The organism is Xanthomonas sp. WHRI 7065, from assembly GCF_040203115.2.
GTDB classification, from domain to species: Bacteria; Pseudomonadota; Gammaproteobacteria; order Xanthomonadales; family Xanthomonadaceae; genus Xanthomonas; species Xanthomonas arboricola.
Window position 1 is genome coordinate 2,338,408 of the sequence record NZ_CP168194.1, and the last position, 57,671, is coordinate 2,396,078.

At 65.3% G+C, this 57,671-nt stretch carries 50 protein-coding genes and 1 riboswitch (2 of these 51 only partly in view); of the genes, 20 read left to right on the top strand and 30 right to left on the bottom strand.

Translation table 11 applies throughout. From position 1 onward, the window contains the following. The 16 genes from ABQY64_RS10030 to ABQY64_RS10105 form a co-directional block, all read right to left on the bottom strand. A protein-coding gene (locus ABQY64_RS10030; RefSeq protein WP_039521493.1) for a hypothetical protein crosses the window boundary here: on the bottom strand, positions 1-235 show its 5' portion. It extends 59 nt beyond the left edge of the window; the window shows 235 of its 294 coding nt (coding positions 1-235); the start codon lies at positions 233-235; its stop codon lies beyond the left edge, outside the window. A gap of 8 nt (positions 236-243) precedes the next feature. Next, a complete protein-coding gene (gene fliS, locus ABQY64_RS10035) occupies positions 244-657 on the bottom strand; it encodes a flagellar export chaperone FliS (protein WP_039527382.1) in 414 nt (137 codons plus the stop codon). Positions 658-807: 150 nt separating this feature from the next. Continuing rightward, positions 808-2,133 carry a flagellar filament capping protein FliD gene (fliD, locus tag ABQY64_RS10040; RefSeq protein WP_349780471.1) on the bottom strand — a complete coding sequence of 442 codons (1,326 nt, stop codon included), beginning with the start codon at positions 2,131-2,133 and terminating at the stop codon, positions 808-810. Positions 2,134-2,402: 269 nt separating this feature from the next. Further along, on the bottom strand, positions 2,403-3,602 hold the full coding sequence (locus tag ABQY64_RS10045; protein ID WP_104570063.1) for a flagellin: 1,200 nt from the start codon (positions 3,600-3,602) through the stop codon (positions 2,403-2,405). A 317-nt stretch (positions 3,603-3,919) separates the two neighbouring features. Next, positions 3,920-5,125: a flagellar hook-associated protein FlgL gene (flgL, locus tag ABQY64_RS10050; RefSeq protein WP_065049299.1), complete on the bottom strand. Its 1,206-nt coding sequence runs from the start codon at positions 5,123-5,125 to the stop codon at positions 3,920-3,922. Further along, entirely contained in the window at positions 5,125-6,999 is a 1,875-nt protein-coding gene (gene flgK / locus ABQY64_RS10055; protein ID WP_047128676.1) for a flagellar hook-associated protein FlgK, read from the bottom strand. The genes flgL and flgK overlap by 1 nt, the downstream gene beginning before the upstream one ends. A gap of 11 nt (positions 7,000-7,010) precedes the next feature. Beyond that, positions 7,011-8,189, bottom strand: coding sequence for a flagellar assembly peptidoglycan hydrolase FlgJ (gene flgJ / locus ABQY64_RS10060; protein ID WP_053045464.1), 1,179 nt, complete (start codon positions 8,187-8,189; stop codon positions 7,011-7,013). A 1-nt stretch (position 8,190) separates the two neighbouring features. After that, positions 8,191-9,309 (bottom strand): flagellar basal body P-ring protein FlgI, encoded by a 1,119-nt coding sequence (locus ABQY64_RS10065; RefSeq protein WP_039521506.1) that lies wholly within the window; start codon positions 9,307-9,309, stop codon positions 8,191-8,193. A 10-nt stretch (positions 9,310-9,319) separates the two neighbouring features. After that, positions 9,320-10,012 carry a flagellar basal body L-ring protein FlgH gene (flgH, locus tag ABQY64_RS10070; protein WP_016901722.1) on the bottom strand — a complete coding sequence of 231 codons (693 nt, stop codon included), beginning with the start codon at positions 10,010-10,012 and terminating at the stop codon, positions 9,320-9,322. A 38-nt stretch (positions 10,013-10,050) separates the two neighbouring features. Further along, positions 10,051-10,836 (bottom strand): flagellar basal-body rod protein FlgG, encoded by a 786-nt coding sequence (gene flgG / locus ABQY64_RS10075; RefSeq protein WP_016901723.1) that lies wholly within the window; start codon positions 10,834-10,836, stop codon positions 10,051-10,053. A gap of 873 nt (positions 10,837-11,709) precedes the next feature. Beyond that, positions 11,710-12,465, bottom strand: a complete 756-nt coding sequence (gene flgF, locus ABQY64_RS10080) for a flagellar basal-body rod protein FlgF (protein WP_349780472.1) — start codon at positions 12,463-12,465, stop codon at positions 11,710-11,712. A 150-nt stretch (positions 12,466-12,615) separates the two neighbouring features. Then, a complete protein-coding gene (gene flgE / locus ABQY64_RS10085) occupies positions 12,616-13,839 on the bottom strand; it encodes a flagellar hook protein FlgE (protein ID WP_016901724.1) in 1,224 nt (407 codons plus the stop codon). A 31-nt stretch (positions 13,840-13,870) separates the two neighbouring features. Then, positions 13,871-14,542 (bottom strand): flagellar hook capping FlgD N-terminal domain-containing protein, encoded by a 672-nt coding sequence (locus ABQY64_RS10090; protein WP_349780473.1) that lies wholly within the window; start codon positions 14,540-14,542, stop codon positions 13,871-13,873. Positions 14,543-14,579: 37 nt separating this feature from the next. Then, entirely contained in the window at positions 14,580-14,987 is a 408-nt protein-coding gene (flgC, locus tag ABQY64_RS10095) for a flagellar basal body rod protein FlgC (RefSeq protein ID WP_005914451.1), read from the bottom strand. A 3-nt stretch (positions 14,988-14,990) separates the two neighbouring features. Continuing rightward, positions 14,991-15,392 carry a flagellar basal body rod protein FlgB gene (flgB, locus tag ABQY64_RS10100; RefSeq protein WP_024939612.1) on the bottom strand — a complete coding sequence of 134 codons (402 nt, stop codon included), beginning with the start codon at positions 15,390-15,392 and terminating at the stop codon, positions 14,991-14,993. A 347-nt stretch (positions 15,393-15,739) separates the two neighbouring features. Further along, positions 15,740-16,684, bottom strand: a complete 945-nt coding sequence (locus tag ABQY64_RS10105) for a chemotaxis protein CheV (RefSeq protein WP_016901727.1) — start codon at positions 16,682-16,684, stop codon at positions 15,740-15,742. A gap of 370 nt (positions 16,685-17,054) precedes the next feature. Between ABQY64_RS10105 and flgA the strand changes: the two genes are divergently transcribed. From flgA to ABQY64_RS10125, 4 genes are all read left to right on the top strand, one after another. Then, a complete protein-coding gene (gene flgA, locus ABQY64_RS10110; protein WP_039527362.1) occupies positions 17,055-17,699 on the top strand; it encodes a flagellar basal body P-ring formation chaperone FlgA in 645 nt (214 codons plus the stop codon). 66 nt (positions 17,700-17,765) lie between these two features. Then, a complete protein-coding gene (gene flgM / locus ABQY64_RS10115; RefSeq protein ID WP_016901729.1) occupies positions 17,766-18,077 on the top strand; it encodes a flagellar biosynthesis anti-sigma factor FlgM in 312 nt (103 codons plus the stop codon). A gap of 15 nt (positions 18,078-18,092) precedes the next feature. After that, positions 18,093-18,425 carry a hypothetical protein gene (locus ABQY64_RS10120; protein ID WP_024939614.1) on the top strand — a complete coding sequence of 111 codons (333 nt, stop codon included), beginning with the start codon at positions 18,093-18,095 and terminating at the stop codon, positions 18,423-18,425. A 148-nt stretch (positions 18,426-18,573) separates the two neighbouring features. Further along, complete coding sequence (locus tag ABQY64_RS10125) at positions 18,574-19,800, top strand: ATP-binding protein (protein ID WP_104600540.1); 1,227 nt, start codon at positions 18,574-18,576, stop codon at positions 19,798-19,800. A 142-nt stretch (positions 19,801-19,942) separates the two neighbouring features. On the opposite strand, the gene ABQY64_RS10130 is transcribed toward ABQY64_RS10125, so the two are convergent. After that, on the bottom strand, positions 19,943-21,664 hold the full coding sequence (locus tag ABQY64_RS10130; protein ID WP_016901733.1) for an EAL domain-containing protein: 1,722 nt from the start codon (positions 21,662-21,664) through the stop codon (positions 19,943-19,945). A gap of 3 nt (positions 21,665-21,667) precedes the next feature. After that, positions 21,668-23,800 carry a PAS domain S-box protein gene (locus ABQY64_RS10135; RefSeq protein ID WP_039521515.1) on the bottom strand — a complete coding sequence of 711 codons (2,133 nt, stop codon included), beginning with the start codon at positions 23,798-23,800 and terminating at the stop codon, positions 21,668-21,670. 120 nt (positions 23,801-23,920) lie between these two features. On the opposite strand from ABQY64_RS10135, the gene ABQY64_RS10140 reads away from it, so the two are divergent. Further along, positions 23,921-26,707: an EAL domain-containing protein gene (locus ABQY64_RS10140; RefSeq protein WP_180971231.1), complete on the top strand. Its 2,787-nt coding sequence runs from the start codon at positions 23,921-23,923 to the stop codon at positions 26,705-26,707. 917 nt (positions 26,708-27,624) lie between these two features. On the opposite strand, the gene ABQY64_RS10145 is transcribed toward ABQY64_RS10140, so the two are convergent. The 5 genes from ABQY64_RS10145 to ABQY64_RS10165 all read right to left on the bottom strand — a co-directional run bounded on the left by ABQY64_RS10145 (position 27,625) and on the right by ABQY64_RS10165 (position 31,555). Beyond that, positions 27,625-27,909, bottom strand: a complete 285-nt coding sequence (locus ABQY64_RS10145) for a hypothetical protein (RefSeq protein ID WP_047125391.1) — start codon at positions 27,907-27,909, stop codon at positions 27,625-27,627. A gap of 84 nt (positions 27,910-27,993) precedes the next feature. After that, positions 27,994-29,271: a methyl-accepting chemotaxis protein gene (locus ABQY64_RS10150; protein ID WP_172454375.1), complete on the bottom strand. Its 1,278-nt coding sequence runs from the start codon at positions 29,269-29,271 to the stop codon at positions 27,994-27,996. 78 nt (positions 29,272-29,349) lie between these two features. Then, positions 29,350-29,964, bottom strand: coding sequence for a high frequency lysogenization protein HflD (hflD, locus tag ABQY64_RS10155; RefSeq protein ID WP_024940108.1), 615 nt, complete (start codon positions 29,962-29,964; stop codon positions 29,350-29,352). Next, complete coding sequence (mnmA, locus tag ABQY64_RS10160) at positions 29,964-31,100, bottom strand: tRNA 2-thiouridine(34) synthase MnmA (protein ID WP_349780474.1); 1,137 nt, start codon at positions 31,098-31,100, stop codon at positions 29,964-29,966. The genes hflD and mnmA overlap by 1 nt, the downstream gene beginning before the upstream one ends. Continuing rightward, entirely contained in the window at positions 31,097-31,555 is a 459-nt protein-coding gene (locus ABQY64_RS10165) for an NUDIX hydrolase (RefSeq protein ID WP_349780475.1), read from the bottom strand. Before ABQY64_RS10165 ends, mnmA begins: the two co-directional genes overlap by 4 nt. A 250-nt stretch (positions 31,556-31,805) precedes the next feature. Between ABQY64_RS10165 and clpS the strand changes: the two genes are divergently transcribed. Together clpS and clpA are read left to right on the top strand one after the other, a co-directional pair. Further along, positions 31,806-32,126: an ATP-dependent Clp protease adapter ClpS gene (clpS, locus tag ABQY64_RS10170; protein ID WP_016901748.1), complete on the top strand. Its 321-nt coding sequence runs from the start codon at positions 31,806-31,808 to the stop codon at positions 32,124-32,126. A 142-nt stretch (positions 32,127-32,268) separates the two neighbouring features. Then, positions 32,269-34,551: an ATP-dependent Clp protease ATP-binding subunit ClpA gene (gene clpA / locus ABQY64_RS10175; RefSeq protein WP_349780476.1), complete on the top strand. Its 2,283-nt coding sequence runs from the start codon at positions 32,269-32,271 to the stop codon at positions 34,549-34,551. Positions 34,552-34,851: 300 nt separating this feature from the next. On the opposite strand, the gene infA is transcribed toward clpA, so the two are convergent. The 4 genes from infA to trxB all read right to left on the bottom strand — a co-directional run bounded on the left by infA (position 34,852) and on the right by trxB (position 38,293). After that, positions 34,852-35,070 (bottom strand): translation initiation factor IF-1, encoded by a 219-nt coding sequence (gene infA / locus ABQY64_RS10180; protein ID WP_002813418.1) that lies wholly within the window; start codon positions 35,068-35,070, stop codon positions 34,852-34,854. An 80-nt stretch (positions 35,071-35,150) separates the two neighbouring features. Beyond that, entirely contained in the window at positions 35,151-35,900 is a 750-nt protein-coding gene (gene aat / locus ABQY64_RS10185) for a leucyl/phenylalanyl-tRNA--protein transferase (protein ID WP_349780477.1), read from the bottom strand. A gap of 245 nt (positions 35,901-36,145) precedes the next feature. Beyond that, positions 36,146-37,264: a GNAT family N-acetyltransferase gene (locus ABQY64_RS10190; RefSeq protein ID WP_349780478.1), complete on the bottom strand. Its 1,119-nt coding sequence runs from the start codon at positions 37,262-37,264 to the stop codon at positions 36,146-36,148. Between the two features lie 60 nt (positions 37,265-37,324). Then, positions 37,325-38,293, bottom strand: coding sequence for a thioredoxin-disulfide reductase (gene trxB, locus ABQY64_RS10195; protein ID WP_016901755.1), 969 nt, complete (start codon positions 38,291-38,293; stop codon positions 37,325-37,327). Between the two features lie 283 nt (positions 38,294-38,576). Here trxB and ABQY64_RS10200 point away from each other — a divergent pair, with 283 nt between their 5' ends. From ABQY64_RS10200 to crcB, 5 genes are all read left to right on the top strand, one after another. Beyond that, positions 38,577-40,934, top strand: a complete 2,358-nt coding sequence (locus ABQY64_RS10200; RefSeq protein ID WP_039521532.1) for a DNA translocase FtsK — start codon at positions 38,577-38,579, stop codon at positions 40,932-40,934. 186 nt (positions 40,935-41,120) lie between these two features. After that, a complete protein-coding gene (locus ABQY64_RS10205) occupies positions 41,121-43,043 on the top strand; it encodes a DUF3857 and transglutaminase domain-containing protein (protein WP_349780479.1) in 1,923 nt (640 codons plus the stop codon). A 107-nt stretch (positions 43,044-43,150) separates the two neighbouring features. Beyond that, positions 43,151-43,780, top strand: a complete 630-nt coding sequence (gene lolA / locus ABQY64_RS10210; RefSeq protein ID WP_016901760.1) for an outer membrane lipoprotein chaperone LolA — start codon at positions 43,151-43,153, stop codon at positions 43,778-43,780. 159 nt (positions 43,781-43,939) lie between these two features. Then, complete coding sequence (locus ABQY64_RS10215; RefSeq protein ID WP_230582134.1) at positions 43,940-45,229, top strand: replication-associated recombination protein A; 1,290 nt, start codon at positions 43,940-43,942, stop codon at positions 45,227-45,229. A 2-nt stretch (positions 45,230-45,231) separates the two neighbouring features. Then, positions 45,232-45,300, top strand: a riboswitch (Fluoride riboswitch). A gap of 114 nt (positions 45,301-45,414) precedes the next feature. Beyond that, positions 45,415-45,816 (top strand): fluoride efflux transporter CrcB, encoded by a 402-nt coding sequence (gene crcB, locus ABQY64_RS10220; protein WP_104595149.1) that lies wholly within the window; start codon positions 45,415-45,417, stop codon positions 45,814-45,816. Between the two features lie 326 nt (positions 45,817-46,142). Here the strand turns inward: crcB and ABQY64_RS10225 are convergent, their stop codons facing one another. The 3 genes from ABQY64_RS10225 to ABQY64_RS10235 all read right to left on the bottom strand — a co-directional run bounded on the left by ABQY64_RS10225 (position 46,143) and on the right by ABQY64_RS10235 (position 50,534). Continuing rightward, positions 46,143-47,348, bottom strand: a complete 1,206-nt coding sequence (locus ABQY64_RS10225) for an acetyl-CoA C-acyltransferase (RefSeq protein WP_349780480.1) — start codon at positions 47,346-47,348, stop codon at positions 46,143-46,145. A gap of 155 nt (positions 47,349-47,503) precedes the next feature. Beyond that, entirely contained in the window at positions 47,504-49,876 is a 2,373-nt protein-coding gene (locus ABQY64_RS10230; RefSeq protein WP_349780481.1) for a 3-hydroxyacyl-CoA dehydrogenase/enoyl-CoA hydratase family protein, read from the bottom strand. Positions 49,877-49,901: 25 nt separating this feature from the next. Then, positions 49,902-50,534 (bottom strand): TetR/AcrR family transcriptional regulator, encoded by a 633-nt coding sequence (locus tag ABQY64_RS10235; protein ID WP_104600533.1) that lies wholly within the window; start codon positions 50,532-50,534, stop codon positions 49,902-49,904. Between the two features lie 217 nt (positions 50,535-50,751). Between ABQY64_RS10235 and ndk the strand changes: the two genes are divergently transcribed. From ndk to glp, 8 genes are all read left to right on the top strand, one after another. After that, positions 50,752-51,177, top strand: a complete 426-nt coding sequence (gene ndk, locus ABQY64_RS10240; RefSeq protein ID WP_024940120.1) for a nucleoside-diphosphate kinase — start codon at positions 50,752-50,754, stop codon at positions 51,175-51,177. A gap of 18 nt (positions 51,178-51,195) precedes the next feature. After that, the gene (rlmN, locus tag ABQY64_RS10245) at positions 51,196-52,401 is read left to right on the top strand and encodes a 23S rRNA (adenine(2503)-C(2))-methyltransferase RlmN (protein WP_047125382.1); all 1,206 of its coding nucleotides are present in this window, start codon (positions 51,196-51,198) and stop codon (positions 52,399-52,401) included. 10 nt (positions 52,402-52,411) lie between these two features. Then, positions 52,412-53,200, top strand: a complete 789-nt coding sequence (gene pilW, locus ABQY64_RS10250) for a type IV pilus biogenesis/stability protein PilW (protein ID WP_212579634.1) — start codon at positions 52,412-52,414, stop codon at positions 53,198-53,200. Then, positions 53,197-54,057, top strand: a complete 861-nt coding sequence (locus ABQY64_RS10255) for a RodZ domain-containing protein (RefSeq protein WP_212579555.1) — start codon at positions 53,197-53,199, stop codon at positions 54,055-54,057. Before pilW ends, ABQY64_RS10255 begins: the two co-directional genes overlap by 4 nt. 70 nt (positions 54,058-54,127) lie before the next feature. Next, entirely contained in the window at positions 54,128-54,766 is a 639-nt protein-coding gene (locus tag ABQY64_RS10260; protein WP_212579556.1) for a tetratricopeptide repeat protein, read from the top strand. After that, positions 54,766-55,983 (top strand): outer membrane protein assembly factor BamB, encoded by a 1,218-nt coding sequence (bamB, locus tag ABQY64_RS10265; RefSeq protein WP_039527305.1) that lies wholly within the window; start codon positions 54,766-54,768, stop codon positions 55,981-55,983. The genes ABQY64_RS10260 and bamB overlap by 1 nt, the downstream gene beginning before the upstream one ends. Before the next feature lie 10 nt (positions 55,984-55,993). Beyond that, complete coding sequence (gene der / locus ABQY64_RS10270) at positions 55,994-57,391, top strand: ribosome biogenesis GTPase Der (protein ID WP_016904421.1); 1,398 nt, start codon at positions 55,994-55,996, stop codon at positions 57,389-57,391. Positions 57,392-57,564: 173 nt separating this feature from the next. Next, positions 57,565-57,671 carry the 5' portion of a gephyrin-like molybdotransferase Glp gene (glp, locus tag ABQY64_RS10275; protein ID WP_349780482.1) on the top strand. Its footprint extends 1,114 nt past the window's final position, so the window shows 107 of its 1,221 coding nt (coding positions 1-107); the start codon lies at positions 57,565-57,567; its stop codon lies beyond the right edge, outside the window.

Sequence of the window (57,671 nt, forward strand, 5' to 3'; positions counted from 1 at the left end):
GGATCAGATCCAGCAGCTTGCGTCGACGCTCGAGCATCATCCGCATCAGGTCCTGCTGCATCGCCTGCAACGTCTGCAACGCGTCGCGGTCCTGACTCAGGTCCGCCTGCTGCGCGTACTCGCGCAGGTGCAGATCGTGGGCGTCCAGCATGAACGGCATCACCTCGAATTCCTCCTGTGCCATGGCCAGGCGGATGTCGGCAATTTCGGCTTGAAGGCTCTGCGCGCTATGCATGGTATGACTCACGAAGCGGCGGAAAGGCCGCGTTGGTCCAGGGGAATGGAATTCCACGCCGAGTCGATTTCGCTGAGCAGTTCCAGCGCTTCGGTCAACGCGGTTTCGTCGTTGTGCAGGTTGGCGGCAGTCAGCCGCTGCATCACGTAGTCGTAGAGCGCCGACAGGTTACCAGCGATCTCGCCACCGGCTTCGTGATCGAGCGATCCGTTCAAGTGACCGACGATCGCGCAGGCTTCGCCGATGGCCTTGCCCTTGCGCGCCTGGTCGCCCTGCGCCAGGCAGGCCTGGGCCAGACGGATGCGCTGGCAGGCGCCGGCGAACAGCAGCGACACCAGCTTGTGCGGGTCGGCTTCGGTCACGCTGGTGGACACGCCGACCTTGCGGTATTGCTCGGCATACTGACGATTGGAACCGTACATGGATGACTCCTCAATGGGCTGACCTTCGTTGGTCCCGGAGCGCTGCGCTCCTGCGACGACGCTCCTGCCGGAAGGCAAGGCCGAAATCACGATAGGCCCTTCTTGTATCGGCAAGACCATTGCGGGACTTGAGGATCCTCATCACGGAAATCAGCTCGTCAGCAGGCCGCTGAGCGAACTGGTGCTGCTCTGCAGCTTGCTGATCATGGTTTCCATCGCGGTGAACTGCGCGGTGTAGCGATCGCTGAGCTTGGTCATGCGCGCGTCGAGGTCATCCAGGTCATCCTCGTAGCCCTTGATCTGCTTGTTCAGGCTGTCCGAACGCAGGGTCAGGGTGCCGTTGTTGGCGTTGACGTTGCTGTCGAGCAGCTTGGTCATGGCCGAGCCGAACTTGCTGTCCTTGCCGAGCACCTCGGCGGCGGCACCGCCGTCGGCGGCGATGGCGGTGTCGAACTTGCCGCCATCGAAGCTCATCACGCCATCCTTGTCGATGGTCAGGCCGAGCGACTTGAGCTCGGTGAGGTTGCCGCTGACCTGGCCGCGCAGCTGCTGCTGCAGGCCGCGCACCAGCGAGTCGCCGGTCAACGCCGCGGCGGTCTTGGTGGTGGGGTCGTAGGCGCTGCTCTTGGCCAGCAGGGTGTTGGCGGTGTTGTAGGCGGCGGCGTAAGCGGTCAGATTGGCCTTGAGGCCGCTGGTGTCGGCCGCAACGCCCAACGTGACCTTGGTGCCTTCGGCGGCCTTGGTGAGGTTGAGCACCACGCCCGGCACGATGTCGGTGACGGTGTTGGAACTGGAGGTGCGTTCGAAGCCGTCCACGCGCACCAGCGCATCGGTTGCGGCCACGGACTGGGTCAGGCCGCCGCTGACGCCGGGGCCATAGGTGAGGCTGCTCAGGCTCGGGTCGCTGGCGCTGACGGTCAGCGCGCCCTTGGTACCGGTGTCGACCGCGTTGAACACCAGGTGCTGGCCGTCGTTGGCGGTCACCACGCTGGCGGTGACGCCCTTGCCACCCGCCGCCTTGTTGATGGCGGCGGCGATGTCGGTGAGCTTGTCGGTGCCGCTGATGTCCACGGTGATTTTTTTCTCGCCATACCCGATCGTCAGCGTGCCGCTGCCGACAGTGGCATCGGCAACGAACGCGCCGGAGGCGAGCTTTTGCGCGCTGGCCAGCGAGACCACTTCCACCGAATAGTTGCCCGGCGCGGACGAGCTGGTGGTGGTGGCGGTGAAGCCGGCATCGGTCGGCACCGTCGCCTTGTAGGCGTTGGTGTCGGCGCTGCTGATGACCTTGTCCAGCGCAGACTTGAGCGTGGTCATGCTGCTCTTGATCTGGCTGATCGCCGACAGCTGCGTGGTCGCGGCGCTCCCGGCCTTGTTGATGCGCGCCTGCTCGGGGTCTTTCTGCCGGGAAACCAGGGTGGACACCACAGTTGGGATGTCCAGACCGGAGCCGGAAGTGCTGATCACCGATGCCATGTTGCATTCCTCGTCTGGGCGTCCAAGCAAGGATGGACGCATGGGATTACGAGACGGGTATCGGCCGCATCCGTCAGGACTTTAGCGGCAGCGACCCGTTTCGCTCACGAGCTTCGATGATGCAATTTCCATGCCGGCGGGGCGTGTCAAAAAACCCGCGCCAGGAAAGCGTGCTGCGCGTTCGCCCTGAAATCTCGGGCGAAGCAATCTGCGGCCACAAAAAAGCCCCTCCGAAGAGGGGCTCTTGACTTGCTGCGAAGCGCTGCCGATTACTGCAGCAGGCTCAGCACGTTCTGCGGAACCGACTTGGCCTGGGCCAGCATCGCGGTACCGGCCTGCTGCAGGATCTGCGTGCGGGTCAGCTCGGCGGTTTCCTTGGCGTAGTCGGTGTCGCGGATACGGCTACGCGAGGCCGACAGGTTTTCCGAGGTTGCGCTCAGGTTGGCGATGGTGGAGGTGAAGCGGTTCTGCACCGCACCCATGTCGGCGCGCGAGGAGTTGACCGCGGTCAGCGCCTTGTCGACGATTTCCAGGGCCTTCTGTGCGCCGGAGAACGTGGAGATGTCCAGGGTGCTCAGGGTCGAGGCGGTAGAGCCGGAAGCGGCCGAGGCGGTGGTGATGCCGGCGCCGACGGTGATGCCTGCGGCGCTGGAAGTACCGGCGGTCAGCGAGGTGAAGTCCTGGCCAGCCTTCAGCGATTCGATCTGCACCGTACCGTCGGTCTTGATCGAGGCGTACATGCCGGTCTGGTCGAGCTTGTCGTTGATCGCCGCAGCCACCTTCTTGTTGACGTCGGCAGCGCTCTCGCCGACGCCGATCTTGACGTCCGAGATGGTGACGCTCTTGGCTGCGCCGCTGGCGTCCTTGAACGACAGGCTCATGCCGCTGATCGAGCCCGATGCGGTGGAGGTGCCGGTCACGCCAGCGCCGGAAACGGCGGCAGCGAAGTTGGCCTTGCCCAGCGAATCGACGTTGGCGTCGACGATGCTGTTGATGCCGATGGTCTGGCCAGCGTCGGCGCCGACCTGGAACAGCGCGCCGGAGAAGTCGCCGTTCAACAGCTTGGTGCCGTTGAAGTTGGTCTGGTTGGCGACGCGGTCGATTTCGGCGGTGAGCTGCTTGACTTCGGAGTTCAGCGCGTCACGGTCGGTCGGCGAGTTGGTGGCGTTGGACGACTGCACCGACAGCTCGCGGATACGCTGCAGGTTGCTGCCGATTTCGACCATCGCGCCTTCGGCGGTCTGGGCCAGCGAGATACCGTCGTTGGCGTTGCGCGAGGCAACGTCCAGGCCGCGGATCTGCGTGGTGAAGCGCTCGGAGATCGCCAGACCTGCGGCGTCGTCCTTGGCGCTGTTGATGCGCAGACCCGAGGACAGACGCTGGATGCTCGTCGACATGCTCGCGCTGCTGGTGTTGAGGTTCCGCTGAGCGTTCAGCGACATTACGTTGGTGTTGATTACCTGTGCCATTTTGATTTCTCCTAAGCGATTTTTCCGGCAAGGGGGACTTGCCCGGAGCCTCCGCAGGGGGGCCATCAAGTTGGCCGTTGCCGCTGCTGAGATGAATAACGGCGTTGCGTCGGGAACCTTTAGCGAAATCCAGTGTTTTTTTACTGTTTTTCTGCTGCGGGACGAAATACGGAAGCGTTGTGTATCAAGGGGTTTGGTTTATTCGGCAGCACCCCGTAGATCTTTAGCGTTGGTATAACTTTCGACGAATAAACTCCGTCGGCCTGCGCAAGTGCTCGCGCGCAGGAGTGCAGAAAACGCGGGTTTTCTGCTGCAAATCAGCGGATCAGGTTGAACAACGACGACGACTGCATCTGCTGAAAAATCGTTTGAGCGGCCTGCAACGAGGCCTTCTCCAGTTCGTACTGCCCAAGCGCCGAGGCGTAGTCCAGATCGCGGATCGACGACAGCGTGGTCTTGAGGGTGACCTCGTTGGACTCGAGCAGGGAGTTGGCGTTGTCGATCGCCGACAGCTGCGCACCGCCGGAGGCGCGCGCATCGATCATCTTCGACGAGGCCTGTGCGATGTCGCGCATCGACGACTGCAGCGTGTTGATCATCGCCGCCTTCTGCGGCTGGGTCAGCGTGTCGGAGTTGAGCGCGCCGACCAGGTCGTCGATGGTGGAGAACACGTCCTTGGTGGTGGAGGCGCCGATCTGGAAACTGTCGCCCACCGCCGGTGCGCCGCTGATGCGCATGCGCACGCCGGCCGCGTTGATGTCCTCGCCATCCTTGTAGGTGCCGGTGCCGACCACCGTATTGGTGCTGTCGCGCACCTCGTAGGTGTCGGCGGCGGTGAACTGCACGCTGTAGCTGCCGCCGTTCCAGCTGCCGGTGCTGGAATCGCGGCTGAAGTCCAGCAGCAGTCCGGTGCCGGTGTTGGCGGTGTTGGGGTGCGCATCCACGGTGCCGTCGCCGGTGCGGATACGCATGAAGATTTCGCTGCCGGGCAGGGTGTCGCTGACGAAGGTGTCCGGCGCCACTTCGACCTGTTTCTGGGTCTGGTCGCCGTTGTAGGTGACGCCGCCGCTGCTCTTGATGAACGGTGCGCTGCCATCGGCGGTGCCGCCGAACAGGTAGCGCCCGGTGCCGTCGGTGCTGTTGGCCAGGCTGACCATGCTGTCGCGCAGGGCGGTCAGTTCCGAGGCGATCGCCTTGCGGTCGTCGGGGCTGAGCGAGGAGTTGTTGGCCTGCACCGCCAATTCGGTGACGCGCGCCATTTTGTCGCCGGCCTGCGACAGGGCGTTTTCCTGCAGGCCAAGGCGGTTCTGCACGTTGTTGGCGTTCTCGCCAAAGCGGGTGATCGCGGCCAGTGCGCGATCCAGGCCGACCGCAGTGCCGGCGGCGACCGGATCGTCCTTGGCGGTGACCAGGCGCTGACCGCTGGTGAGCTGGGCCTGGATCTGGTTCAGCCGGGACTGCTTGGCCGTCATCGACGACACCGACTGGCTGTACATCATGCTGGTGGAGATACGGTCGGTCATCAGCGTACGGCACCCAGGATGGCTTGGAAGATGGTGTCGGCGGTGGAGATCATCTGTGCGGCGGCCTGGTAGGCCTGCTGCAGCTTCAGCATGTTGGCGGCTTCCTCATCGAGGTTGACGCCGGAAATCGAGTCGCGGCTGGCCTGCGCCTGGTCGTTGATGACCTTCTGCGCGTCCGAGGCATAACTGGCCGCACGCGCGGCCGAGCCGACCGAGGTGGTCAGACCAGACAGCGCGCCGTTGAGCGTGACCGTGCCGCCGCTGAGCGCCTTGGCATCGTCGAGATTGGCCAGCAACTTGGCGTTGCCGTTGTCGCTGGAGCCGGCACCGGTGGGGCCGACGCCGAAGGTGTCGCCGGCCTTGGGCGCGCCGTCCAGCGCAAAGCTCCAGCCGTTGGCGCTGATGGTCTGGCCGGCGGTGTAGGCGAACGGGCCGGTGCCGTCGATGGTGTACTGGTTGGCGTCGATGAACTCCACCGATGCCGGGGTCAGCAGCGCCGGGTTCTGCGCATTGGTGACCTTGACGTCGCTGATCTTGCCGGTGCCCAGGTTGGCGACCGTGGCGGTGGCCTTGACCGGGGTGGCCGCGGCAATCCGCGAGGGGTCGGTGATGGCCACCGACAGGGTGCCGGCCAGTCCGGCAGTGGGCTGCAGCAGGAACTTGTCGCCGTTGGCCGGGGTGCCGCCGACCACCAGGCTGACGCCGTTGAGCACCAGCGGATTGGCCGGGGTGCCGGTGCCGCTGAGCGGCACCGCCGAGCCGGTGCTGGCATTGGTGGCCTTCCACGCAGTGCCGTCGAAGCTGAGCGTGACGTTCTGCCCATCCACCGCCGCCATGTTGCTGAAGCTGGCACTCAGCGAGGCGCTGCCGGTGTTGGCGGGGTTGGCGGCGGTGGTGGGCGAGCCGATGTTGAAGAAGTTGCCGCCCATCGCGCCGTACAGGTCCATGCCTTGCGCGTGACCGGCGTTGAAGGTGCTGGCCATGCCCACGGCCAGGCGACCGAGTTCGGCCTGGGTCGGTTCCAGCACGCTGCTGCGGAATTCCAGCAGCCCGCCGATCTGCCCGCCCAGCGAGCTGGCGCTGAGGCTGACATTCTGGCCCTGGGTCTGCATTGCCACCTGCAGCTTGCTCGGCTGATACGGGTCGGCGACGGTGGTCAGCTTGGACGAGGTGGTTCCCACTACCAGGGCCTGGCCGCCGGAGGTGAAAACGTTCATGAAGCCGCCGTCCTGCATCACCGCAGTGCCGCCGGTGTAGCCGACCAGCTTGCTCACCAGCGCGTCGCGCTGGTCGAGCATGTCCGGCGAGGCGCTGTCGATGCTGTTGCCGATGGTGCCGTTGATCTTGGCGATCTGCTGGGTCAGCCGATTGACCTCGTCCACCGCGGAGGTCAGGCCGCTGTTGACCTCGTTGCTCAGGCTGTCCATCTGCCCGTTGAGCTGCTTGAAGCGCGTGGCCAGCGAGTTGCCGCTGTCGAGCATGCTCTGCCGCTCGGCGGTGGACGAGGCATTGGACGAGACCGCGCTGGTGGAGTCGAAGAAGTTCGACCACAGCCCGGCCACGTTGGTGGCGGTGTTGGAGTACAGGCTGTCGACGCGGTTGGACAGCGAGGACAGCTGCTGCAGCCGCGACAGCTCGCCGCCGCTGTCGAGCAGGCGCGAGGTGGCCAGCTGGTCGGCCACCCGGCTCACGTCGGTGATCTTGGCGCCATTGCCCACGAACGCGTAGCCCATGTCGGTGGGCGTGCGCGTTGCAAATTCCACACGTTGGCGGCTGTAGCCTTCGGTATTGATGTTGGCGACGTTATGGCTAACGGTCGACAACGCCCGTTGGAAGGCGATCAGCGCACTGGTCCCGGTGGACATGATGGACATGGGCGTTTACCTCAACGACGAATGGTGCCGAGCCCAGCGGGCTCGGCGGTGCTGGCATAGCGGTTGGACAGGTCGGCCGCCGCGTTGCCGATCGCGGCCACCGCACGGTCGATGGTCGGACCGTTGGCGATCGCCGCGATCTTGGCTGCGTAGCCCGGATCGGTGGCGTATCCAGCCTGTTGCAAGCCGCGTGCAAAACCCTTGATATCGGTGCCGGCCTGCAGCGCGGGCTGGTAGCGACTGTTGTTCTTCAGCAGCCGCACGTAGTCGGCAAAACTCTCCTCGGCCGAGCCGTAGGCACGGAAATCGGCGGTTTCGGTGGTTTTGACGCCATTGACGTATTCGTGGGTGCCGGTGGTGACCTTGTCGCCGCTCCAGCCGGTGGCCTTGATGCCGAACAGGTTGTTGGAATCGCCGCCATTGCCGATGCCGCGCCGGCCCCAGCCGGTTTCCAACGCAGCCTGCGCCACCAGCGCACGCGGATCCACGCCCAGTTCGCGCGCGGCCTTCTGCGCATGCGTCCAGATCTTGGCGACGAAGCCTTCCGGGGTACGCTCGCCCAGGCTGGCGGCCGCGCTGCTCGCCGCGCTCGCATTGACCGCGGCGTTGGCGTCGGCGGCATCGCTGGCCGCCACATCGCTCCAGCGATCGTTGGCCGAGGGCCAGCTCAGCGCGGCCGCATCGTCGCTGCCGGCATCGCTGCTGCCGGTGCGCCCGGCGATCAGATCCAGCACCTGGCTCATGCCGATGCCGCCCAGGCCGCCTGCGCCGATGCCTGCAGCGCTACCGGTGCTTGCGCCGACGCCGGTCGCCGCGCCATCGCGGCTGGGCAGCGGCAACGAGGCGTCGCGCTTGCCGGCCACCAGCGAATAGGCCTTGGCGGCATCGGCAGTGCTCAGCGAGGTATTCAACGCCGGGCCGCCGGTGTCGCCGCTCAACTGCTTGGAGATCATCGCCGACAGGCCCAGCCCCTTGCCGTCGGTCAGCGCCTTGGCCATCTGCTGGTCGTACATCTCGCGGAACATCTGGTTTTCGCCCGGAAACATCGGGTCGCCAGAGCTTGCATCGCGCATGCTCTTGACCAGCATCTGCGCGAACTGTCCTTCGAGCTGACGTGAGACCTTGTCGATCTTGGCGGGATCGGCCTTGGTGCTCGGGTTGAGATCAATGGGCGAGGCTGCGATACGCATGTCAGATCACCTCCAGCTCCGCCGTGAGCGCACCGGCTTGCTTGAGCGCTTCCAGGATGGCCACCAGGTCGCCGGGAGCGGCCCCCACTTCGTTGACCGCACGCACGATCTGATCGAGCGTGGTGCCGCCTTCGAACTTGAACATGCGGCTGCCTTCGGAGGTGGCCGTGATCGTCGACTGCGGGGTCACCGCGGTGCGGCCGCCGCTGAAGGCGCCCGGCTGGCTGACGTTGGTGTTCTCGCTGATGGTCACGGTGAGCGAGCCATGCGCGATCGCCGCCGGCATCACCCGCACCAGCTGGCCGATCACCACGGTGCCGGTACGTGCGTTGACCACCACCTTGGCCGGGGCATCGCCCGGAGACAGTTCGACATTTTCCAGCCGCGACAGCAGGCCGATACGCGCGCCGGGATCGGTCGGCGAGCGCACTGCCACGGTCACGCCGTCCACCGCACGCGCGGTGCCGGCGCCGAAGCTGCTGTCGATCGCCGCGACCATGCGCGAGACGGTGGTGAAGTCGTTCTGGTGCAGGTTGAGGGTGATCTCACCACTGCCGGCAAACACGTCCGGCAACGCACGTTCGACGGTGGCGCCGTTGGGAATGCGGCCGACGCTGGGAATGTTGACCGACACCCGCGAGCCGTCCTTGCCCTGCGCGCCGAAGCCACCGACCACCAGGTTGCCCTGCGCCATCGCATAGACCTGGCCGTCGGCGCCTTTCAGCGGTGCCATCAGCAGCGAGCCGCCACGCAGCGACACCGCGTTGGCGATCGAGGACACGGTGATGTCGATCGGCTGGCCGGGCTTGGCGAACGGCGGCAGTTCGGCATGGATGGCCACGGCCGCGACGTTTTTCAGCTGCGGATTGACGTTCGCCGGAACATTGACGCCCAGCTCGCCGAGCAGGTTCTTCAGGCTCTGCACGGTGAAGGGCGCCTGGCTGGTGCGGTCGCCGCTGCCGTCCAGGCCGACCACCAGGCCGTAACCGACCAGCGCGTTGCCGCGCACGCCGCCGACCTGGGCAAGATCCTTGATGCGCTCGGCCGAGGCCGGCGCGGCGATCGCGCAGACCGCCACAGCGGCGGCCAGCAGACGGAAGGGCAGGGAAGACAGATTCATGGTCGCAGGCTCAGTAGGGCGACAGACGGGAATTGAAGAAGCGGCTCAGCCAGCCCATTGCGTTGGACTGCGCGATCGCGCCGCGGCCGCCGTAGGCGATGCGGGCGTCTGCCACCTTGCTCGAGGGCACGGTGTTGTCCGGGGCGATGTCGGCGGCGCGCACGATGCCTTGCACCTGCACCAGTTCGTCGCCCTGGGTCAGGCGCAGGTTCTTCTGCCCCTGAATCACCAGATTGCCGTTGGGCAGGCGCTGCATCACGGTGACGGTCACGCTGCCCTGCATGCGGTTGCTTTGCGCGGTGTTGCCCTTGCCGTCGAAGCTGCGATCGCCGCTCAACGAGTTCTGCAGCACGTTCAAGCCACCGACGGTGAGCGGCGCCCCCAGCAGCGTCGGCGCGGCCATGGTGGTCGCGTCCTTCTTGCTGATGCTGGTATTGGCGGTGGACGAGGCGGTGGTGCTTTCCACCAGGTTCACCGTCAGCAGATCGCCGACATCGCGGGCGCGGCGGTCGCCGTACAGGTTCAGGCTCGGGCCGGCGGCGTAGATCGCCCCGGCGGTGGGCTGCGCCACCGGCGCGACCACCGGCACGATCGGCGCCAGTTCGGCGAACGGCCGCACATCGCCGGCCGCCACGCAGCCGCCCAGCAGCGCGCTGCAGGCAATGGCGAGGCACAGGGAGGAAAGAGAAGGCAGGCGGGACATGGCGTGGATTCCTGAGAGGGCAGCGACCGGCGGGCCGATCAGACGTTGTTGTTCAAGTAACCGAGCATCGAGTCGGTGGTGGAGATCGCCTTGGCATTCATTTCGTAGGCGCGCTGCGTCTCGATCATGCTCACCAGTTCTTCCACCGTGTTGACGTTGCTGCCTTCCAGCGCGCCCTGCACGGTGTTGCCCAGGCCATTGAGGCCGGGGGTGCCGTTCTGCGCGGGGCCGGAGGCGGTGGTTTCGACGAACAGGTTCTCGCCTTTGGACTGCAGGCCCGAGGGGTTGATGAAGTCGGTCAGCGTCAGCGCGCCGATTTCCTGCGCGGCGGCCTGGCCGGCCAGCGTCACGCTGATGGTGCCGTCGTTGCCGATGGTCAGCGACTGCGCGCCTTCGGGGATCTGGATGCCCGGCTGCAGCGGGTAGCCGCTGTTGGTGACCAGTTCGCCCTGCGCATTGATCTGGAAGGTGCCGTCGCGGGTATAGGCCGAGGTGCCGTCAGGCATCTGCACTTCGAAGAAGCCGCGACCGTTGACCATCACGTCGAGCGCGCGGCCGGTCTGCTGCTGGCTGCCCTGGTCGAAGCCCTTGAAGGTGGAGACCACCCGCACGCCGGTACCCAGCTGCAGGCCGGTCGGCAGCTGCGTCTGCGCGGAGGTGGAACCGCCCGGCGCACGCACCTGTTGGTACAACAGGTCTTCGAACGCCGCACGATCGCGCTTGAAGCCGGTGGTATTGGTATTGGCCAGGTTGTTGGAAATGACCGACATGCGCGTCTGCTGCGCATCCAGTCCGGTTTTGGCGACCCACAAAGCCTGATTCATGACCCGATTCCTCGTTAGACCCGGGGATGTGTTCCGGGTACGGGTGGGTATATGCACGTGCCGTGCCAAACCCGCGTCGGATTTTTGCCGGCTGTGCACTGGATCACGCGAAGCGGGCGCGGTCGCCTGCGCGGGGCAGGCTGGCGGCGGGAAGGCAGCGGCTAGGCCTAAGCGGTGGAAGCCTGCGCGGCAGATCAGGCGCGCTAGATCGGTCGCCGGTCAGCGATGTATTCGGCGACGATGAACCCTTGGCGCTGCGTGCAGAAGGGTTGTTGGGAGCGCGCGGTGTCCTCACCGCCCGCGGGACACTCCGCAAGTACGTCCATGTAGGCTCGGTGGCGGCATCCATGCCGCCACACGGTCCCGCAATCGGCTAGGCCGCCGCAGCAGAGAGTTTGAAGGTTGCTTTCTTAAAGCTTGTCCATTGCTCGGCTTGCATTGAGAAGATCATTGGACGCGCCGTTATCCAAGCAACCCACGTCAGGCATTGTTTGCACCATGCACGCCGACCATCTCGACAGGTCCTTGCCCGCCCACCGTCGCGGGACCTTACGCGGCATGGATGCCGCGTAAGAGCCTACAGGGACGTACTTGCGGCGTGTCCTGCGAGGGTGGGCGGGCAAGGGCCCTGCAGCCAAATCACAAACCAGCGCTCTGCAGCGAAGGCCCAGATCAACAGCATTGCCAACCGCACACACCTGGCCGACAAACCATCGCTAGTCAGCGTCAACCGTGTACGAACCACCTGCGAGACCGCAGGAGTCAAACGACATGTCGCTTTGCTCGCGAGCCACGTCCCCCGGGCGGCAGCCAGCAAGGTGCTCGGCAGCGCGGCAAGCCAACCGGCGGTGCGGCAGTGGGCGTCAGTGGCGCTTAGCCGCTGACCCGCAGCAGCGAATTGGCCGACTGCGCGTTGTCGTCGCCGTTCTTGATGATCTTGACCTGCATTTCGAACTGCCGCTGCAGCTGGATCATCTCCACCAGCGCGCCGGCGGCGTCCACGTTGCTGCCCTCCAGCATGCCGCTGTTGATGGTCTTGCCGCTGGCCACTGCAAACGCCTGCGCCGGGTCGGTGCTGGTGTTACGCATCAGCCCGTCCGGGCGCCGCGTCAAACGGTCGGCGGGGGCGTCGACCACCTTCATCTTGCCGACGATGGCCATGGTCTGCGGGCCTTCGCCCTGCGGAATGATCGAGATGCTGCCGTCGCTGCCGATCTCCATCGCCTGGTGCGGCGGGATCGTCATCGGGTTGCCGCCCTCATCCAGCACCGCATGCCCATTGGCGGTGACCAGCTGGCCATTGGCGGTGAGTGCCAGCTCGCCGTTGCGGGTGTAGGCCTCGCTGCCGTCGGGCGACTGCACCGCCAGCCAGCGGTCCTGCTGCAGCGACACGTCCAGCGGGTTGCCGGTGACCTTCTGGTGGCCCTGGCTGCGGTCGAAACCCTGGTCCACATGCAGCGCATCGATCCGCGACGGATAGCCCTTGCCCTGGATCTTGAACGCCTCGGTATTGGCCAACGCAGCCTTGAACCCCACCGTATCGACGTTGGCGAGATTGTGCGACACGGTGCCCTGCGCCTGCAGGGAGGCGCGGGCACCGGTCATCGCAACGTAGAGAGCTTTGTCCATGAGGCACCGGGATTGGGGAATGGAGAGTCGGGAATCGGGAATCGCAAAGGCGGGATTGCTGGAGACTGGAAGAGGGGGGCAAGGCCGGCATCCGATACACGCAATGCCAGCTCTTACGATTCCCTATTCCCCAATCCCGATTCCCAGCCGTTAACGAATATTGATGATCGTCTGGGTGACCTGATCCTGGGTCGAGATCATCTGCGAGTTGGCCTGGAAGTTGCGCTGGGCCACGATCATGTTCACCAGCTGCTCGGTCAGGTCCACCGTGGACGATTCCAGTGAGCCGGATTCGATCTGGCCCAGGTCCGAGGTGTCCGGTGCGCCGGTGCGGGCGGCACCGGAGGTGTAGCTTTCGGCCCACATGTTGTTGCCCTGCGATTGCAGGCCCTGCGGGTTGACGAAGGTGCTTAGCGCGACCTGGCCCAGCGGCTTGTCGGCGCCGTTGGAGTAGCGCGCGAATACCACGCCGCTGGTATCGATGCTGATCTCGTTGAGCTTGCCGCTGGCATAGCCATCCTGGCGGGTATCACGCAGCGCGAAGGCTTCGCCGTACTGGGTCGAGCCGCTGACGTTGAGCTGCATGTTCAGCACGCCGGCACCGGTGCTCGGGGTGAACGGGTCCATCGTGATGATGCCGTTGGCCGGGGTGGTCAGCGCGCCGGTATCGGAGAACTGCAGTGTGGTGGGCGCACCGACCGCGGCACCGTCCACGTAGTTGTGCACCTGCCACTCGTTCGGGTTGGCGGTCTTGACGAAGTAGGAGGTCTGCACATGGCTGACGCCCAGCGAATCGTAGACGTTGATACCGCCGGTGGAGTGGCTATAGGTCTTGTCGTCAGCCGGGCTGAACGGGGTCACCGACGGGGCGGTGGCATTGCCGGGCAGGGTGAAGGCCAGGTTGACCGTGGAGGTCGACTTGGGCGGGCTGTCGGTGGTCAGCAGCTGCAGGTCCGACAGGCGGCCGACGTCGAAGCCGTTGCCGCTCGGGTTGGGGGCGAAGACCTGCAGGCGCGCGCCTTGCGGATTGATCACATAGCCGTTGGCATCGGTCTGGAAGTTGCCGGCGCGGGTGTACATCTTGGCGCCGTTGGAGGTCACGGTGAAGAAACCCTCGCCGGAGACCGCCAGGTCCAGGCTGCGCCCGGTCGGATCGATATTACCCTGCGAGAACTGCTGCGCCACATTGCTGACGCGCACGCCCGAACCCACCGCGTTGCGCGACAGGCCGTAGCTGGTGCTCTGGAACATGTCGGCAAACTCGGCACGCGATTCCTTGAAACCGGTCGTGTTGACGTTGGCGATGTTGTTGGAGGTGACGTTCAGATCGGCATTGGCTGCGTTGATGCCGGACAACGAGGTATTGAAAGCCATGGATGAGGTCCTTTAAGTGTCGGTTGCCGGCTCAGCTGACGCGGAGCACGTTGGCGAGCGGGGAGGTGCCTAGCCCGGTCAGGTTGAGATACAGGCCGTCCGAGCCGATCGTGACGCTGTCCACCGGCGCGTCGACATAGGTGGACAACTTGCTTTTGGAACCGGCGGTGTCGGTCTGGGTGGCGGTCACGCCGTACTTGCCGGCGGCCATGCGGTTGCCGTTGGCATCGGTGCCGTCCCAGGCAAACGACACTTCACCGGCGGCGCTGGCCGGCACGCTGAGCTGTTTGACGAAGGCGCCGTTGGCATCGGTGATTTCGAAATTGACGGTGCCGGCCGAGGTCGCGGCGACCACGCCCTTGGCCGAATTGGTGGCATCGATGGCGAGCTGTGCGGAGGGCACCAGCACGTTGTGCCCGACCAGCGAGGCGCCCTTGAGCACCTGATCGCTGCTCTGCGCTGCCGAGAAGCTGCTGACCTTGTTATTGAGGTCGCCGATGCCCTGCACGGTGGAGAACTGCGCCAGCTGGCCCAGAAACGCGCTGTTTTCCATTGGTTTGAGCGGGTCCTGGTGCTGCAGCTGCTCGGTCATCAACTTGAGGAAGTCGGCCTGGCCGAGCGATTCCTCCTTCTTCTTGGTCGCTGTGGCGCTGCTGGAGGTCAGCCCGAGGCTGGTGTAGAGGTCACTACCGATCGTGCTCATGTGAAAGGGTCCGTAAGGGAAGGGTCAGCTAGGAGGGTCAGCGACCCATGGTCAGGGTGGCGAGCGCCAGTTCCTTGGCGGTGTTGAGCATTTCCACGCCGGCCTGGTAGTTGCGTGAGGCCGAGATCATGTTGACCATCTGCGAGACCGGGTCCACGTCCGGCGAGAACACGTAGCCATCGGCATCGGCCAGCGGATGGCCGGGCTCGTAGCGACGGATCGGCGGCGCGTTGGTGGTGGTGATCTCCTTGACGTTCACCGAGGTCAGGCTGGGGTCCTGGCGACTTTGCTGGGCCTGGAAGATCGGCTCGATCGGCTTGTAGGTCGCCTCGGCCGAGCCAGCGACGGAGTCGGCATTGGCCAGGTTGGAGGCGATGGTGCTCAGGCGGACCGACTGCGCGTGCAGCGCCGAGCCGGCCACATCGAAGATGGGAAGATTGCTCATGACTTATTGGCCGGTGATCGCGGTGAGCATCGAGCGCACCTTGGATTCGAGGAAGCTCAGCGAGGCGCGGTATTCCAGCGCGGCGCGGCCGTAGGCAGCACGTTCGGCATCGGGATCGACGGTATTGCCGTCCAGGCTGGGCTGGTCGGATTCGCGGGTGATCTGGAACGGGTTGAGCCCGGCACTGCTGCCGATCTCGTAATGCTTGGCGTCGGTGGTCTGCAGCAGGGTGCCGTCGCGCACGCCTTCGGCCGATTTGAGCGCCGCCTCGAAATTCAGATCCTTTGCCTTGTAGCCAGGGGTATCCACATTGCTCAGATTGCTGGCAATGAGCTTCATGCGCTGCTCGCGTAGCGGCAGAGCATCGCCGTGGATGCCTAGAAAGGACGAGATGGAATTGGACACGGTGCTCTCCGCGAAGTGTTACCAGGGAGAAAGCAATGTTTGTGCCAATCGAGGTGGTGCGGGCCGCGGAACGCGGAGAGTGATCGGCGCTGCCGACGAACGGCAGCTTGGTCGTCCGGGAGAAGCGGTGGACCTTCGTCCGTCGCGGAGCTGGTTCACTCGGGCGCGCCAGGCCAGAAGGTTCGGCATGACGTCAGGGCTGCCCGGCGACGTCGGCCTTAGCGGACGTCAGTTTGAAAGCGGGTTGACGCATACCGCCCCAACTTCAATGCTGCCGGGCTCTTGGAAGCCCGGCGTGGGGCCTTGTCGCTGTCATCGGCTCCGACCCCGGCAGCCGCCTGGCCTGCTCAGGCCGCTTCGGCGACCACTTTCAGGCGCGCCAGCACGTAGTCGGCCAGCTCGTGGGCACTGTACTTGGCCACGAAGGCATTGGCGCCCACCTGTTCGACCATGGCGTTGTTGAACACGCCCGACAGCGAGGTGTGCAGCAGCACGTACAGGCCTTGCAGGCCCGGCGTGCGCCGGATTTCCGTCGTCAGCGTGTAGCCGTCCATGGCCGGCATTTCGATGTCGGAGATGACCATCGCATAGCGGTCGGCCGGATTCTCGCCTGATGCAGCCACCTGCAAGAGGTGGTCCAGCGCCTGGCGGCCGTCGGACAACAAGGTCGCCGAGACGCCGAGCTGGTCGAGCACGCTGCGGATCTGCTGACGCGCCACGCGCGAGTCGTCCACCACCAGCACCTGGAACTGCCGGTCGTAGGCGACCAGCTGCAGCGAGGGATCCAGCTGCACGTCCTTGCTGACCTTGGCGATGTCGGCGAGCACGCTTTCCACGTCGATGACCTGGATCAACTCGCCCTGGAAGCGCGTCACCGCCGTCAAATAAGTGGCTTCGGCGCCCAGTTCCGGCGGCGGGTGAATATCTTCCACCGCAATATTGACGATGCGCTCCACGCCGCTGACCAGAAAGCCCTGGACCGAGCGGTTGAATTCAGCCACCACCAGATAGCCGGGGCCGTTTTCCGAGTGCGCATCGCGCTCCGGGTGGCCGATCGCCAGGCCCAGGTCCAGCACCGGCACCGAGCGCCCGCGCACGTCGGCCACGCCGGCGAACTCGGTCGGCAGGCCGGGCACCTGGAACAGCTCCGGGCGGCGCAGCACCTCCTGCACCTTGAACACGTTGACGCCAAAAAGCTGGCGCCCGCCCAGCCGGAACAGCAGCAGGGCCAGTCGGTTGTGGCCAGCCAGACGCGTGCGCTGGTCGATGCGGTTGAGCAGATCGTGGGTCATGGGGCAGATATCGACAGCGCCCTCGGAAAACTTGAGCGGTTTTAGCCTGGCGTGGGGCGCTGTCGGGATTGGGGAGTCGGGATTCGGGATTGGCTCAAGCGCCGGGACCTGGTGATTTGGGATTGGGGATTGGCTCAAAGGCGTGAACGAGCGCGTTGGTCAGGCCGTTGCTGCTTCTGCAGCCCTGAAGGCTTCGGAAATAGTTGGTCGGATAGATGCGCTGGCTCAAAGGGCCTTGGCACCGGCCAAATGAATCACCCGCCAAGCCGCTTTTACAAATCCCCAATCCCCAATCCCAACTCCCCAATCCCGGCAAAAAACAGGCACGCCTCTTGCATTGCCTGTTCCGTCTCCTTCCGGATCTGGTCCCATGCGCCTGCTCCTGCTTGTCATCTTGTTGGCTGCCGCTCCGGCCTGGGCCCAGAGCTATCAGTCTGTCGATTCCATCCGCGCTGCGGCGCTGGCCACCGTTGGCCCGGATGCCGAGGCCGAGGCCACGCTCGATCCGGGCTTGCGCATGCCGGCCTGTCCGATCGCGCTGCAGGCGCAGCCGACCGGCACCAATACGGTGGAAGTGGCTTGCCCGCAGCCGGCCGGCTGGCGCCTGTTCGTACCGCTGAAGGTGCGCCGCAATCAGGACGTATTGGTGTTGCGCCGCGGCATCAGCGCTGGAGAAGTCATTTCGCTGGCCGATATCAGTATCGAGAAGCGCGATGCCGCACGCATCGTCGGCGCGGTGCTGGCCGATCCGGTGGCGGCGGTGGGCAAGACCGCCCGGCGCATCCTGCCGGCCGGCTCGCTGCTGTCGGCCAACGATCTGGTCACGCAGCGGCTGGTCCGGCGCGGCGACACCGTGCCGCTGGTGTCGCGCAATGGCGGTCTGGAGGTGCGCATGAGCGGTCGCGCACTGTCCGATGCCGGCGAGAACGAGCGGGTTTCGGTGGAAAATTCCTCTTCGCGCCGGGTGGTGCAGGGGATCGTCGAAGCGAGCGGGACCGTTGTGGTGTCCAGATAGAAAATCGCTATAAAGTTTTTTTTTGGCATGCCGTTATCCCCTACGACCTGTAGAGGAGTTCCCGACATGAGCCAGAAAATCGAAGGCAATCTACCGACCGCTGCAACCCTTCGCACCGCGGCCACGAGCAGCAAGATCGCTTCGGCCGGTGAAGATCGCGCGTCCCCGATCGCCGCATTGCCGCCGACCGACAGCGTCAAGCTGACCGGTGAGGCGACCAACCTGCAGAACCTGCAGCGCACGCTGTCGCAGTCCTCGGCGATCGACACCGGTCGCGTCCAGGCAGTGAAGGATGCGTTGCAGAACGGCAGCTACTCCATCAACCCGGATGCCATCGCCAGCCGCATGATGGATCTGAATCAGCAACTGGCGGGCTAATCCCCGACCCAAAGGATGAACGTGAACGAGTTCCTGCAACGTCTCAGCGATGCGCTGGCCGGCGAACGCCAGGCATTACTCGAGAACGACATCGATGGGTTGATGCGCCATACGCAGGACAAGCTGTCGGCACTGCGCGCGCTGGAAGCGGCAATGCCCCAGGGCGAAGAAGAGCGGCTGCGCGAACTGGCCGAAGCCAATCGCGCCAACGGCGCGCTACTGGCACGCCGGCGCCGCGAAGTGAACTGGGCACTGCGTCATCTGGGCCGCACCGAGAGTGCGCCGTCCTACGACGCCAAGGGCCAATCGAGCGTGCTGCGCGGCGGTCGTTCGCTGGCAGTGGCCTGAAGCACCGTAGCGTGCCCGAGCGCACGCAGGCTGGACGAGGCAAGTGATGCAGCCTTGAGCTGCCCGGCGTGCAAGAGCGTGGCCCCGCGCAATACGAGGCCTGGGCGGTTCGGCGTATATTGAAGCGTCCTCTACGCCGCCCTGTCCCGTGACTGCCAAGTTTTTTCTCAATCAAACCCTATTACCGTCCTCGACCATGCTGCGCGCCTTTGGCGACCAGATGCTCGAAGGCGTGCTGCTGTTCCGCGCCGACGGGCAGCTGATCCTGGCCAACGCCATCGCCCGCCAGAGCCTGTGCAAGGAAGATCCTGCCGACGACCGCAATCTCGGCGAGCGGATCTCGCAGGTGCTGCCGTCGGATGCGTTGAATCAGGCGCGCAGCAAGGGCAGCTGGACCGGCAGCCTGCCGGTGGCCGATCGCGTGGTCATCGCACATCTGTACTACAACGAGGAGCAGGGGGTCGGGCACTTCCTGGCACTGTTCCACAACATCGAAGGCCAGCAGGATTACGAACGCGAGCTGCAGCAGCGCCATGCCGAACTTCGCCAGGCCTACCTGCGTTTGAACGGCGCGCAGGACAAGCTGCTGCAGTCGGAGAAGATGGCCTCCATCGGCCAGCTGGCCGCCGGCGTGGCGCACGAAATCAACAATCCGATCGGTTACGTGCACTCCAATCTCGGCAGCCTGCAGGAATACCTGCGCAGCCTGTTCACGCTGATTGAAGCCTATGAGCGCGCACTGCAGGCGCCGGATCCGAAGGCGCTGATTCCGGAGATCGACGAGATCCGCAACCGCGCCGACATCGACTTCATCAGCCGCGACCTGCCGCAGTTGATGGCCGAATCGCGCGAAGGTATCGAGCGGGTCACCCGCATCGTGCGCGACCTCAAGGACTTCTCGTATTCGGACCGCTCCGAGTCGTGGAAGATGGTCGACCTGCATGCCGGTCTCGAATCCACGATCAACATCATCTGGAACGAGCTCAAGTACAAGGTCACGCTGGAGCGCAATTACGCCGAGCTACCGTTGGTGGAATGCCTGCCGTCCGAGCTCAACCAGGTCTACATGAACATGCTGCTCAACGCCGGCCAGGCGATCGTCGAGCGTGGCACGATCACCGTCACCACCGGCCGCGACGAGACCGAGAATGTCTGGATCCAGTTCCAGGACAGCGGCGCCGGCATCGCCCCGGACCTGCTGCAACGCATCTTCGACCCGTTCTTCACCACCAAGCCGGTCGGCAGCGGCACCGGCCTGGGCCTGTCGATCTCCTACGGCATCATCAACAAGCACCACGGCCGCATCGACGTCGCAAGCGTCCCGGGGCAGGGCGCCAGTTTCCGGATCGTGCTACCGGTGCGGCAGCCGCGGTAGCGCTGGCGCGCTGGGAATCGGGAATAGGGAGTGGGGAATCGGTAGAGCGGCATGCGCTGGTGCTTTGGTTTTGAGGCACGAGTTGGCACGCGGAGAATCAAGCGGTACAGATCTGCTCTACCAATTCTCCATTCCCGATTCCCTATTCCCGGCCGTTACGCAGCTCATCATGCGTGCGAAATGCCTGACGAATGTGCTCGCGCAGCTCGTCGTCGTTCCAGGGCTTGGTCAGGAAGCGGTAGATCGCGCCGCGGTTGATCGCTTCGGTGACCGTGGCCAGGTCGGTGTAGCCGGACAGCACCAGGCGCACGGTATCGGGGTAGAGCATCTTGACCCGGCCCAGGAACTCGGTGCCGCTCATGTCGCTCATGCGCTGGTCCGACAGGATCACCTGCACGTCGTTGGTGGCGAGCAGGTCGAAGGCGTCGCGCACGTTGCCGGCGGCCAGGATGCGGTAGCCATCGCGGCGGAACAGGCGCACCAGCGAGCGCAGCACGTTTTCTTCGTCGTCCAGCAGCAGCAGCGTGCGGTCCGGGCGGCTTTCGGCGAACGATTCCGGGCGCAGGTAGCGGCGGCGTAACGCCATGCCGGCCGACTCGGCTGACATCGGTTCGCCGAACAGATAGCCCTGGAAAATATCGCAATCGTTGCGCCGCAAAAAGCCCAGTTGCGCCTGCGATTCCACGCCGTTGGCGATCACTGTCATGCCGAGCTGGTGGCCCATCGCGATGATCGCGCGCGCAATCGCCGCCTCACGGCTGCCGGCCGGCGCGCTCTTGATGAAGCTGCGATCGATCTTCAGCCGGTCCACCGGATAGCGTACCAGCGCGCTCAGGCTGGAATCGCCGGTACCGAAGTTGTCCAGGCTCAGGCTGATGCCTTCGTTGCGCAGGTTGGCCATCGTCTCGTGGACGAAGTTGACGTTGTTGGTCAACGCGCTTTCGTTGATCTCCAGCGTGACGAACTGCGCCGGCACGCCGGCGGTCTGCAGCATCGCCATCACTTCGTTGAAGAAACCCGGGCGCAACAGCTGCAGCGTGGAGACGTTGACCGCGATGCTGAAATCGTCAAAGCCCTGGTCGCGCCATAGCCGCGCCTGGCGCACCGCGTTCTGCAGCACCCATTCGCCGATCTGCACGATCACCCCCAGGCGCTCGGCGGTGCGCATGAAGCGCTCCGGCACCAGCATGCCCAGGGTGGGCGACTGCCAGCGCAGCAGCGCTTCCATGCCGACGATGCGGCCGTCGCGTGCGCTCACCAGCGGCTGGTAGCGCAGCCGCAGTTCGCCATGCGGGATCGCATCGACGATCTGCCGCGCAATGATGCTTTCGCTATGCGCATTGGTGGTCGAGTTGCGCGTGTACAGCCGCACCGTGTTGCCGCCTTCGCGTGCGGCCTGGTAGCTGGCTTCTTCGGCGTAGTCGAGCAGGATCGACAGCGAGGTCGAGTGTTCCGGGCACAGGCTGATGCCGACCTTGCCGGTCATGAACAAGGTGTACGGCAGCACCGACAGCGGCAGTTCCAGCTGCTGGCGGATCTCTTCGGCAAAATCCTCCGGCAGCGGGGTGTCTTCGCGACGCACCGCCACCACCACCATTTCATCGCTGCCATGACGCCACAACTTGCCGCGCGTGCCGAGAAAATCCTGCAGCCGGCGCGCCACCAGCGTCAACGCCTGATCGCCGACTTCGGCGCTCATGTTCTCGTTGATCGAGGCGAAGTGATCGATATCGATGTGGAACACCATCAATGGCGGCCCGCCGGATGCGGCAGCGTCCACCAGATGCAGCAGTTCGGGATTGCCCGCGCCCAGGCGGGTGGGTTTGACGATTTCCAGTCCGGGCGGGATTACGGGGCTCCACATGACTTAACGTCCACCATCGTCGTGGACGGGCTCGCCGACCGGGTGATAGGGCAGGCGCAACGTCACGCGCGTGCCTGCTCCGGGTGCTGATTCTATCGCGAGCGCACCGCCGACGGTTTGCGCACGCTCACGCATCACGATCAGCCCGAGCCCACGCGGGCCTTCCGGTTCGAAGCCATCGCCGTCATCGCTGACTTCCAGGCGGAAGCTTTCGCTGTCGATCGAGTACAGCCGCATGTGCACTTCGCCGGCGCAGGCGTGGCGCAGCGCGTTGGTCAGGCTTTCCTGCGCAATCCGGAAACACGCCTGCTCGATCTCGTTGCCCGGGCGCACGTCCAGTGCCTGGATATCCAGCTCCAGCCGCACCGGCGATGCGCGAAACAACATCGAGGCCTGCCAGCGCAGCGCCGCTTCCAGGCCCAGCGCATCCAACTGCGGCGGACGCAACAGCATCGACAGGTTACGCAGCTTGGTCACGGTGCTGTCGGCCAGCGACACCACTTCCAGCAGGTCTTCGCGGCGCGCGTCAGGATCGGGCTCGTCCAGCGCCGCATGCGCGGACAGCTTCATTGCCGTTATGGCCTGGCCGATGTCGTCGTGCAGATCGCGCGAGATCGCGCGGCGTTCGTCTTCCTGCAGCGAGAACAGGCGCTTGGCCATAGCCTGCAACTCGGCATTGCTCTCGGCCAGCGCATCGCGCATGCGTTCGGGTTCGCTCAGGTCGCGCACCACCAACAACTTGCAGCTGCGTCCGCCGTAGCGGATATCGCCGGCCGACAGGCCGGCATAGAAGGTGCTGCCATCGCGACGGCGCATCGCCCGTGCGCTGGACACCGGCTCATTGCGATCGCTGCCCGCGCGCAGGTACTCGCGCACCACCGGCAGATCGCTGTCGCCGACCAGCGTCTGCAGCGGCTCGCCCAGGATGGTTTCGCCCTGGAAACCGAACTGCACAGAACCGGCGGCATTGGCATACATCACGTGCTCGTCGGCCAGGATCAGCACGCCATCGGGCAGCACCCTGACCAGCTCGCGGAACTGCTCCTCGCGCTCGCGCAGCAAGCGGCGCGACTGCTCGCGCTCGCTGACGTCCTGCAGCGTGCCATGGATATGCCGGGCGCCGTTCGGGTTGGTGACGCTTTCGGCGCGCAGATGCACGGTGCGCGGCTGCGAATCGCCGCCGGTCAGCGGCAGCAACACGTCGATCTGCACTTCGCCACCGGTGCACATGTCCTCGATCATGCGTTCGATCCGCGCCTGGGTGGCGGTGTCCGAGGCGGTCAACAGTTCTTCCAGCCGATGCTCGCGCCGATGCATCGGCACGCTGCGGCCGAGCAGGCGGTACACCGCCGGCGAGTAGCGCCCCAATCCGGTCGCCCGATCCAGCTGCCATGAGCCGAGCCGCGCGATGCTCTGCGCCTCTTCCAGCCGCTGCAGCGCCTCGTCGCGCAGATGCTGCGCCTGGCGTTCCTCGCTGCGGTCCACGGTGACTACCAGGCGGGCAGGGCCGCTGGCCAGATGCAGCTGGTTGCTGCGGATCTCGACATGGCGCGGGCCGCTGCGGGTCAGCAGATCCTCGTGCAGGGTGCAGGTGGCGTCGCCCTTGGCGCGGATCTGGGCAATGATTTCCTCCAGGCGCGCGCCGTCGGCGTTGGGCCAGATCGCCTGCAGCGTCTGCTGCAGGAATTCGTCGCGCTCCCAGCCGAAGAATTCCAGCGCTGCCGGGTTGGCATCCAGGATGCGCAGCGTGGCCAGGTCGTAGATCAGCGCCGGGCTGGGCAGGGCCAGGAACTTGGCCTGCAGCACCGCCTCCGATTGCGCCAGTTGCGCGTGCTCTTCCACGATCAGCGCCACGAAACGGCGCAGCACCAGGTGGATCACCACGCTCGACACCAGCAGGAAGCTGGCGTCCGACCAGCGCTCCGGCATGGCGGCGCCGGCCAGGTGCAGCAACCGGTTGCCCAGCAGCAGCCAGATCACTCCGACCAGCAAATACAGCCCGGTCAGGGTCCACAGACCTTGTTGCAGGCGCTCGGCGAGGCGAAGACGGGACACGGGAGCGGACGAAAACGCGGGCGCGGCGACAGGATGAGGCATGGGTCCGCGGACGACCTTTGGTGCTGGCGATGCAACCATCTTAGCCGCAACTCGTCCCGGTTCGGTCGGGCCCGAAACACGCGCCTCAACTAATCCAGGAAACGGCCGTTATCCATTGCGACTCCGAAGGCCGGGGTCGATTCTTCGGAGTGTTCCAGAGTGGACTCAGGCGTCATTGCAAGCATGCTGCAGCACCCGCTGACCTCGGCGGTGGTGTTGTTGGATGCGCATGGCCAGCCTCTGGCGGCCAACCGCGTTGCGCAATCGCTGGGATTGCCGTCCACCCTTGGCGCCTATGCCGAAGTCCTGGAAAGCAGTCGCGTCCAGGTGGCCAATAGCGGCGGCATGGCCGCCTGCGTGCTGCCGGGTACCGGTGGCGGGCGTCTGGAAGGCTGGCTGCGCGCGGTCAGCGACGAACACGGCCAGGTCATGGCCTTCACCCTGAGCATTCCCGAGCCGATGGGCGCCGACGGTACCAGCCGCTGGGAAATGGGCCTGGACAGTGCCGATCACGGACTGTGGGACTGGGACATTCCAGCCGATGTGGTCTACCGCTCCGAGCGCTGGACCCGCATGCTCGGTTATTCCGAGCAGCCGCTGCCGAACAATCTCACCGCGTTGTCCGGGCTGATCCATCCCGACGACCATGCGCTGGTCAGTGCTGCCGTGCAGGCGCACCTGGACGGGCGCACCGATACCTATACAGCCGAATTCCGTCTGCGTCAGCACGACGGCCAGTGGCGCTGGATCCTGGATCGCGGCCGCGTGGTGTCGCGGACCGCCGACGGCCGCCCGCTGCGCATGGTCGGCACGCATACCGATGTGCACCACCACAAGTTGCTCGAGCAGCAGCTGCGCGAGCAGCAGGCCCAGCTCGAAGAGGCCCAGCGCATCGCCAGCATGGGCAGCTGGAGCTGGGACACGCTCAAGGACGCGCTGTGGGTGTCGCCGGATTTCCTGCAACAGCTCGGCGTGACCCAGCAGCGCCTGCAGGGCATTCGCGACATCCTGCGCCTGCTGGGCCGGCCGTCGGTTGCGCATTTGCGCAGCGCCTGGCGCAAGATCAAGCACGAAGGCCTGCCGGTGCATTTCGAGCTGGAAATCAATGGGCTTGGCGACGTCAATCCGCATCACCTGCGGGTCTGGGCGCAGCCGGTGTTCGATGGCAACGGCAGCATGGTGCGTTTGCTCGGCCAGTTGCAGAACGTCACCGAGCAGCGCCAGACCGATGCATTGATCCGCTGGCGTACCGAGCTGCTCAACCGCGTGTCTGCGCTGGGCAAGATCGGCGGCTGCGAGATCGAGGTCGACACCCGGCGCATGCAGTGGACCGAGGAGTGCTACCGCATCCACGGCCTGCGCAAGGAAAACATCACCCTGGAGCAGGCGCTGTCGCTATACACGCAGGACTCGCGCGACGCCTTCGAGGCGGCGCTGCTGCGTATCTCCGACGGCGGCCTGCCCGAACAGCTGGAGCTGTGTTTCTACCGCAACTCCGGCCAGCGGATCTGGGTACAGGTGCTGATCGAGCTGGACCGTCGCGAAGGCCTGCCGCCGCGTTTCGTCGCCTTGTTCCGCGACGTCACCCGCGAACGCGAAGCCAACGAGCGCATCGAGCTGCTGGCCCATTACGATCGCCTGACCGGTCTGCCGAACCGCTTCCTGCTGCGCGAGCAGGCAGAGAATGCGATCCGCGAAGCGCACGAGCGTGGCCAGGTGCTGGCGATGCTGCTGATCGATCTGGATGGCTTCAAGAGCATCAACGATTCCTTCGGTCACGCCACCGGCGACAATCTGCTCAAACTGGCCTCTGCGCGTCTGCACCAGCATCTGCGCAACAGCGACCTGTTCGGCCGCTTCAGCGACGACGAATTTATCGTGCTGCTGCGCGATCTCTCCGAACCGGAAGACGCCGGCCATGTTGCGCGCAAGCTGATCAGCGCGCTCGGCGAGCCGCTGCGCAAGGACCACGTCACCCTCAAGCTCGGTGCCAGCATCGGCATCGCGCTGCAAGGAGAAGGCCTGTCGGATTTCGACAGCCTGCTGCGCGCCGCCGATGCGGCGATGTATGCAGCCAAGGAATCGGGCCGCAACACCTTCCATTACTACAGCCAGGACGTGCTGATGCGCGCCCAGCGCCGCCTGGAGCTGGAACACGCGCTGCAAGGTGCGCTGGAACGCGAAGAATTCACCCTGGTCTATCAGCCGCTGGTCAACACGGTGGGTGAATCCTCGCCGGCGATCGAAGCGCTGATGCGCTGGAATCGCCCCGGCCATGGCCAGTGCAGCCCGGTCGAGTTCATTCCGATTGCCGAGGAGTGCGGCGAGATCGTGCGCCTGGGCGAATGGGTGATCGGCGAGGCCTGCCGCCAGGCCGTGGTCTGGGACCGCGCCGGGCTCAATTTCAGCCGCATCGCGGTCAACGTCTCTGCGGTGCAGTTGCGCGAGCGCGGCTTTGCAGAGCGCGTACTGGAAATCTGCCGCGACAACGGCTGGTCGCCATCGCGCCTGGAACTGGAATTGACCGAATCGGCCTTGATCCGCGATTCCGACTCGCTGCGCCGCTGCTTCGAGCTGTTCGAACAGAATGGTGTGCTGTTGGCGGTGGACGACTTCGGTACCGGCTTCTCCAACCTGCATTACCTCAACCGCTTCCCGGTGCAGCGTCTGAAGATCGACCGCAGCTTCGTGCAAGGCATGCTCGACGACGCCAACACCGCCGAAGTGACCCAGGCCATCGTGCATCTGGGCCATGCGCTAGGCATGCAGGTGGTCGCCGAAGGCGTGGAAACGGTGCAGGAAGACGCATTGCTGCGCCAGCAGGGCTGTGACGAAATCCAGGGCTACTTCTATTCGCGGCCGCTGTCGCCGCGCGACATGGCGCAGTGGTTGCGCGAAGCCGAAGCCGGCATGCGCCTAGGCGCGCGCCTGGTCATCGCCAGCTGACGCAAGCTGTCGCAATGCCAGGCGTCGCCCGCCCGGCTGTTGAAATGCGCCGGTCAAAAACTCAGTGAGTCGAGGGCGCGATGCCCTCGCTACTTGCGGGGCACGCCGTGAATCCATCCATGGAGGCTCCTTGGCGGCATCCATGCCGCCAAGGGTCTCGCAACCGGTAAGGACACCGCACCAGGAAGTTGCTCGGCTGCTTTCTCGAAAGCTTGTCCGTTGCTCGGCTTGGGCTAGGAGCATGGAAAGCCTGTGGGCTGCATTTTGAATGCTTTTCTGCTGCTCAATTTGCGACGGGGATCTGATCGTCTATACGGCGATCCATGCAATTCCCGTCACGCGTCGCTTGCACCACACGCACCGACTATCTCGACTGGTCCTTGTCCGCCCACCGTCGCGGGACCTTACGCGGCATGGATGCCGCGTAGGAGCCTACAAGGACGTACTTGCGGCGTGTCCTGCGATGGTGGGCGGGCAAGGGCCCCGCAGCCAACCTGCAAGGCCAGGCGCTCTACACCTGATCCATCACCCGCCGGACGACCGAAAAGGTACACGCCGCGATTCTGGGCAAAAGTAGCGTCGTGCCGGTGCAGTCCGCTCACCATCGCGGGACCTTGTGCGGCATGGATGTCGCTTAAGAGACTTCAGGAACGGGTTCAGGGCGTGACCAGCGACGGTAGGCAAGCAAGGACCCCGCAGCCAGGCCGCAGATCATCCGATCGAAGTGTTGCGTTATGTCGTGGAAGTACTCGAGCAGACGGGCAGGGGAGACCTCACCCTGGTGCTGCAATCGCACGGCATTGCCTGTTCGGCGCCACGCCGGGTGGCATGGCCTGATGCACAAGCGCCAAGGGTCGGGCAGTGGATACAGCCAGCGGGGCGCCTGCCGAGGCACGCCCCGCTGTCGCACAAAAACGTCAGCGTCCGGATACGTCGACAGCGGCGCCATCCAGGCCCAGGTCCCAGGCCACGGTCGCGAACAGCAGTTCTTCTTCGCTGCAGCTGCGGCGCGGGTTCTGCATTGCCTGCACTTCCGCACGCGCGGCACGCTCCAGCCGTTCCAGCGCGGCCGGCATGCGCACGCTGCGCAGCGCGGGCCGGGCAGCGTCGCTTTGCGCAATGCGCTGGGCGTGTGCAGCCGCCAGCGCGGCTGATTCCAGCACGGCCGTGGGTGCATCGGTGGGCGGGGCAAGGAGCGTCATCAGCGGAATACCAGATTGTTGCGGAACGACAAATCCCCGGAAGGCCGGGGAATGTCGGAAATCAGACAGTGCGTGGCATCGGTCTTAGAACAGCTCGACCGTACCGGCGCCCATGCCTTGCTGCGCCACCGGCTTGTGCGGCGGGCGCTCCCATTCCACACGCATGTCGCGCAGGCGGTTGGACACCTTGGCCAGCGCGGCGACCAGATCGCTGTCGTACACGCCGCCATTGCGATGCAGCAGTTCCTGCAGCGCCACCGCCTCACGGTTGATCGCGGTGAGGCGATCGAGGTGGGTATGGATACCGCTCAGCGTCTGCGTGGCGATGTCCTCGAACTGCAGGGCACGCACCGCTTCGGCCACGCTACCGTCGATGGAGCGCGCACATTCGGAGATTTCGCGCATGCCGTCGCCCAGTGAGGCGTTGATCTGCGCGACGTTCTCCAGCATCGCGGCCGATTCGTGGCGGGCTTCGCGGGAGCGATCCATGTGACGCGAGGCCAGCTGCGAGACCGTTTCACGCACCTTGGCGATCGATTCCTTGGAGCTGTGCGCCAGCTTGCGGATCTGTTCGTTGAAGGTGGTAGAACGCTCGGACAGGTTGCGCACCTCGTCGGCGACCACCGCGAAGCCGCGACCGGCTTCACCGGCACGGGCTGCTTCGATGGCGGCATTCAAGGCCAGCAGGTTGGTCTGGTCGGCGATCGACTTGACGTCTTCCAGCAGCGCGAAGATGCCATCCAGGTGCTGGGCCATCTCGTCGATGTGGTGCACGGTGTTGGTGCTTTGGCCGCTCACCTGTTCCAGCGCTTCCACCAGTTGCTCCATGCGGGAGCTGGCGTGCTGGGCGAAGCGGGCGACGTCGACACCGGCGCTGCCGTCGTCACCGGCACGGTCGACGATGCGGGCCAATGCCTGGCTTTGCTGGCGCGACTTGCGGTTCATCGCTTCGAAGCTGCCACCAAGACCGGACACGGCCTGGCGGATCAGTTCGCGGGCACGCTCGACTTCCGAGCGCGAACCGTCGACTTCGTTGCTGACGAACGTACGCAGTTCGTTGAGCAGTTGATCCTGCTCGCGCAGGATGCGGGTCTGGTCCGGATTACGCCGGAACTGGGAGTAGGTCACCCAGGCAGCGAAACCGAGCCAGCTGAGCGTCATGGTCGCCAGGATCGCCCAGCGCACCGAAGCGGGCCAGTCGAATCCGACAGCGAAGGGAAACAGCAAGGTCAGGGCCAAAGGGGCGGCCAGACGGATAAGTGGACGTGAATACATGGGCGTTCTCGGCAGAGTCACGGTTGCTGTATCGGCCGTACCCCCTTTGTCTTTAGCGACGATCGCCACATCGTCTCGCCCGTTCAAGCTTTGTTGACACGCGCCAGCGACCGCTAGCGCGTGTAGCACACCGGAATCGTCTAGCACACCGGAATCGTCAGTGCTTTAGCGCAGCGCGCGGTCCACCGCTTCGATCATTGCGCGCTTGGCAAACAGGAAATCCCACAGGCTGCCACCCATCTGCCGCCACAACACGGCCGAGCGGACCGCGGCCAGCAGCAGCGCGCGGATTTCCGCAACCACGCCGGCCTGGCCCAGGTAATGCGGATTGCCCTGCACCATGACCTTGGGGCGCAGGTGGCTGATGGTCTGCGCATACAGCCCGCCCAGCGAACTCAGCACGTCAGGATGGCCGCTGTCGCCCAGGCTGTGTGCCTGCCGCGCCGCTGCCTCGATGCCATTGGAGACCGTGGCCACGGTGGCGGTGTCGCGCACGAAGCGGCGCTCCAGCTGCAGCACTGCCAGCGCCAGCCGCGGCAGGACCTCGTCCTGGCCCTGGTTGTGGAAATAGTTGTGCAACAGCCGCAGGCCCGGCGCCAGGTCCGCTGGCGAGCCATACACGGCCTCCGGCGAGGACGCATCCACCCGGAACACGCTGTCCATGGCGGTACGCACCGTCGCAGCCTCCGAATGCCCGGTTTCGGCGATCCGCCGCACCTGTTGCAGGGCCTGGGCGACGCCGGCAAGCGCCAGCACGCGGTGATCCATGGAAGAACTCATCAAGCCACTACCTCAGGTGAAAAAGAAGATCCCGCCAGTTGGCGTTCCAGCGGCGCATCGGTGGCGGCAATGACTGCGCCACCCAGGCATTCCTCGCCGTCGTACAGCACCAGCGACTGCCCGGGCGTCACCGCCCGCTGCGGCCGCTCGAAACGCACCTGCACGCTGCCATCGTCCTGCACCTCCACCGTGCACGGCTCGTCGGGCTGCCGGTAACGTGTCTGTGCGGTGCAGCCGAAGCTGCGCGCCGGCGGCGCCCCGGTGACCCAATGGGCCTGCTCGGACTGCAGCCAGCGCGATTGCAGCAGCGGGCTGTCGCGGTCCTGGTCCACATACAGCACGTTGCTCGCCACATCCTTGCCGACCACGTACCACGGCGCGGCGGCACGCCCACGTACGCCACCGATGTTCAGGCCTTCGCGCTGACCCAGGGTGAAATAGAACACCCCCGGATGCTCGGCGATGCGCTGCCCCTGCGGGTCGCGGATCTCGCCGCTGCGCGCGGGCAGGTAACGGCCCAGAAACTCGCGGAAATCGCGCTCGCCGATGAAGCAGATGCCGGTGGAATCCTTCTTGGCATGGGTCGGCAGACCGGCGTCCTGGGCGACCCGGCGCAGCGTGCTTTTTTCCATATCGCCGATCGGAAACAGCGTCGCGGCCAGTTGCGTCTGTCCCAGCTGATGCAGGAAATAGCTCTGGTCCTTGCTGCGGTCGGCGCCGCGCAGCAGGCGCCAGCGCCCGCCGCTGTGCGCCACCCGCGCATAGTGGCCGGTGGCGATGCGCTCGGCGCCCAGCGCCTGGGCCGCATCCAGAAAATGCTTGAACTTGACCTCGCGGTTGCACAGCACGTCCGGGTTCGGCGTGCGCCCGGCCGCGTATTCGGCCAGGAAGTGCTCGAACACGCCGCTCCAGTATTCGCCGGAAAAATCGCGGAAGTGGAACGGGATGCCCAGCCCCCCGCACACCGCCACCGCATCGCGGCGGTCGTCCTCGGCGCGGCAATCGCCGCTGCCGTCGTCGGCCCAGTTCTGCATGAACAGCCCTGCGATCGACTCGCCCTGCTGGGCCAACCGCCAGGCCGCCACCGACGAATCCACACCGCCGGAGACACCGACAACGATCCGCGGCGTACTCATGCGACGTGCCGCACCAAGGCCAAGGGATGGCGCTGGCCGGCCAGATAGTCGGCCACCACCTCCCACACCAGCGGGCTGCGCAGGCGCTCGCTCGCGCTGCGCAATTCGTCCGGCGTCATCCACAACGCGCGCACCACGCCGGTATCCAGGCTGCGCTCGGGATGGTGGGTCACGGCCTCGGCCACAAACGCAAACCGCAGGAAGCATTGGCCAATCGGCGCGACCCACTGATAGGTGCCGATGAAGTGGGTCAGGCGGACATCCCAGCCGGTCTCTTCCAGCGTCTCGCGCACCGCCGCATCGAGCAGGCTCTCGTCCGGTTCCAGGTGCCCGGCAGGCTGGTTCAACAACAGCTTGCCGCCGATGGTCTCTTCGACCTGCAGGAAGCGCCCGTCGCGCACCACCACGGTTGCCACGGTGACATCCGGATGCCAGCGTTGGTCGGAAGCGCTCATCGCCGCAGGTCCTGCATCATCGGGGCCGCGCTCGCGCTACCGGCGAACCGTACAGTTTGAAGCCGGGTCAAGCGGCGCTGCGACCCGGCAAGGTGCACGGAGCTGGACAAGTCGGCAGTGAACGACGGCGCCAGCAACCGCGCGGTCAGGGAATCGGTCATCAAGGGCCAGCCATGGAATCGGAGACAAATTGTGCGGGGCGCGGCGTAAATCGTCCAATGCGTGCGGCGATGAACCGTATAATGCCCGGATGCCTCGTAAGACCTCACACGAACACGATCACGGCCTCACCGTCGAAGCCAGCAAGCCTGAAGTGGCGCCACCGCCGCGTTATCAGGTGCTTTTGCTGAACGACGACTACACCCCGATGGACTTCGTGGTGACGGTGCTGCAGCAGTTTTTCAACCTCGATCTGGAACGGGCCACGCAGGTCATGCTGCATGTCCATACCCGTGGACGCGGCGTCTGCGGGGTCTACAGCCGCGAAGTCGCCGAGTCCAAGGTGGCGCAGGTCAACGAATTCTCGCGCATGAACCAGCACCCGCTGCTGTGCACGATGGAACAGACCTGAGGCGTCAATCCGATCATTCCAGCAGCGCAACACTGTGGCTGCAATCACATGCTAACGCCGTCTGAACATGCCTATCCGATAGGGTTGTGGTAAATCCCAACAAAAGCCGCATATTGTTGGCAACAGCCGTTCGGAGTTACCAATGTTCAGCAAAGACCTAGAGCAAACCATCGGCCAGTGCTACAAGCGAGCACGCGAGGCGCGTCATGAGTTCATGACCGTCGAGCACCTGCTGCTCTCGCTGCTGGACAACCCGTCTGCCCAGGCCGTCCTCAAGGCCTGCGGCGCCGACCAGGTGCGTTTGCACAACGATCTGGAGCAGGCGATCGAGGCCTCGGTCTCGCGCCTGGCCGAAGACGATGGCCGCGACACCCAGCCCACCCTGGGCTTCCAGCGTGTGCTGCAGCGTGCGGTCTATCACGTGCAATCCTCGGGCAAGAAGGAAGTCACCGGCGCCAACGTGCTGGTCGCGATCTTCGGCGAGAAGGATTCGCACGCGGTGTACTTCCTGAACCAGCAGGACATCACCCGTCTGGATATCGTCAATTATCTCTCGCATGGCATTGCCAAGCTGGGCGAAGACGGCGAGCAGCCGTCTGCCTCCGATGGCGAGCCCAAGAGCGAGGGCGGGGAGGGCGAGGCCAAGGGCGATGCGCTGGCCGAGTTCGCCACCAATCTCAACGAGCAGGCCCGTAACGGCAAGATCGACCCGTTGGTCGGCCGTGGCGATGAAATCGAGCGCACCATCCAGGTGCTGTGCCGCCGCCGCAAGAACAACCCGCTGTACGTGGGCGAGGCCGGCGTGGGCAAGACCGCGATTGCCGAAGGTCTGGCCAAGCGCATCGTCGACAACGACGTGCCGGAGGTACTGGCCGATGCAGTGATCTTCTCGCTGGACCTGGGCGCGCTGGTGGCCGGCACCAAGTACCGTGGCGACTTCGAAAAGCGCCTCAAGGGCGTGCTGGCGGCGCTGAAGAAGGTGCCCAACGCGGTGCTGTTCATCGACGAGATCCACACCATCATCGGTGCGGGTTCTGCGTCGGGCGGCACCATGGATGCGTCCAATCTGATCAAGCCGGCGCTGTCGTCTGGCGAGCTGCGCTGCATCGGCTCGACCACGTTCCAGGAATACCGCGGCATCTTCGAAAAGGACCGTGCGCTGGCACGCCGCTTCCAGAAGATCGACATCGTCGAGCCGACCGTGGGCGAGACCTTCGAGATCCTGCAGGGCCTCAAGCCCAAGTACGAAGCGCACCACGGCGTGACCTATGCCGATGACGCACTGCAGGCGGCCGTGGACCTGTCGGTCAAGCACATCGGCGACCGCCTGCTGCCGGACAAGGCGATCGATGTGATCGACGAGGCCGGTGCGCGTCAGCGTCTGCTGCCGGAAGGCAAGCGCAAGGAGCTGATCGACATCGAGGAGATCGAGACCATCGTCGCCAAGATGGCGCGGATTCCGGCCAAGCAGGTCAGCGCGACCGACAAGGACGTGCTGCAGCATCTGGAGCGCAATCTGAAGATGGTGATCTTCGGCCAGAACCCGGCAATCGAGACGCTGGCCGGTTCGATCAAGCTCGCGCGTTCGGGCCTGGCCAATCCGGAAAAGCCGATCGGCAACTTCCTGTTCGCCGGCCCCACCGGCGTCGGCAAGACCGAGGTCACCAAGCAGCTTGCGCTGCAGCTGGGGATCGAGCTGGTGCGCTTCGATATGTCCGAGTACATGGAAGCGCATTCGATCAGCCGCCTGATCGGTGCGCCTCCGGGCTATGTCGGCTTCGATCAGGGTGGTTTGCTGACCGAGAAGGTCGTCAAGACACCGCACTGCGTGCTGCTGCTGGACGAGGTGGAGAAGGCGCATCCGGATATCTTCAACATCCTGTTGCAGGTCATGGATCGCGGCATCCTCACCGACACCAACGGGCGCGAGGCGAACTTCAAGAACGTGATCCTGGTGATGACGACCAATGCCGGTGCCACCCAGGCCTCGCGGCGGTCGATCGGCTTCACCAAGCAGGATCACTCCACCGATGCGATGGAGTCGATCCGTCGCGGCTTCACGCCCGAGTTCCGCAACCGCCTGGATGCGATCGTGCAGTTCCAGCCGCTGGGCTTCGACCATATCCTGCGGGTGGTGGACAAGTTCATCATCGAGCTGGAAATGCTGTTGCAGGAAAAGCACGTCTCGCTGTCGGCCACCCCGACTGCGCGCGACTGGCTGGCCCAGCACGGCTTCGATCCGCTGATGGGTGCGCGTCCGATGTCGCGCGTGATCCAGGAGAAGATCAAGCGTCCGTTGGCCGACGAACTGTTGTTCGGCAAGCTGATGGAAGGCGGCCGGGTCAATATCGACGTCAAGGATGGCGAACTGGTGGTGGAAGCGCACCCGGAACCGGAGCGTCTGCTACCGGCAACGGTCGACTGATCGCCTTGCGGTCCTGAAACGAAAAAACCGCTCGAAAGAGCGGTTTTTTTATGCTCTCAGAACGTGTGGCCCGAGTGGAGGGGGCGTAGAAGCCGAGCGGCGGTCGCGGCTCGCGAGGAACAACGACAGCGCGCTTCCGGAGCTTGGGCGGGGTAGCGATCGAGGCGCAAGCGCCGGAGGCAAGGTGCAAGTGAAGGGCAGAAGCAAGCCGACACCGCCGGATCACCGCTACCAGATCCGCAAATCTCGGGCACGACAAAAAGCGGCCATTGGCCGCCTCGCGTCTCACACCAGAACCGCTTACTTCATGCGGTAGGTAATACGACCCTTGGTCAGGTCGTAGGGAGTCATCTCAACTTTGACCCGGTCGCCGGTCAGGATGCGGATGTAGTTCTTGCGCATGCGGCCGGAGATATGGGCGATGATTTCATGCCCGTTTTCCAGCTTGACCCGGAACGTGGTGTTGGGGAGCGTCTCGCTGACGCTGCCTTCGAATTCAATGGAGTCGTCTTTCGACATGTAATCCTGTGCAATCACGGCTGGCCCGGGAGGGCCGTAAGGGACAGCATTTTACGCGCCATCTCCCCGCGGTGCAAATTTTATGTTAAGCGGACTTCAGCGAGCGCGCTGGCAGGCCGCTCGCCGTAGCGCTCGGACCAACTGCCGGGTGCCGCCGCCCGGTCGACCTGCAGCCGCACCTGCTGCAGGAATTCTGCACGTGGCAGGCGTTGCGCGCCCAGGCGCATCAGGTGCGGATTCTCCACCTGCGCATCGAGCAATGGCCACCCGCGGGAGTGCAGATGCGCGGCCAGCGCCGCCAGTGCCACCTTGGAGCCGCCGCTGTCGGCACTGAACATGCTCTCGCCGAAGAACATCTGGCCGATCGCCACGCCGTAGATGCCGCCCACCAGGCACGTGCCATCGAACACCTCCAGCGAATGCGCATGGCCCAATCGATGCAGTTCGATGTAGGCCTGCTGCATCGGCGTGGTGATCCAGGTGCCATCCTGGCCGGCACGCGGAATCGACGCGCAGGCATCGATCACCTGCGCGAAGGCGGTATCGGCGCGCACGATCCAGTGGCTGCTGCGCAGCTGGCGACGGAAGCGCGAGGACAGGCGCACGCCATCGGTACGAAACACCGTGCGCGGGTCCGGGCTCCACCACAGGATCGGCTGGCCTTCCGAGAACCAGGGAAACACGCCACTGGCATAGGCGTTGAGCAGGCGCTGCGGCGACAGGTCGCCACCGATGGCGAGCAGGCCGTCCGGCTCGCGCAACGCGGACTCGGCCGGCGGAAACGGGGCGGCCGGATCGGCCGCCAGCAGGTAGGGAAGGGCGCGGGACATGCGTGCAGTGTAGAGCGTGTCGTACAGGTGCTCCCAGGGTGTTGACCATCGCCGGCACGCGACGAACCGCGTGTGTGGTCGACATGCTTTGCGGCATGCGTCCGCAAGCACCGCGATGCTGGGCGCGTAGTTCGAACTCGCCAGACGAGTGTTCTCTGGGTGGATTTGGCCGCCTTGCTCCGACGTCCCCAAGACGCCCGGCCGGCGATCAGCGGCGGCTACGCCCTACGTCGCAGCCGCCAGGCTCAGTCGCGAAACGGGCTGTGCTCGGACAGCTCGCGTGCATGCCGGGCCACCGCCTGGCGCTCGTCGGCGCACCATTGCGCCAGCGGCTCGCGGAAGCCGGGATCGGCGATCCAGTGACGGCTGCGGACCAGCGTCGGCAGAAAGCCGCGCGCGATCTTGTGCTCGCCTTGCGCGCCGGGCTCGAAGCGGGCCAGGCCCTCGCGCAGGCAGTATTCGATGCCCTGGTAGTAGCAGGTTTCAAAATGCAGCCCCGGAAGGGCTTCGCCGCCCCAGTAACGCCCGTACAACGTGTCGCGCCCGCGCAGGCAGAGCGCGCCGGCGATCGGTTGCCCATCCAGCTCGGCCAGAAACATCACCAGCTCACGGGGCAGGTGGCGGGCCAGGTGATGCAGGAACTCCGGCGTCAGCGCAGGCGAGTTGCCGTATTCATTGAAGGTCTTGAGATAGAAGCCATACATCGCCTCCAGGTCGGCGTCGCTGGCTTCATCGCCATGCACCACGCGCAACTGCACGCCGGCCCGCTGCACCTTGGCGCGCTCCTGGCGGATGTTCTTGCGCCGCTTGTGATCCATCGCCGCCAGGAAGCTTTCGAAATCGCTCCAGCCGCTGGCGTTGTGCCAGTGGTACTGCAGATCGTTGCGCTCCAGCCAGTCGGCGTCGAACGCGGCATCTTCGTCGGCCGGGTGGAAGTTGACGTGCGCCGACGACAGCCCGCTGCGCTCCACCAGCGTGCGCATCGCCGCGAGCAACTGCGGGCGCCAGCGCGGTGCGCCCAGCAGGCGAGGGCCGGTCACTGGCGAGTAGGGCACCCCGCACAGCCACTTGGGGAAGTACTCCTGCCCGTAGCGCGCGTAGGCGTGCGCCCAGGCGTGGTCGAACACGAACTCGCCATGCGAGTTGTTCTTCAGGTATCCCGGCGCGGCGGCGACCAGCGTGTCGCCATCCCATAGCGTCAGGTGCAGCGGGTTCCAGCCCCAGTCCGGGCGCAGGCAGCCCTCCTGCTCCAGGCCTTCCAGGAACGCGTAAGAAATGAATGGGTGCGCGCCGTCGTGCAGCGCGTCCCAGGCACCGGCCGGAAGCTCGTCCAGCCGGCGGCACCAGCGGGCGGTGACGCTCATGCGCACGGCCCGCTGGTATCGGCGCTGCCCGCGCGGCGCGGCCGGCGGTCAGCAGCCACCTCAGGCGCTCTTGTCGAGGTAGCGCTCGGCATCCAGCGCGGCCATGCAGCCGAAGCCGGCCGAGGTGATCGCCTGACGGTAGTGCTGGTCGGCGACGTCGCCGGCCGCGAACACGCCGGCCACCGAAGTCTCGGTCGCCGCGCCGTTGAGGCCGGAGCGGATTTCCAGGTAGCCATTGTTCATCGCCAGCTGGCCGTCGAACAGTTGCGTGTTGGGGTGATGGCCGATGGCAACGAAGAAGCCGTGCGCGACGATCTCGCGGGTGCTGCCGTCGAGGGTGGACTTGACCCGCACGCCGGTGACGCCGGCATCGTTGCCCAGCACTTCATCGATGGCGTGGTGCCAGACGGTTTCGATCTTGCCGGCGGCGACCTTGGCGAACAGCTTGTCCTGCATGATCTTTTCGGCGCGCAGCGTGTCGCGGCGGTGCACCAGGTAGACCTTGCGGGCGATGTTGGACAGGTACAGCGCTTCTTCGACCGCGGTATTGCCGCCGCCGACCACCACCACGTCCTGGTCCTTGTAGAAGAACCCATCGCAGGTGGCGCAGGCGGACACGCCGCGGCCCTTGAAGGCTTCCTCGCTGGGGATGCCCAGGTACTTGGCGGTGGCGCCGGTGGAGATGATCAGTGCGTCGCAGGTGTATTCGGCACCGTCGCCGGTCAGCCGGAACGGGCGCTGCGACAGGTCGGCGGTGTGGATGTGGTCGAAGATCACCTCGGTCTCGAAGCGCTCGGCATGCGCCTGCATGCGGCTCATCAGGTCCGGGCCCATCAGGCCGTGGGGGTCGCCCGGCCAGTTGTCGACTTCGGTGGTGGTCATCAGCTGGCCGCCTTGCTGCAGGCCGGTGATCACCACCGGCTTGAGGTTGGCGCGGGCGGCGTAGACCGCGGCGGTCCAGCCGGCCGGGCCGGAGCCCAGGATCAACAGGCGGGAATGCTTGGCGGGACTGGCAGAAGAGGCGCTCATGTATACTCGCGATCTAGGAATTGGCAGGGCAGGCGAGTGAATTCGCGCCCCTGTGGCGGCATAGAGTGGCGGTCCCCACCCGGTGAATCAAGGCGGCGCGATGGAACTGCTTGAACCGCAGATGGCATGGTCCACCCAGTACGCGTAATCGACGCCGCCCCGTGCGGCGTTTTTTGTTGACCATCGCATGCCCGGGCAGGCGATGCTCATGCAACAGCTGAAACCGTGGCCTCAGTCGTTTATTATCAACCACTAACAGCATTTTTCTAAGGTCTGGCTACAGGTGGCAAAGCAGGTTCCCGAACGCAGCAAGCCCGCTGAGGGCAAGACGTCCTCGCGCAAGACAGCGGTGGCGGACAATCCGCGTCGGCAAAAGCTCTGGCGCGATCTGGCATTGATCGCGGTGGCGCCGCTGCTGCTGTATCTGCTGGCCAGCCTGTTCACCTATTCGAGCGCCGATCCAGGCTGGTCGCAGACCGGCAGCGTGGTGGCGCCGGTGCACAACATGGGCGGCCGCGTCGGCGCCTGGACGGCCGACGTGCTGCTGCAGCTGTTCGGTTATGTGGCCTTCCTGCTGCCGGTGGTGCTGGGCGCGGTGGCCTGGATCGCCTTGTTCGGCATGGACAAGGAAGGGCAGGCCGAGGCCGATCTGGGGCCGGCATTGCGGCTGGTCGGCATGGTGGGTTTCCTGATCGCCTCGACCGGCTTCCTGCATCTGCGCCTGTTCAACGGCGACGTGGCCGCCGCCGGCGGGATCCTGGGGCGATTGGTCAGCAATTCGCTGAGCGCCGGGTTCGGGGCCTTGGGCGCCAACCTGTTCGTGCTGGTGCTGCTGCTGGTGTCGATCACCCTCGCCACTGGCCTGTCGTGGTTCGCGGTGATGGAGCGCATCGGCACCTGGGTGCTGGCGCTGGGGCCACTGATGCAGCGCAAGACCCATCAGGCCACCGAGTGGCAGCAGACCCGCGTGATGCGCGAAGAGCGCGAGGAAGTGCGCAAGGTCGATGCGGTCAAGCAGGCCAAGCGCGAGCCGGTCAAGATCGAGCCGCCGCCGGCACCGGTGGTGGAGAAGAGCGAGCGCGCCAAGCGCGATACCCAGATCCCGATGTTCCAGGGCGTGAGCACCGACGGCTCCGACCTGCCGCCGCTGGCCCTGCTGGACGACCCCAAGCCGCAGGCCAAGGGGTATTCGGAAGAGACGCTGGAGACGCTGTCGCGGCAGATCGAGTTCAAGCTCAAGGATTTCCGCATCGAGGCGCAGGTGGTGGGGGCCTATCCGGGCCCGGTGATCACCCGCTTCGAGATCGAGCCGGCGCCCGGCATCAAGGTCAGCCAGATCAGCTCGCTGGACAAGGACATCGCGCGCGGGCTGTCGGTCAAGTCGGTGCGCGTGGTCGACGTGATCCCGGGCAAGTCGGTGGTCGGCCTGGAGATCCCCAACGTCACCCGCGAGATGATCTTCCTGTCCGAGCTGCTGCGCTCCAAGGAATATGACAAGTCGGCCAGCCCGCTGACGCTGGCCCTGGGCAAGGACATTGCCGGGCGCCCGACGGTGGCCGACCTGGCGCGCATGCCGCACTTGTTGGTGGCCGGTACCACTGGCTCGGGCAAGTCGGTGGCGGTCAATGCGATGGTGCTGAGCCTGCTGTTCAAGGCCTCGCACAAGGAACTGCGCATGCTGATGATCGACCCGAAGATGCTCGAACTGAGCGTCTATCAGGGCATCCCGCATCTGCTGGCGCCGGTGGTCACCGACATGAAGGAGGCCGCCAACGGCCTGCGTTGGTGCGTGGCCGAGATGGAGCGCCGCTACAAGCTGATGAGCGCGGTGGGCGTGCGCAACCTGGCCGGCTTCAACAAGAAGATCAAGGACGCCATCGACGCCGGCCAGCCGATGATGGACCCGCTGTTCAAGCCCAACCCTGAGCTGGGCGAGGCACCGCGGCCGCTGGAGACGCTGCCGTTCATCGTGATCTTCATCGACGAATTCGCCGACATGATGATGATCGTCGGCAAGAAGGTCGAAGAGCTGATCGCGCGCCTGGCGCAGAAGGCGCGTGCGGCCGGTATCCATCTGATCCTGGCCACGCAGCGGCCGTCGGTGGACGTGATCACCGGCCTGATCAAGGCCAATATCCCGACCCGCGTGGCGTTCCAGGTCAGCTCCAAGATCGACTCGCGCACCATCCTGGATCAGTCCGGCGCCGAAGCGCTGCTGGGCAATGGTGACATGCTGTATCTGCCGCCGGGCACCGCGCTGCCGGACCGCGTGCATGGCGCCTTCGTCAGCGACGAGGAAGTGCATCGGGTGGTCGAGCACCTCAAGGCCAGCGGGCCGGTGTCTTATGTCGAAGGCGTGCTGGACGAAGTGCAGACCATGGGCGATGGCACCGTGGTCGGCGCGACCGGCTTGCCGGAAAGCAGCGGCGGTGGCGGCGACGAGTCCGACCCCCTGTACGACGAGGCCTTGCGCATCGTCACCGAAACCCGGCGTGCCTCGATCTCCGGCGTGCAGCGGCGCTTGAAGATCGGCTACAACCGCGCCGCACGCCTGATCGAAGCGATGGAAGCGGCCGGTGTGGTCAGCCAGCCCGAGCACAATGGCGACCGCACCGTGCTGGCACCGCCGCCGCCCAAGTAATCGGCGGCCAGCAACGCGGGGCGTATCGGCTTGACGGTGGCGCCGCGTTCCGGGCTTGTTCGGATTGCGTATGCGTATGCGTAGACGCGTAGATGCGGCAATGTTGGAGGCCGGTGCCTGACGCTGCGGCGCGCACCCGCTACCCTGTTGCACGAGGGCCGCTCCGGCCCGCCGCGATCAAGACCCATGCTGCGTCGTTCCGTGTTGCTGTTGCTGCTGCTGATCTCAGTGCCGTTGCTGGCCCAGGCCGAGCAACAGGTCGCGCCTGCCGCCGCCGCGCGCACGCAGGCCGACACCAACTATAGCTTCGTGCGCTATCGCGCCGACTACGAAGTGCGTGCCGACGCCAGCAGCGTGGAAACCGACGAGTACGAGATCCTGCTCAAGACCAAGTCGGCGGTGGAGCAGTTCAGCCAGGTGCGGCTGAGCTACAGCGAGAAGATGGAAACCCTGGAGGTGCTGCAGGCCTACACCGTCACCGCCGAAGGGCTGCGCCAGGACGTGGCGTCCGACAAGATCTACACCCAGGAAAGCTATTCCAGCGCGGCGGCGGCGATGTATGCCGATCGCAAGGTCAAGGTGGTGGTGTTCCCGAATCTGGCGCCGGGCGCGCGCATCGTCTATCGCGTGCGGCGTGCGCAGAACACCCCGTACTTCCCCGGTTATTTCAGCCTGTGGGAGACCTTCAGCGTGTTCGCGCAATACGACGATGCGGTGGTCACGCTGGTGGCGCCGAAGGCATTGCCGATGCATTTGTCGGTGCGCGGCTTGCAGGGCGGGACCAAGCCGGTGGTGCGTGGCGATCAGGCGCGCTGGGAGTGGCGCTATCAGCGCACCACGCCGATGAAGAACCAGAACTGGAGCGCGGCGACCTGGGAGTTCAGCCCCACCTTGATGGCCAGCACCTTCGACAGCTGGGCGCAGATGGGCCTGGCCTATCACGTCAAGGGCGGCCGCGCCGCTGCGGTGACGCCGGCGATCCAGTCGCTGGCCGACGAGGTGACCCGCGGCATCGACGCGCCGCGGGCGCAGGCCGCTGCGCTGTACGCGTGGGTGGCGCGCAATATCCGCTATGTGGCGGTGTACCTGGGCAATGGCGGACTGGAGCCCAACAGCGCCGACAGCATCCTGGCCAACCACTATGGCGACTGCAAGGATCACACCGTGATCCTGGAAGCCTTGCTGGCGGCCAAGGGCATCGCCAGCACACCGGTGCTGATCGGCGCCGAAGGCGGGCCGACGCTGCCGCCGATCCCGGTGCTCGGCCGCTTCAACCACGCCATCACCTATATCCCGGCGTTCGATCTGTATGTGGATTCGACCAACCCCTATGCGCGCTTCGGCCAGTTGCCGGCCGGCGACCTCGGGGCGCCGGTGGTGCATACGCTGGACGGCAAGGTCACGCATACCCCGCCCAACGACCGCAAGGTCAACCGCTACGTCGCGCGTACCGAGTACCGCTTTACCCCGCAGGGCGGGCTGCACGGCCTGACCACGCTCGACAGCGGACAGACCGGCGAGGTGGGGCTGCGTGCGATGTTCGTGCAGCTCAATGCGCAGAACCGCAATCGCATCGAGGAGTCGATCATTGCGCAGTCCGGCTTCGATGGCACCGGCGATCTGTTGGTCCAGGGCGACCCGCTGGATCTGGATGCGCCGTTCAACTATCGCTACACGTTCCAGGCCGAGGATGCGGTGGATTTTTCGGTGGTCGGCGGCATGACCTTGCCCGACATGCCCGGTGCCGAATCCACCCGTGGCATCTATACGACCACCTCGGCCGACGACAACCTGACCCCGTTCTACTGCAACGACAGCGTGCGCGAAGAGACCTATGTGGTGAGCTTCCCGGCGACGGTGCCGATCATCGCGATTCCGCGCAGCAGCCGCTTTCGCAATGCCGCTGGCGAGTACGCGGTCGAGTGGACGCACCAGGGCCAGACGGTGACGGCGGTGCATCGCCTGCAGCGCGCGGCGGTACGTGGGCCGCAGGCGCTGTGTCAGCCGCAGGATTACCGCGCGTTTCGCGAGCTCTACCAGCAGGTGCGGCGCGGCTTTCGCGGGCAGATCGTGTACGGCGATCTGTCCAGGGTGCAGACGGCGCAGTGAGATGAATCGACTGGCGGCGGCCGCGATCTGAACGCCTTGTGCGATAGCGCTCGCCCATTCATCCATGAAGCATCAGAATTCCCGCATACCCTTTCTGGAACACCGCGATGCATCGCCAGCTCCGTTATGCCGTTCTCGCCACCGCTCTGTTCGCCGGCACCGCGTTTGCCGGTGCGCGTCAGGAGCTGGATACGTTCACGCGCGGCCTGAAAGGCCTGGACGGGCAGTTCAGCCAGCAAGTCTCCGATGCCAACGGCCGGGTCAAGGAGCGCGCGAGCGGGCGGGTGGCATTGTCGGCGCCGCGCCAGTTCCGTTGGGAATACGCCAAGCCCTACAAGCAGCTGATCGTGGCCGACGGCAAGAAGGTGTGGGTGTTCGACCCGGACCTGGAGCAGGTGACCGTGCGTGCGCAAGGCAGCGAAGAACAGAACAGCCCACTGGTTGCATTGATCGACCCGGCGCGCCTGGACAAGCAATACGACGTCAGCGAAGAAGCGGCGCCACGTGACGGACTGCAGTGGCTGTCGCTGACGCCCAAGGTCGACACCGAAGCCAGTTTCCAGATGGCCTCGCTGGGGTTCGGCAAGGATGGCCTGGCCAGGATGGAAGTGGTGGATGCGGTCGGCCAGCGCACCGCGATCAGCTTCAGCGGCTGGAAGCGCAACCCGGCATTCGCGGCCGACACCTTCCGCTACACGCCGGGCAAGGGTGTGGACGTGGTCGGCGACGCGCAGTAAGCCGTTGCTTGCAGGAGTCGTGCAGCCAACGGCCGTGTTCGCAGAAGGTCGTTGGCTGACGCGATACAATGCCGCGTGGCACGAACCAAGCTCCCCATCACTCCCGAAGCCGATCTGCTCAGCGTAGACGGCGAGCATCTGCGCCCGCTTGCCGAGCGTATGCGTCCGCGCACCCTCGACGAGATGGTCGGGCAGAAGCGACTGCTCGCGCCCGACAGTGCATTGCGACGCGCGGTGGAATCCGGCCGTGTGCATTCGATGATCCTGTGGGGCCCGCCCGGCTGTGGCAAGACCACCCTGGCACTGCTGCTGGCGCATTACGCCGACGCCGAATTCAAGGCGATCTCGGCAGTGCTGTCGGGTTTGCCCGAGGTGCGCCAGGTGCTGGCCGAGGCTGCGCAGCGCTTCGCCGGCGGGCGCCGCACGGTGTTGTTCGTCGATGAGGTGCATCGCTTCAACAAGGCGCAGCAGGATGCGTTCCTGCCGCATATCGAGCGCGGCACGATCCTGTTCGTCGGTGCGACGACCGAAAATCCTTCGTTCGAACTGAATTCGGCATTGTTGTCGCGCTGCCGCGTGCACGTGCTGGAAGGCGTTTCGCCGCAGGACATCGTCGAGGCCTTGCAACGTGCGCTGCACGATCCGGAGCGCGGGCTGGGGCAGGAGAGCATCCAGGTCAGCGATGCCTCGCTGCTGGAGATTGCCAGCGCGGCCGACGGCGACGTGCGCCGCGCGTTGACCCTGCTGGAGATCGCCGCGGAACTGGCAGGCGGCGAGGGTGGCGAGATCACCCCGCAGACGCTGCTGCAGGTGCTGGCCGACCGCACGCGTCGCTTCGACAAGAACGGCGAGCAGTTCTACGACCAGATTTCGGCGCTGCACAAATCGGTGCGCAGCTCCAACCCCGATGCCGCGCTGTACTGGCTCACGCGCATGCTCGACGGCGGCTGCGACCCGGCCTATCTGGCGCGGCGGCTGACCCGCATGGCGATCGAGGACATCGGCCTGGCCGATCCGCGCGCGCAGAGCATGGCGCTGGAAGCCTGGGACATCTACGAGCGTCTGGGCAGCCCGGAGGGCGAGCTGGCGTTCGCGCAACTGGTGCTGTATCTGGCCAGCACCGCCAAGTCCAATGCCGGCTATGCCGCCTTCAACCAGGCCAAGGCCGAGGTGCGCGCCACCGGCACGCAGGAGGTGCCGCTGCATCTGCGCAACGCGCCGACCAAGCTGATGAAGACGCTGGGCTACGGGCAGGACTATCAATACGACCACGACGCCGAAGGCGGGATCGCGCTGGACCAGACCGGCTTTCCGGATGCGATGGGCGAGCGGGTCTATTACAACCCGGTGCCGCGCGGGCTGGAGATCAAGCTCAAGGAAAAGCTCGATCGCCTGCGCGCCGCGCGCGAACAGGCGCGGGCTGACAAGGGCGGCAAGCCCACGGCATAATCGGCCGCACAGGAGATGGCATTCCTCCTTGAACCGCACGCACCATGCGCGCTGATGATGCCTGCCCACCCCCGCCGGGGCGGCAGGTCTGTGCCCCGGCATCTTTTCTTGCTCAGAAAACCGGATGATGCCGACATGCATGACACCTTGTTGAAACCCCCTTCGGCCGCCTGCGGAGTGCGCGCATGAGCGCACCGGTGTGGTGGCAGCAATTGCTGCTGGCGATGACCGGCGGTGCGCTGGGTTCCGGCCTGCGCTTTGCCATCGGTGCCTCGTTGCTGCAGCGCTTCGGTAACGGATTTCCGTGGGGCACGCTGACGGTGAATCTGCTCGGTTCGTTCGTCGCCGGTGTGCTGCTGGTCTGGCTGGATGCGCGCGGGCCGGCGAGCTGGCCGTTGCGGGCCTTGCTGATCGTCGGCGTGATCGGCGGGCTGACCACGTTCTCGTCGTTGATGATGGAATGCCTGGTGTTCGCACGCACGGATCGGTCCGCGATGATCGGCGTGTACCTGGCCATCACGCTGGTGGCCGGACTGGCGCTGGTGTTTGCCGGTGCGCGTACCGGTCAGTGGCTGGTGGCGCGTTAGGCGCAGCTCTGCCGTGTAATGGCGGGAGTGAAGCCAAGGCCGGGATGCGGCGACGTTGCGTGCGTAGGCACACGCCAACGATCGAATGGCTGGCATGTGTTGGCGCCGCCGGGCGACGGTCAACGTGCGATCAGGGGCCCATGCTCGGACGCGACGCCTGGCCGCGTGCCTGTCGGGCGCACCGACGGATACATGGTGTCGCTGGCATTCGCCGGTGATCGTTTGCACTGGCGCATAAAGAAGGCGTGCTCGCGCACGCCTTGGTTGACTGACAGCCTGGTCGGCACTGCGAGATCAGCCCGACGGCCGATCCCGCAGTACATGACTTACAGCGCTTCGATGATGCCCGCCGCGCCCATGCCGGTGCCGATGCACATGGTGACCATGCCGTACTTCTGCTGACGACGGCGCAGGCCGTGCACCAGGGTGGCGGCACGGATCGCACCGGTGGCGCCCAGCGGGTGGCCCAGAGCGATGGCGCCGCCGAGCGGGTTGACCTTGGACGGATCCAGTTCGCTGTCGCGGATCACCGCCAACGCCTGGGCGGCGAAGGCTTCGTTGAGCTCGATCCAGTCGATCTGGTCCTTGGTCAGGCCGGCCTGCTTGAGCGCCTTGGGAATCGCCGCGATCGGGCCGATACCCATCACTTCCGGACGCACGCCGGCCACCGAGAAGCTGACAAAGCGCGCCAGCGGGGTGAGGCCGTAATCCTTGATCGCCTGCTCGGAGGCCAGCAGCACCGCACCGGCGCCGTCGCTCATCTGCGAGGAGTTGCCGGCGGTGACGCTGCCACCGAACTGGCCGTTGCGGAACACCGGGCGCAGCTTGGCCAGGCCTTCGAGTGAGCTGTCCGGACGCGGGCCGTCATCGGTGTCGACCAGCCGCTTGCGCAGCGCGATGACATTGCCGGCCAGGTCGGGCTGGTGCGAGAGGATTTCGTACGGAGTGATTTCGTCGCGGAATTCGCCGGCGGCAATGGCGGCAATCGCCTTCTGGTGCGAAGCGAGCGCGAATGCATCCTGATCCTCGCGCGAGACCTTCCATTCCTCGGCCACTTTCTCGGCGGTGATGCCCATGCCGTAGGCGATCGCGACATGGTCGTCGGCAAAGACGTTCGGCGACATGGCGACCTTGTTGCCCATCATCGGCACCATCGACATCGACTCGGTACCGCCGGCCAGCATCAGGTCGGCATTGCCCAGACGGATCTGGTCGGCGGCCATCGCCACGGCCTGGATGCCGGACGAACAGAAACGATTGATGGTCTGGCCGGCCACGCTGTTGGGCAGGCCGGCGAGCAGCACGCCGATGCGCGCCACGTTCATGCCTTGCTCGCCCTCGGGCATCGCGCAGCCGATGATGGCATCGTCGATCCGCGACAGATCGATGCCTGGCGCCTGTGCCACGACTGCACGCAACACGTGCGCCAGCATGTCGTCGGGACGGGTATTGCGGAACACGCCCTTGGGCGCCTTGCCGACCGGCGTACGGGTGGCGGCGACGATGTAGGCTTCTTGAATCTGTTTGCTCATGGCTATCTCCGATAGCCGGGAATCGAGAATGGGGAGTCGGGAATCGCAAGTGCGGATTCGCCTGAGTTCGCCATTTTCATTACCCGGCAGAATAGTGGGGAGAAGCGGGGAGTCGGTTGGGCTTTTACCCATTCCCGATTCCCCACTCCCGATTCTCAGTTCCTGAGTGGCTTACCCGTCTTGAGCATGTGCCCAATCCGCGCCTGGGTCTTTTCCTGCTGGGCCAGTTCGACGAAGTGCTTGCGCTCCAGCTTGAGCAGCCATTCTTCGTCGACCAGTGCGCCGCGATCGACTTCGCCGCCGCACATCACCGTGGCGATACGGGTGGCGATTTCATAGTCGTAGTCGCTGATGAAACGGCCTTCCAGCATGTTGACCAGCAGCATCTTGAAGGTGGCGATGCCGACGTCGCCGGCGACCTGGATGCGGCGTGCCGGCAGCGGGGCGCGGTAGCCGCCTTCGGCCAGTGCGCGCGCTTCGGCCTTGGCGATGTGCAGCGCTTCGAAGCTGTTGAACACCACCTTGTCGGTGGCGCGCAGCAGGCCCAGCTCCTTGGCATTGACCGCCGAATTGGAGACCTTGGCCATCGCGATGGTTTCGAAGGTCTTCTTCAGCTCGGCGAACACATCGCCGCCCGGACCTGCGGCCTGCGAGGCGCGCACGGCGATTTCCTTCAGGCCGCCGCCGGCCGGCAGCAGGCCGACGCCGGCTTCGACCAGACCGATGTAGCTTTCCAGCGAGGCCACGGTCTTGGCGCTGTGCATCTGGAACTCGCAGCCGCCGCCCAGCGCCAGCCCGCGCACGGCCGAAATCACCGGCACCTGCGCGTACTTGATGCGCTGGCTGGTGGCCTGGAAGTTGGCGACCAGCGCTTCGAATGCATCGACCTTGCCGGCCTGCAGCAGACCCAGCGCGCCGGCCAGATCGGCGCCGGCGGAGAAGGGCTCCTTCTGCTGCCAGATCACCAGCCCGGCGAAGTCCTTCTCGGCGCGGCCGACGACCTCCTGCAGACCGTTGAGCACGTGATCGGAGACGGTGTTCATCTTGGTCTTGAAGCTGACCACGGCGATGTCGTCGCCGTCATGCCACATGCGCACGCCGTCGTTTTCGAACACCGTCTCGCCCGGCGAGAACTGCTCGCCCAGCAGCGGATCGGGGAAGCGCTGGCGCTTGTACACCGGCAGTGCCGAGCGCGGCAGCTTGGCGTCGCGCGCCGGGCTGTACGAGCCTTCGGCCGCATGCACGCCATCGCGGCCGTCGAACACCCAGTTCGGCAGCGGCGCGCTGCTCATGCTCTTGCCGTTGGAGATGTCTTCGGCAATCCACTGCGCTACCTGCTTCCAGCCGGCGGCCTGCCAGGTCTCGAACGGGCCGAGCGACCAGCCGTAGCCCCAGCGGATCGCCAGATCCACGTCGCGCGCGGTCTCGGCGATATCGGCCAGGTGGTAGGCGCTGTAGTGGAACAGGTCGCGGAACGTGGCCCACAAGAACTGCGCCTGCGGGTGCTGGCTTTCGCGCAGCTTGGCGAACTTCTCGGCCGGGTTCTTGATCTTGAGGATCTCGGCCACTTCCGGCGCCGCGCTGCGATCGGCGGTTCTGTAATCCTGCTTCTCTAGGTCCAGCACCACGATGTCCTTGCCGACCTTGCGGAAGATGCCGGCACCGACCTTCTGGCCGAGCGCGCCCTTGCCGATCAGCGCATCCAGCCACTTGGGCGACTTGAAGTACTGGTGCCACGGATCGTCGGGCAGGGTGTCGCCCATGGTCTTGATCACGTGCGCCATGGTGTCCAGGCCGACCACGTCCGAGGTGCGGTAGGTCGCCGACTTCGGGCGCCCGACCAGCGGGCCGGTCAGCGCATCGACTTCATCGAAGCCCAGCCCGAACTCGGCGGTGTGGTGGATGGTGGACAGGATCGAGAACACGCCGATGCGGTTGCCGATGAAGTTCGGGGTGTCCTTCGCATACACCACGCCCTTGCCCAGCGTGGTGACCAGGAAGCTTTCCAGTCCTTCCAGTACGGCCTTGTCGGTGCCCTTGGTTGGAATCAGTTCGGCCAGGTGCATGTAACGCGGCGGATTAAAGAAATGCACGCCGCAGAAGCGGTGACGCAACTGCTCGGGCAGCACGTCGGAGAGCTTGTTGATGCCCAGGCCCGAGGTGTTGGAGGCCAGCACGGCGTGATCGGCCACGAACGGGGCGATCTTCTTGTACAGGTCCTGCTTCCAGTCCATGCGCTCGGCGATCGCTTCGATGATCAGGTCGCAATCGCGCAGCTGCTCCAGGCCGCTTTCATAGTTGGCCGGCGTGATCGCCTCGGCCAGGGCCTTGCTGGCGAGTGGGGCAGGGCTGAGCTTGCCGAGGTTGGCGATGGCCTTAAGCACGATGCCGTCGGCAGGACCTTCCTTGGCAGGCAGGTCAAACAGCACGGTGTCGACACCGGCGTTGGTGAGGTGCGCGGCGATCTGCGCGCCCATGACGCCGGCACCGAGCACGGCAGCACGACGGACTAGCAACGGATTGGACATAGCGATGAGCCTTTGGTGTGAGCGACTACGGTGTGGAATGGGTACGGAAACCGGGTTCCGCAAAACGAATCAGTTCGCGCGCGGCGCGCGCGCGGTGGTCGGCCTCGCTGACCCCGGCCGGGCGCTTGATCAGTCCGAAATCGGCCATCGCATAGGTGAGCGCACCGGCGAGGAAATCCAGGCGCCAGTACAGCTCTTCCTTGCTCAGGCCTGGCACGCAGGCCGCGATGGCCTTGCCGAACTCGCGCAGCACGTGCCCGTAATGGTCGGACAGGAACTTGCGCAGGTTGTCGTTCTTTTCGGCATAGGCGCGTGCGATCACGCGTACGAACGCGCCACCGCTCTGGCGGTCCTGCGCCATTGCCAGGGCCGGCTCGACGAAGGCCGCCAGCACCGCGGTGAGTTCGCCCGGCTGTGACTTCCTGGCCGCCTCCAGTTGCTGCAGGCGCGCGGCGGTCATCTCGTCCATGCGGCGACGGAACACCTCGTTGACCAGGTTTTCCTTGGAACCGAAGTGGTAATTGACCGCCGCGATATTGACGTCGGCCTGGCTGGTCAGCTGGCGCAGCGAGGTCCCGGCGAAGCCATGCTGGGCGAACAGCTCCTCGGCCGCGCCGAGGATGCGGTCCTTGGTGGAGAAGTGGGCGGGCTTGGGCATGCGCAGGGCGGAACTCAATCAAACGATTGTTTGAGTCTACGGGCAGGACGGCGCACCGGTCATGCGGCAACGCAGCACGATTCAGGGGGCGGTGTGCAAACGCAGCGATGAAGAGATAGAATTGACCATCGCAAAGAAGCCTAAGCCCGCGTTTTGACGCGGGTTTTTTTCATGATAATCTCGGGCCTTCAGTGGCCCGCCCAACGGAGATCCTCCCATGGCGCTGGAGCGCACCCTGTCCATCATCAAGCCCGACGCCGTTGCCAAGAACGTCATCGGCGAAATCTACAGCCGTTTCGAAAAGGCCGGCCTGAAGATTGTGGCATCCAAGTACAAGCAGCTGTCGCGTCGTGAAGCCGAAGGCTTCTATGCCGTGCACCGCGAGCGTCCGTTCTTCAACGCGCTGGTCGAGTTCATGATCTCCGGCCCGGTGATGATCCAGGCGCTGGAAGGCGAGAACGCCGTTGCCGCACACCGTGACCTGCTGGGCGCGACCAATCCCAAGGACGCTGCGCCGGGCACCATCCGCGCCGACTTCGCCGACTCGATCGATGCCAATGCCGCCCACGGCTCGGATTCGGTCGAGAACGCTGCCAACGAAGTCGCGTATTTCTTTGCCGCCACCGAAGTGGTCTCGCGCTGAGGCCGAGAGAGTCGAATCGTGAATGAGGTCGTGATCCCCTCCGTGCTGCAGGACGTCCCCGTCCGTACCCCGGAACTGCGCAAGCAGAACCTGCTCGACCTCGACCGCGAGGGACTGGAGCGCTTCTTCGCCGACACGCTCGGCGAAGCGCGCTACCGTGCCCATCAGGTGATGAAGTGGATCCACCATCGCTACGTCACCGATTTCGATCAGATGACGGACCTCGGCAAGGCGCTGCGTGCGAAGTTGCACCAGCACGCCGAGGTCCTCGTCCCGAATGTCGTGTTCGACAAGCCCTCCACCGACGGGACCCACAAGTGGCTGCTGGCCATGGGCACCGATGGCAAGAACGCGATCGAAACCGTCTACATCCCCGACAAGGGCCGCGGCACGCTGTGCGTGTCGTCCCAGGTCGGCTGCGGCCTGAACTGCACTTTTTGTTCGACCGCCACCCAGGGCTTCAACCGCAACCTCACCACCGCCGAGATCGTCGGGCAGGTGTGGGTGGCGGCGCGCCATCTGGGCAACGTACCGCACCAGCAGCGCCGCCTCACCAACGTGGTGATGATGGGCATGGGCGAGCCGTTGATGAATTTCGACAACGTCGTGCGCGCGATGAGCGTGATGCGCGACGACCTGGGCTACGGCCTGGCCAGCAAGCGGGTGACGCTGTCGACTTCGGGCCTGGTGCCGATGATCGACCGGCTCTCGACCGAAAGCGATGTCTCGCTGGCGGTCTCGCTGCATGCGGCCAACGACACGCTGCGCGAAAGCCTGGTGCCGTTGAACAAGAAATACCCGATCGCCGAGCTGATGGACTCCTGCGCGCGCTATCTGCGCGGCAACAAGAAGCGCGATTCGGTCACCTTCGAATACACCTTGATGAAGGGCATCAACGACCAGCCCGAGCATGCGCGCCAGCTGGCCAGGTTGATGCGTCAGTTCGACAATGCGGTGCAGTCCAAGGACGCCGGCAAGGTCAACCTGATCCCATTCAATCCGTTCCCGGGCACGCGTTACGAGCGCTCGGGCGAGACCGAGATCCGCGCTTTCCAGAAGATCCTGCTCGACGCGCAAGTGCTGACGATGGTCCGGCGTACCCGTGGCGACGATATCGACGCCGCCTGCGGGCAGCTCAAGGGTCAGGTCATGGACCGCACCCGTCGTCAGGCGGATTTCCTGCGCACGCTGGAAGGGCAGGCCGGTCGAGATGCGGCAGCGTGATCTAGCGGCCATGGCGGCTGTGGCGATCGCGCTGTGCGCGGTCGGCTGCGGTGGTCGCAATGCCAAGGCGGGCTCGGTTCAGACGGTCGAGGAGGTCGCGCAGGTGCATTCGTTCCGCGACAGCACCGCGACAAAGAATCGTCTGGCGGTGCAGGAGAAGCTCGGCCTGGCCAATAATCGGCTACAGACAGGCGACTACGCCGCTGCCGAAGAGCAGGTCCGTGCAGCCCTGAAGAAAGATCCCCAGTCGGTGGATGCCACTGGTCTATTGGCGCTGATTCAAGGCGTCAAGGGCGATGTCGCCGGCTCCGGCGCGTCATACCGCCGGGCCGCGGAACTTGCGCCGCAGCGCGGCGATGTCTTGAACAATTACGGCGCATGGTTGTGCGCGAACGGCTCGCCGGCCGAATCGCTGATCTGGTTCGATCGCGCCCTGACCGACAGAAACTACGCATCGCCAGCCTCCGCGTTGGGCAATGCAGGTGGCTGTGCACTCAAGGCGGGGCAGCCGCAGCGTGCGGCCGGCGACTTGCGCAAGGCGCTGGAACTGGATCCGCGGAATCCGTACGCACTCGAGTCGATGGCGCGCTCCGAAGCAACCAATCGCAATTATTTCGAAGCGCGCGCGTTTATTGAACGACGGCTTGCGGCTGCACCGGCAACCGCTTCCGTGTTACAACTCGCCATTCAGATTGAGCAAGGGCTAGGCGACAAGGTAGCTGCCAGCCGTTATCAACAGCGGTTGGTCAAGGAATTTCCTGACGCAGCGACCGCTAACCCCGGGGCCAATGCATTGTGATCAGTGATTCCAATCCGAACCCTTTTGAGCAGGAAAAGGGCTGCGGACAGCATTTGCGCGACGCGCGCGAAGCGGCAGGTCTGAGCGTGGACGATGTCGCCGGCAAGCTGCGCATGCCGGCGCATGTGGTGCGCTCGCTGGAGCAGGAAGAGTGGCAACGCCTGGGTGCGCCGGTCTTCGTGCGCGGTCAGTTGCGCAGCTATGCGCGCTTGCTGCATGTAGACCTGGAGCCGCTGCTGCAGCAAGCGGCGATTGCGCCGATCGAGCCGGTCAAGCTGGTCAGCCATACGCATACGCCGCGGGCGCGGCGCATCCTGGAAAGCACGGCGCGCAAGGCGATGTATGTGGTGATCACCGGTGTGTTCGCGGTGCCGGTGTGGTACGCGACCCGTTCGCATCTGGATGGCAAGGCGCCCAGCACGGTATCGCTGGACAGCATGCCGGAAGCGCCCGGGACCGGCACCCCGGCCAACGCTGCCACGCAGCCGGCCAGTGCGCCGCGCGAGCAGCCGGCGCCGTACATCGCGTCGATGACGCCGGTGCCGCGGGCTACGCCAGAGGTCGAGACCGCTACAGCGTCGGCCGCCAGTGGCGGCAGTTTGTCGTTGAGTTTCAGCGGCGACAGCTGGGTGCAGATTCTGGCACCGGATGGCAGCGCGGTCGAAAAAGCACTGGTGCGTGCCGGCGAGCGTCGCAGTTATTCGCCAGGGCAGGTGGGTCGCATCGTGCTGGGTAATGCGTCGGCGGTAGAGGTTCAGCAAGGCGGCAGTATCGTCGATGTGAAACCGTTCCAGCGCGCTAACGTGGCCCGTTTTGCGGTATCCTCCGACGGCTCCGTGGTACCTGCTTCCGAGTGAAGCGGACTGCGGTTTTTCATTTTTCCCTATTGATGTTCCGCGCCTCCGGGATGACGGAGCGAGAGTACGCATGGCGATCGACGATCTGCTGGACGAACACGAACAAGGCGAACGCGTTCGTTCCTGGTTGAGAAAGAATGGCGCAGGGCTGGTAGGCGGCGTCGTGGTGGGCCTGGCCCTGATCCTGGGCTGGCAGTGGTGGCAGAAGCACACCGCCACCCAATCGGTGGAAGCCAATACCCGTTACGAAGCGGTGGTCAAGTCCATCCAGGGCAAGGGCCTGGACAAGGCGGCCAAGGACATCGTGGCGCTTGACGATGGCAAGGGCGGTGTCTACGCCGAACTGGCTGCATTGCGTCTGGCCAAGGCCCAGGTGGATGCCGGCAAGCATGCCGAAGCGATCAAGACCCTGCGCGACGTGCCTGCCGAAGGCGAGCTCAAGCAGATCGTGCAGCAGCGCCTGGCGCGTGTGTTGACCGAAAGCGGCAAGCCGGACGAAGCGATCAAGCTGCTGGCCGATGCGCAGGACCACACCAGCCTGGAGATCCGCGCCGATGCGCTGGTCGTGCAGGGCAAGCCGGATGAGGCGCGTGCGCTCTACGCCAAGGCCCTGACCACGGTGGACGTGGCCTCGCCGCAGCGCCGTTTGCTGGAAACCAAGCTGATGGATGTGGGCGGCAAGGTGCCCGATCCGGCGGAGCAGATTTGATGAAGCAGGTTGATATGTACAAGCGCATTGCATTGATCGCCCTGATGGGCGTGTCGCTGGCCGGTTGCAGCACCGTCAAGGGCTGGTTTGCCGGGAAGGACGCTGCTGCCAAGAAAGCGCAGGAACCTGCCGAGCTGGTCAAGTTCGAGCCGTCGGTCAAGGTCGACAAGATCTGGTCCACCGGCGTGGGCAAGGGCGAAGGCCATATCGGCGTGCGCCAACGTCCGGCGGTGGCCGATGGCAAGGTGTACGCCGCGGCGATTACCGGCGGCGTGCAGGCGCTGGACCTGCAGACCGGCAAGCGCGTGTGGGAATACAAGCCCAAGAAGGAAGAGCGTAACGATCGCAAGTTCAAGCAGCGCCTGTCCGGTGGCCCTGGCGTCGGCGAAGGCCTGGTGGTGATCGGCACGCTATCTGGCGACGTGATTGCGCTGAACCAGGCCGATGGCACCGAAAAATGGCGTGCCAAGGTGCCGAACGAAGTCATCGCTGCACCGGCGATTGCACAGAACCTGGTGTTGGTGCGCAGCAACGATGGTCGCGTCAGTGCCTTCGACGCGGCTACCGGCGAGCGCCGCTGGTTCCATGCCGAAGAAGGCCCGACCCTGTCGGTGCGCGGCAATGCGCCGATCGTGACCGGCCCGGGCGTGCTTTTCGTCGGCAACGACAGCGGCACCTTGAGCGCCCTGGCGCTGCAGGACGGCCGCCCGTTGTGGGAACAGGCGATCGGCGTGCCGGAAGGCCGCACCGAGCTGGAGCGCATGTCCGATGTGGACGGTGCCCCGGTGCTCGACGGCACCACGCTGTATGCGACCAGCTTCAAGAACGAAACCCTCGCACTGGAAGGCCCGAGCGGCCGTCCGCTGTGGACGCGCGATCACGGCGGCGCCGGTGGCGTTGGCGTGTCGTCGGCGGTGGTGGTGGTGTCCGACAACGCCGGCTCGGTCTGGGGCCTGGACAAGAGCAGCGGTGCGGCGATGTGGTCGCAGGCCGCGCTGGCGCGTCGCTCCCTGACCGGCGTCGCTATCCAGGGCGATTACGCTGTGGTCGGCGATTACAAGGGCTATCTGCACTGGCTGAAACTCAGCGACGGTGCACTGGCCGCGCGCGCTCGCGCTGGACGCGACACGCTGCTGGCGCAGCCGATCGTCGTGGACGGCATTCTGTTGGTACAAAACACCGATGGCGATATCACCGCCTTCCGGTTGGCACAATAAGGACTTCGCGATGCTGCCCCTGGTCGCCCTGGTCGGACGGCCCAATGTCGGCAAGTCCACCATCTTCAATGCGCTGACGCGCACCCGTGACGCGCTGGTCCACGACCAGCCCGGCGTCACCCGCGACCGTAACTACGGGGTCTGTCGTCTCGACGAGGAACGCCCGTTCATCGTCGTCGATACCGGCGGTATCGCCGGCGACGAGGAAGGCCTGGCCGGCGCTACCGCGCGGCAGGCCCGTGCCGCTGCCGGCGAAGCCGATCTTGTGCTGTTCGTGGTCGATGGCCGCGAAGGTGCTTCCTCGCTGGATGACGAGATCCTGGCCTGGCTGCGCAAGCTGGCGCGGCCGACCGTGCTGGTCATCAACAAGATCGACGGCACCGACGAGGAAACCGTGCGCTCGGAATTCGCGCGCTACGGTTTCTCCGATGTGGTGGCGTTGTCTGCCGCGCATCGGCAAGGCATCGACGAACTGCTTGAGGAAGTCGGCGCACGTCTGCCCGAGGAAGGTGCCGGCGAGCTGCTGGATACCGACCCGGCGCGTGTGCGCATCGCCTTCGTCGGTCGTCCGAACGTGGGCAAGTCGACGCTGGTCAATCGCCTGCTCGGCGAAGAACGCATGATTGCCTCGGAAGTGCCGGGCACCACGCGCGATTCGATCGCCGTGGACATGGACCGCGACGGGCGTCAGTACCGCTTGATCGATACGGCCGGCCTACGTCGCCGCGGCAAGGTCGAGGAGGCGGTGGAGAAGTTCAGCGCGTTCAAGACGCTGCAAGCGATCGAGCAATGCCAGGTCGCGGTGCTGATGCTGGATGCCGGTGAAGGCGTCACCGACCAGGACGCGACCATTCTGGGCGCCATCCTGGACGCTGGCCGCGCCCTGGTGGTGGCGATCAACAAGTGGGACGGGCAGAGCGACTACCAGCGTGCGCAGGCCGAAGACCTGCTGTCGCGCAAGCTGGGCTTTGTCAGCTGGGCCGAGGCGGTGCGGATTTCCGCGCTGCACGGCTCGGGCATGCGCGAGCTGTTCCAGGCGATCCACCGTGCACATGCGTCGGCCACGCACGAGTTCAGCACCAGCGAAGTCAACCAGGCGCTGGAAATCGCTTACGAGACCAATCCGCCGCCGAGCATCCGTGGCCACGTCTCCAAGCTGCGTTACGTGCATCCGGGTGGCGCAAATCCGCCCACCTTCATCGTGCACGGCACGCGCCTGAAAGTGTTGCCGGAGTCCTACAAGCGCTATCTGGAAAACTTCTTCCGCAAGCGCTTCAAGCTGGTCGGCACGCCGGTGCGTTTCATCTTCCGCGAAGGTGCCAATCCGTACGAGGGCAAGAAGAACACGCTCACCGAACGGCAGGTGGCGCGCAAAAGACGGTTGATGAAGCACGTCAAGGGCAAGTAAGCAGGGAACGGTCCGTGCCTGGCGAATGATCGTCAGGTGGAGTGGCCGCAGCGGCTGCAACCGTGGTCGAGTGCCGCGAGCTACGCCAGGAAAGTGCAGTGATTCCTTCTGGCATCTGCACTGGCAGTGCCTGGCGTTCTGAGTCGTCGTGGTGCACTGGTATCCTGCGTGCCATGACCGACTATCCATCCCGCATTCCCTATGCACAGGCGCTGCAGATCCTGCAGGCCGTCGCCGCCAATAGCCGTCCGCCCGACGAGAACATCGCCACCTCGCGTGC

Bases quoted from the DNA above. Each gene is read 5' to 3' on its own strand.
- fliS (WP_039527382.1), bottom strand. From the start codon at position 657: ATGTACGGTTCCAATCGTCAGTATGCCGAGCAATACCGCAAGGTCGGC.
- fliD (WP_349780471.1), bottom strand. From the start codon at position 2,133: ATGGCATCGGTGATCAGCACTTCCGGCTCCGGTCTGGACATCCCAACT.
- ABQY64_RS10045 (WP_104570063.1), bottom strand. From the start codon at position 3,602: ATGGCACAGGTAATCAACACCAACGTAATGTCGCTGAACGCTCAGCGG.
- flgL (WP_065049299.1), bottom strand. From the start codon at position 5,125: ATGACCGACCGTATCTCCACCAGCATGATGTACAGCCAGTCGGTGTCG.
- flgK (WP_047128676.1), bottom strand. From the start codon at position 6,999: ATGTCCATCATGTCCACCGGGACCAGTGCGCTGATCGCCTTCCAACGG.
- flgJ (WP_053045464.1), bottom strand. From the start codon at position 8,189: ATGCGTATCGCAGCCTCGCCCATTGATCTCAACCCGAGCACCAAGGCC.
- ABQY64_RS10065 (WP_039521506.1), bottom strand. From the start codon at position 9,309: ATGAATCTGTCTTCCCTGCCCTTCCGTCTGCTGGCCGCCGCTGTGGCG.
- flgH (WP_016901722.1), bottom strand. From the start codon at position 10,012: ATGTCCCGCCTGCCTTCTCTTTCCTCCCTGTGCCTCGCCATTGCCTGC.
- flgG (WP_016901723.1), bottom strand. From the start codon at position 10,836: ATGAATCAGGCTTTGTGGGTCGCCAAAACCGGACTGGATGCGCAGCAG.
- flgF (WP_349780472.1), bottom strand. From the start codon at position 12,465: ATGGACAAAGCTCTCTACGTTGCGATGACCGGTGCCCGCGCCTCCCTG.
- flgE (WP_016901724.1), bottom strand. From the start codon at position 13,839: ATGGCTTTCAATACCTCGTTGTCCGGCATCAACGCAGCCAATGCCGAT.
- ABQY64_RS10090 (WP_349780473.1), bottom strand. From the start codon at position 14,542: ATGAGCACGATCGGTAGTGACCTCTACACCAGCCTCGGGCTGACCTCC.
- flgC (WP_005914451.1), bottom strand. From the start codon at position 14,987: ATGAGCAATCTTCCCATCTTCGATGTGGCCGGCTCGGCGCTGCACGCG.
- ABQY64_RS10105 (WP_016901727.1), bottom strand. From the start codon at position 16,684: ATGACCCACGATCTGCTCAACCGCATCGACCAGCGCACGCGTCTGGCT.
- flgA (WP_039527362.1), top strand. From the start codon at position 17,055: ATGCGCCTGCTCCTGCTTGTCATCTTGTTGGCTGCCGCTCCGGCCTGG.
- flgM (WP_016901729.1), top strand. From the start codon at position 17,766: ATGAGCCAGAAAATCGAAGGCAATCTACCGACCGCTGCAACCCTTCGC.
- ABQY64_RS10120 (WP_024939614.1), top strand. From the start codon at position 18,093: ATGAACGTGAACGAGTTCCTGCAACGTCTCAGCGATGCGCTGGCCGGC.
- ABQY64_RS10130 (WP_016901733.1), bottom strand. From the start codon at position 21,664: ATGTGGAGCCCCGTAATCCCGCCCGGACTGGAAATCGTCAAACCCACC.
- ABQY64_RS10135 (WP_039521515.1), bottom strand. From the start codon at position 23,800: ATGGTTGCATCGCCAGCACCAAAGGTCGTCCGCGGACCCATGCCTCAT.
- ABQY64_RS10145 (WP_047125391.1), bottom strand. From the start codon at position 27,909: ATGACGCTCCTTGCCCCGCCCACCGATGCACCCACGGCCGTGCTGGAA.
- hflD (WP_024940108.1), bottom strand. From the start codon at position 29,964: ATGAGTTCTTCCATGGATCACCGCGTGCTGGCGCTTGCCGGCGTCGCC.
- mnmA (WP_349780474.1), bottom strand. From the start codon at position 31,100: ATGAGTACGCCGCGGATCGTTGTCGGTGTCTCCGGCGGTGTGGATTCG.
- ABQY64_RS10165 (WP_349780475.1), bottom strand. From the start codon at position 31,555: ATGAGCGCTTCCGACCAACGCTGGCATCCGGATGTCACCGTGGCAACC.
- clpS (WP_016901748.1), top strand. From the start codon at position 31,806: ATGCCTCGTAAGACCTCACACGAACACGATCACGGCCTCACCGTCGAA.
- clpA (WP_349780476.1), top strand. From the start codon at position 32,269: ATGTTCAGCAAAGACCTAGAGCAAACCATCGGCCAGTGCTACAAGCGA.
- infA (WP_002813418.1), bottom strand. From the start codon at position 35,070: ATGTCGAAAGACGACTCCATTGAATTCGAAGGCAGCGTCAGCGAGACG.
- aat (WP_349780477.1), bottom strand. From the start codon at position 35,900: ATGTCCCGCGCCCTTCCCTACCTGCTGGCGGCCGATCCGGCCGCCCCG.
- ABQY64_RS10190 (WP_349780478.1), bottom strand. From the start codon at position 37,264: ATGAGCGTCACCGCCCGCTGGTGCCGCCGGCTGGACGAGCTTCCGGCC.
- trxB (WP_016901755.1), bottom strand. From the start codon at position 38,293: ATGAGCGCCTCTTCTGCCAGTCCCGCCAAGCATTCCCGCCTGTTGATC.
- ABQY64_RS10205 (WP_349780479.1), top strand. From the start codon at position 41,121: ATGCTGCGTCGTTCCGTGTTGCTGTTGCTGCTGCTGATCTCAGTGCCG.
- lolA (WP_016901760.1), top strand. From the start codon at position 43,151: ATGCATCGCCAGCTCCGTTATGCCGTTCTCGCCACCGCTCTGTTCGCC.
- ABQY64_RS10215 (WP_230582134.1), top strand. From the start codon at position 43,940: ATGCGTCCGCGCACCCTCGACGAGATGGTCGGGCAGAAGCGACTGCTC.
- crcB (WP_104595149.1), top strand. From the start codon at position 45,415: ATGAGCGCACCGGTGTGGTGGCAGCAATTGCTGCTGGCGATGACCGGC.
- ABQY64_RS10225 (WP_349780480.1), bottom strand. From the start codon at position 47,348: ATGAGCAAACAGATTCAAGAAGCCTACATCGTCGCCGCCACCCGTACG.
- ABQY64_RS10230 (WP_349780481.1), bottom strand. From the start codon at position 49,876: ATGTCCAATCCGTTGCTAGTCCGTCGTGCTGCCGTGCTCGGTGCCGGC.
- ABQY64_RS10235 (WP_104600533.1), bottom strand. From the start codon at position 50,534: ATGCCCAAGCCCGCCCACTTCTCCACCAAGGACCGCATCCTCGGCGCG.
- ndk (WP_024940120.1), top strand. From the start codon at position 50,752: ATGGCGCTGGAGCGCACCCTGTCCATCATCAAGCCCGACGCCGTTGCC.
- pilW (WP_212579634.1), top strand. From the start codon at position 52,412: ATGGCGGCTGTGGCGATCGCGCTGTGCGCGGTCGGCTGCGGTGGTCGC.
- ABQY64_RS10260 (WP_212579556.1), top strand. From the start codon at position 54,128: ATGGCGATCGACGATCTGCTGGACGAACACGAACAAGGCGAACGCGTT.
- bamB (WP_039527305.1), top strand. From the start codon at position 54,766: ATGAAGCAGGTTGATATGTACAAGCGCATTGCATTGATCGCCCTGATG.
- der (WP_016904421.1), top strand. From the start codon at position 55,994: ATGCTGCCCCTGGTCGCCCTGGTCGGACGGCCCAATGTCGGCAAGTCC.